This is a genomic window from Kitasatospora sp. NPDC057936 (genome assembly GCF_042887525.1).
GTDB lineage: Bacteria > Actinomycetota > Actinomycetes > Streptomycetales > Streptomycetaceae > Kitasatospora.
Window position 1 is genome coordinate 3,721 of the sequence record NZ_JBHVPD010000001.1, and the last position, 52,741, is coordinate 56,461.

Annotated in this window: 48 protein-coding genes; 29 read left to right on the forward strand and 19 right to left on the reverse strand. The window is 74.8% G+C overall.

From position 1 onward, the window contains the following. Nucleotides 1–237 precede the first annotated feature (237 nt). Nucleotides 238–513 (forward strand): hypothetical protein, encoded by a 276-nt coding sequence (locus ACFVU9_RS00020; protein WP_380447912.1) that lies wholly within the window; start codon nucleotides 238–240, stop codon nucleotides 511–513. Here the strand turns inward: ACFVU9_RS00020 and ACFVU9_RS00025 are convergent. Continuing rightward, nucleotides 510–1,211 carry an ABC transporter ATP-binding protein gene (locus tag ACFVU9_RS00025; RefSeq protein ID WP_380447910.1) on the reverse strand — a complete coding sequence of 234 codons (702 nt, stop codon included), beginning with the start codon at nucleotides 1,209–1,211 and terminating at the stop codon, nucleotides 510–512. The genes ACFVU9_RS00020 and ACFVU9_RS00025 overlap by 4 nt on opposite strands. A 242-nt stretch (nucleotides 1,212–1,453) precedes the next feature. On the opposite strand from ACFVU9_RS00025, the gene ACFVU9_RS00030 reads away from it, so the two are divergent. From ACFVU9_RS00030 to ACFVU9_RS00040, 3 genes are read left to right on the forward strand one after another with little or no spacing between them, the layout of a single operon-like run. Next, on the forward strand, nucleotides 1,454–4,705 hold the full coding sequence (locus ACFVU9_RS00030; RefSeq protein WP_387588408.1) for an FtsX-like permease family protein: 3,252 nt from the start codon (nucleotides 1,454–1,456) through the stop codon (nucleotides 4,703–4,705). After that, the gene (locus ACFVU9_RS00035) at nucleotides 4,702–7,494 is read left to right on the forward strand and encodes a hypothetical protein (protein WP_387588410.1); all 2,793 of its coding nucleotides are present in this window, start codon (nucleotides 4,702–4,704) and stop codon (nucleotides 7,492–7,494) included. The genes ACFVU9_RS00030 and ACFVU9_RS00035 overlap by 4 nt, the downstream gene beginning before the upstream one ends. A gap of 55 nt (nucleotides 7,495–7,549) precedes the next feature. Next, a complete protein-coding gene (locus tag ACFVU9_RS00040; RefSeq protein WP_380492195.1) occupies nucleotides 7,550–8,536 on the forward strand; it encodes an ABC transporter ATP-binding protein in 987 nt (328 codons plus the stop codon). A 20-nt stretch (nucleotides 8,537–8,556) separates the two neighbouring features. Here the strand turns inward: ACFVU9_RS00040 and ACFVU9_RS00045 are convergent, their stop codons facing one another. Together ACFVU9_RS00045 and ACFVU9_RS00050 are read right to left on the reverse strand one after the other, a co-directional pair. Next, entirely contained in the window at nucleotides 8,557–8,736 is a 180-nt protein-coding gene (locus tag ACFVU9_RS00045) for a hypothetical protein (RefSeq protein WP_380447904.1), read from the reverse strand. A gap of 151 nt (nucleotides 8,737–8,887) precedes the next feature. Beyond that, nucleotides 8,888–10,423 (reverse strand): AMP-binding protein, encoded by a 1,536-nt coding sequence (locus tag ACFVU9_RS00050; RefSeq protein WP_387588413.1) that lies wholly within the window; start codon nucleotides 10,421–10,423, stop codon nucleotides 8,888–8,890. A 138-nt stretch (nucleotides 10,424–10,561) separates the two neighbouring features. Here ACFVU9_RS00050 and ACFVU9_RS00055 point away from each other — a divergent pair, with 138 nt between their 5' ends. Next, nucleotides 10,562–11,176: an AAA family ATPase gene (locus ACFVU9_RS00055; RefSeq protein ID WP_387588415.1), complete on the forward strand. Its 615-nt coding sequence runs from the start codon at nucleotides 10,562–10,564 to the stop codon at nucleotides 11,174–11,176. 214 nt (nucleotides 11,177–11,390) lie between these two features. Here ACFVU9_RS00055 and ACFVU9_RS00060 read toward each other — a convergent pair whose 3' ends face one another. Together ACFVU9_RS00060 and ACFVU9_RS00065 are read right to left on the reverse strand one after the other, a co-directional pair. Continuing rightward, nucleotides 11,391–11,804 (reverse strand): hypothetical protein, encoded by a 414-nt coding sequence (locus tag ACFVU9_RS00060; RefSeq protein ID WP_387588417.1) that lies wholly within the window; start codon nucleotides 11,802–11,804, stop codon nucleotides 11,391–11,393. 202 nt (nucleotides 11,805–12,006) lie between these two features. Beyond that, nucleotides 12,007–12,219 (reverse strand): hypothetical protein, encoded by a 213-nt coding sequence (locus ACFVU9_RS00065; protein WP_380447897.1) that lies wholly within the window; start codon nucleotides 12,217–12,219, stop codon nucleotides 12,007–12,009. A 338-nt stretch (nucleotides 12,220–12,557) separates the two neighbouring features. Here ACFVU9_RS00065 and ACFVU9_RS00070 point away from each other — a divergent pair, with 338 nt between their 5' ends. The 8 genes from ACFVU9_RS00070 to ACFVU9_RS00105 all read left to right on the forward strand — a co-directional run bounded on the left by ACFVU9_RS00070 (nucleotide 12,558) and on the right by ACFVU9_RS00105 (nucleotide 20,631). Next, on the forward strand, nucleotides 12,558–13,094 hold the full coding sequence (locus ACFVU9_RS00070) for a GNAT family N-acetyltransferase (RefSeq protein WP_387588419.1): 537 nt from the start codon (nucleotides 12,558–12,560) through the stop codon (nucleotides 13,092–13,094). A 115-nt stretch (nucleotides 13,095–13,209) separates the two neighbouring features. Further along, the gene (locus ACFVU9_RS00075) at nucleotides 13,210–14,445 is read left to right on the forward strand and encodes a serpin family protein (protein WP_387588421.1); all 1,236 of its coding nucleotides are present in this window, start codon (nucleotides 13,210–13,212) and stop codon (nucleotides 14,443–14,445) included. A 149-nt stretch (nucleotides 14,446–14,594) separates the two neighbouring features. Then, nucleotides 14,595–15,290 carry a thioesterase II family protein gene (locus tag ACFVU9_RS00080; protein WP_387588423.1) on the forward strand — a complete coding sequence of 232 codons (696 nt, stop codon included), beginning with the start codon at nucleotides 14,595–14,597 and terminating at the stop codon, nucleotides 15,288–15,290. A 68-nt stretch (nucleotides 15,291–15,358) separates the two neighbouring features. Continuing rightward, nucleotides 15,359–16,603, forward strand: coding sequence for a styrene monooxygenase/indole monooxygenase family protein (locus ACFVU9_RS00085; RefSeq protein WP_387588425.1), 1,245 nt, complete (start codon nucleotides 15,359–15,361; stop codon nucleotides 16,601–16,603). Between the two features lie 122 nt (nucleotides 16,604–16,725). Next, the gene (locus tag ACFVU9_RS00090; protein ID WP_387588427.1) at nucleotides 16,726–17,163 is read left to right on the forward strand and encodes an archease; all 438 of its coding nucleotides are present in this window, start codon (nucleotides 16,726–16,728) and stop codon (nucleotides 17,161–17,163) included. A gap of 12 nt (nucleotides 17,164–17,175) precedes the next feature. Beyond that, complete coding sequence (locus ACFVU9_RS00095; RefSeq protein ID WP_387588429.1) at nucleotides 17,176–18,603, forward strand: RtcB family protein; 1,428 nt, start codon at nucleotides 17,176–17,178, stop codon at nucleotides 18,601–18,603. 211 nt (nucleotides 18,604–18,814) lie between these two features. Further along, on the forward strand, nucleotides 18,815–19,801 hold the full coding sequence (locus ACFVU9_RS00100) for an ABC transporter ATP-binding protein (protein WP_387588431.1): 987 nt from the start codon (nucleotides 18,815–18,817) through the stop codon (nucleotides 19,799–19,801). Continuing rightward, on the forward strand, nucleotides 19,798–20,631 hold the full coding sequence (locus ACFVU9_RS00105) for an ABC transporter permease (RefSeq protein ID WP_380437138.1): 834 nt from the start codon (nucleotides 19,798–19,800) through the stop codon (nucleotides 20,629–20,631). Before ACFVU9_RS00100 ends, ACFVU9_RS00105 begins: the two co-directional genes overlap by 4 nt. A 10-nt stretch (nucleotides 20,632–20,641) precedes the next feature. On the opposite strand, the gene ACFVU9_RS00110 is transcribed toward ACFVU9_RS00105, so the two are convergent. Together ACFVU9_RS00110 and ACFVU9_RS00115 are read right to left on the reverse strand one after the other, a co-directional pair. After that, nucleotides 20,642–21,064 carry a hypothetical protein gene (locus tag ACFVU9_RS00110; RefSeq protein ID WP_387588433.1) on the reverse strand — a complete coding sequence of 141 codons (423 nt, stop codon included), beginning with the start codon at nucleotides 21,062–21,064 and terminating at the stop codon, nucleotides 20,642–20,644. Between the two features lie 237 nt (nucleotides 21,065–21,301). Continuing rightward, nucleotides 21,302–22,210, reverse strand: coding sequence for a LysR family transcriptional regulator (locus ACFVU9_RS00115; RefSeq protein WP_380437134.1), 909 nt, complete (start codon nucleotides 22,208–22,210; stop codon nucleotides 21,302–21,304). A gap of 175 nt (nucleotides 22,211–22,385) precedes the next feature. Here ACFVU9_RS00115 and ACFVU9_RS00120 point away from each other — a divergent pair, with 175 nt between their 5' ends. Continuing rightward, on the forward strand, nucleotides 22,386–23,054 hold the full coding sequence (locus ACFVU9_RS00120; RefSeq protein WP_387588435.1) for a type 1 glutamine amidotransferase domain-containing protein: 669 nt from the start codon (nucleotides 22,386–22,388) through the stop codon (nucleotides 23,052–23,054). Nucleotides 23,055–23,202: 148 nt separating this feature from the next. Here ACFVU9_RS00120 and ACFVU9_RS00125 read toward each other — a convergent pair whose 3' ends face one another. Further along, nucleotides 23,203–24,387 (reverse strand): erythromycin esterase family protein, encoded by a 1,185-nt coding sequence (locus ACFVU9_RS00125; protein ID WP_387588437.1) that lies wholly within the window; start codon nucleotides 24,385–24,387, stop codon nucleotides 23,203–23,205. 81 nt (nucleotides 24,388–24,468) lie between these two features. On the opposite strand from ACFVU9_RS00125, the gene ACFVU9_RS00130 reads away from it, so the two are divergent. Both ACFVU9_RS00130 and ACFVU9_RS00135 read left to right on the forward strand, forming a co-directional pair. After that, on the forward strand, nucleotides 24,469–25,224 hold the full coding sequence (locus ACFVU9_RS00130; RefSeq protein WP_387588439.1) for a MerR family transcriptional regulator: 756 nt from the start codon (nucleotides 24,469–24,471) through the stop codon (nucleotides 25,222–25,224). A gap of 165 nt (nucleotides 25,225–25,389) precedes the next feature. Further along, the gene (locus ACFVU9_RS00135; protein WP_387588441.1) at nucleotides 25,390–26,439 is read left to right on the forward strand and encodes a TIGR03617 family F420-dependent LLM class oxidoreductase; all 1,050 of its coding nucleotides are present in this window, start codon (nucleotides 25,390–25,392) and stop codon (nucleotides 26,437–26,439) included. Nucleotides 26,440–26,481: 42 nt separating this feature from the next. Here the strand turns inward: ACFVU9_RS00135 and ACFVU9_RS00140 are convergent, their stop codons facing one another. Next, on the reverse strand, nucleotides 26,482–28,164 hold the full coding sequence (locus tag ACFVU9_RS00140) for a serine/threonine-protein kinase (protein ID WP_387588443.1): 1,683 nt from the start codon (nucleotides 28,162–28,164) through the stop codon (nucleotides 26,482–26,484). 130 nt (nucleotides 28,165–28,294) lie between these two features. Between ACFVU9_RS00140 and ACFVU9_RS00145 the strand changes: the two genes are divergently transcribed. Further along, a complete protein-coding gene (locus tag ACFVU9_RS00145) occupies nucleotides 28,295–29,011 on the forward strand; it encodes a hypothetical protein (RefSeq protein ID WP_387588445.1) in 717 nt (238 codons plus the stop codon). A 1-nt stretch (nucleotide 29,012) separates the two neighbouring features. Here the strand turns inward: ACFVU9_RS00145 and ACFVU9_RS00150 are convergent, their stop codons facing one another. The 3 genes from ACFVU9_RS00150 to ACFVU9_RS00160 all read right to left on the reverse strand — a co-directional run bounded on the left by ACFVU9_RS00150 (nucleotide 29,013) and on the right by ACFVU9_RS00160 (nucleotide 32,694). Further along, nucleotides 29,013–30,716: an urease subunit alpha gene (locus ACFVU9_RS00150; RefSeq protein ID WP_387588447.1), complete on the reverse strand. Its 1,704-nt coding sequence runs from the start codon at nucleotides 30,714–30,716 to the stop codon at nucleotides 29,013–29,015. Then, nucleotides 30,713–31,426, reverse strand: coding sequence for an urease subunit gamma (gene ureA / locus ACFVU9_RS00155; protein ID WP_387588449.1), 714 nt, complete (start codon nucleotides 31,424–31,426; stop codon nucleotides 30,713–30,715). Before ureA ends, ACFVU9_RS00150 begins: the two co-directional genes overlap by 4 nt. Nucleotides 31,427–31,497: 71 nt before the next feature. Continuing rightward, nucleotides 31,498–32,694, reverse strand: coding sequence for an agmatine/peptidylarginine deiminase (locus tag ACFVU9_RS00160; RefSeq protein WP_387588451.1), 1,197 nt, complete (start codon nucleotides 32,692–32,694; stop codon nucleotides 31,498–31,500). Nucleotides 32,695–32,982: 288 nt separating this feature from the next. Here ACFVU9_RS00160 and gcvH point away from each other — a divergent pair, with 288 nt between their 5' ends. Beyond that, on the forward strand, nucleotides 32,983–33,363 hold the full coding sequence (gene gcvH, locus ACFVU9_RS00165; RefSeq protein WP_380437115.1) for a glycine cleavage system protein GcvH: 381 nt from the start codon (nucleotides 32,983–32,985) through the stop codon (nucleotides 33,361–33,363). A gap of 59 nt (nucleotides 33,364–33,422) precedes the next feature. Here the strand turns inward: gcvH and ACFVU9_RS00170 are convergent, their stop codons facing one another. Together ACFVU9_RS00170 and ACFVU9_RS00175 are read right to left on the reverse strand one after the other, a co-directional pair. Further along, complete coding sequence (locus tag ACFVU9_RS00170; protein ID WP_387588453.1) at nucleotides 33,423–35,147, reverse strand: protein kinase; 1,725 nt, start codon at nucleotides 35,145–35,147, stop codon at nucleotides 33,423–33,425. 128 nt (nucleotides 35,148–35,275) lie between these two features. After that, nucleotides 35,276–35,866, reverse strand: a complete 591-nt coding sequence (locus tag ACFVU9_RS00175) for a TetR/AcrR family transcriptional regulator (RefSeq protein ID WP_387588455.1) — start codon at nucleotides 35,864–35,866, stop codon at nucleotides 35,276–35,278. A gap of 160 nt (nucleotides 35,867–36,026) precedes the next feature. On the opposite strand from ACFVU9_RS00175, the gene ACFVU9_RS00180 reads away from it, so the two are divergent. The 9 genes from ACFVU9_RS00180 to ACFVU9_RS00220 all read left to right on the forward strand — a co-directional run bounded on the left by ACFVU9_RS00180 (nucleotide 36,027) and on the right by ACFVU9_RS00220 (nucleotide 46,060). After that, nucleotides 36,027–37,223, forward strand: a complete 1,197-nt coding sequence (locus tag ACFVU9_RS00180) for an agmatine deiminase family protein (RefSeq protein ID WP_387588457.1) — start codon at nucleotides 36,027–36,029, stop codon at nucleotides 37,221–37,223. Nucleotides 37,224–37,366: 143 nt separating this feature from the next. Beyond that, a complete protein-coding gene (locus tag ACFVU9_RS00185) occupies nucleotides 37,367–38,371 on the forward strand; it encodes an agmatine/peptidylarginine deiminase (protein ID WP_387588459.1) in 1,005 nt (334 codons plus the stop codon). 103 nt (nucleotides 38,372–38,474) lie between these two features. Beyond that, nucleotides 38,475–40,133, forward strand: coding sequence for an ABC transporter substrate-binding protein (locus tag ACFVU9_RS00190; protein ID WP_380492259.1), 1,659 nt, complete (start codon nucleotides 38,475–38,477; stop codon nucleotides 40,131–40,133). Beyond that, nucleotides 40,130–41,143 carry an ABC transporter permease gene (locus tag ACFVU9_RS00195; RefSeq protein ID WP_387588461.1) on the forward strand — a complete coding sequence of 338 codons (1,014 nt, stop codon included), beginning with the start codon at nucleotides 40,130–40,132 and terminating at the stop codon, nucleotides 41,141–41,143. The genes ACFVU9_RS00190 and ACFVU9_RS00195 overlap by 4 nt, the downstream gene beginning before the upstream one ends. After that, a complete protein-coding gene (locus ACFVU9_RS00200) occupies nucleotides 41,140–42,012 on the forward strand; it encodes an ABC transporter permease (protein ID WP_387588463.1) in 873 nt (290 codons plus the stop codon). Before ACFVU9_RS00195 ends, ACFVU9_RS00200 begins: the two co-directional genes overlap by 4 nt. Further along, nucleotides 42,009–42,965: an ABC transporter ATP-binding protein gene (locus ACFVU9_RS00205; RefSeq protein ID WP_380437099.1), complete on the forward strand. Its 957-nt coding sequence runs from the start codon at nucleotides 42,009–42,011 to the stop codon at nucleotides 42,963–42,965. The genes ACFVU9_RS00200 and ACFVU9_RS00205 overlap by 4 nt, the downstream gene beginning before the upstream one ends. Next, nucleotides 42,958–43,755: an ABC transporter ATP-binding protein gene (locus ACFVU9_RS00210; RefSeq protein ID WP_387588465.1), complete on the forward strand. Its 798-nt coding sequence runs from the start codon at nucleotides 42,958–42,960 to the stop codon at nucleotides 43,753–43,755. Before ACFVU9_RS00205 ends, ACFVU9_RS00210 begins: the two co-directional genes overlap by 8 nt. 218 nt (nucleotides 43,756–43,973) lie before the next feature. Then, nucleotides 43,974–45,173, forward strand: coding sequence for an agmatine deiminase family protein (locus ACFVU9_RS00215; protein ID WP_380500674.1), 1,200 nt, complete (start codon nucleotides 43,974–43,976; stop codon nucleotides 45,171–45,173). Then, the gene (locus ACFVU9_RS00220; protein WP_387588467.1) at nucleotides 45,170–46,060 is read left to right on the forward strand and encodes a DUF4436 family protein; all 891 of its coding nucleotides are present in this window, start codon (nucleotides 45,170–45,172) and stop codon (nucleotides 46,058–46,060) included. The genes ACFVU9_RS00215 and ACFVU9_RS00220 overlap by 4 nt, the downstream gene beginning before the upstream one ends. Nucleotides 46,061–46,093: 33 nt before the next feature. On the opposite strand, the gene ACFVU9_RS00225 is transcribed toward ACFVU9_RS00220, so the two are convergent. From ACFVU9_RS00225 to ACFVU9_RS00245, 5 genes are all read right to left on the reverse strand, one after another. Next, nucleotides 46,094–46,474, reverse strand: a complete 381-nt coding sequence (locus ACFVU9_RS00225) for a hypothetical protein (RefSeq protein WP_387588469.1) — start codon at nucleotides 46,472–46,474, stop codon at nucleotides 46,094–46,096. 101 nt (nucleotides 46,475–46,575) lie between these two features. After that, entirely contained in the window at nucleotides 46,576–47,778 is a 1,203-nt protein-coding gene (locus ACFVU9_RS00230; protein WP_387588471.1) for an agmatine/peptidylarginine deiminase, read from the reverse strand. Between the two features lie 63 nt (nucleotides 47,779–47,841). Next, entirely contained in the window at nucleotides 47,842–48,879 is a 1,038-nt protein-coding gene (locus ACFVU9_RS00235; RefSeq protein ID WP_387588473.1) for an agmatine/peptidylarginine deiminase, read from the reverse strand. Nucleotides 48,880–49,122: 243 nt separating this feature from the next. Further along, a complete protein-coding gene (locus tag ACFVU9_RS00240; RefSeq protein ID WP_380500670.1) occupies nucleotides 49,123–49,677 on the reverse strand; it encodes a TetR/AcrR family transcriptional regulator in 555 nt (184 codons plus the stop codon). Between the two features lie 79 nt (nucleotides 49,678–49,756). After that, the gene (locus tag ACFVU9_RS00245; protein ID WP_387588475.1) at nucleotides 49,757–50,053 is read right to left on the reverse strand and encodes a hypothetical protein; all 297 of its coding nucleotides are present in this window, start codon (nucleotides 50,051–50,053) and stop codon (nucleotides 49,757–49,759) included. A gap of 189 nt (nucleotides 50,054–50,242) precedes the next feature. Between ACFVU9_RS00245 and ACFVU9_RS00250 the strand changes: the two genes are divergently transcribed. Both ACFVU9_RS00250 and ACFVU9_RS00255 read left to right on the forward strand, forming a co-directional pair. Continuing rightward, a complete protein-coding gene (locus tag ACFVU9_RS00250; RefSeq protein WP_387588477.1) occupies nucleotides 50,243–50,701 on the forward strand; it encodes a DUF5709 domain-containing protein in 459 nt (152 codons plus the stop codon). Between the two features lie 178 nt (nucleotides 50,702–50,879). Further along, nucleotides 50,880–52,595 carry a DUF885 domain-containing protein gene (locus tag ACFVU9_RS00255; RefSeq protein WP_387588479.1) on the forward strand — a complete coding sequence of 572 codons (1,716 nt, stop codon included), beginning with the start codon at nucleotides 50,880–50,882 and terminating at the stop codon, nucleotides 52,593–52,595. Nucleotides 52,596–52,741: the final 146 nt, after the last annotated feature.

Consider the following 52,741-nt stretch of genomic DNA (forward strand, 5'->3'; position numbering starts at 1 on the left):
GCTGAAGCCGGACCTGCCCCGGGTCCCGGGGTTTTGACGGCCTGAGCCTTTTCGCGCGTGCGGGGCCGGGCGTACTTTGCCCGCCGGCCGCCGTATTCGTGCCGGTGATGCCGGTCGATTCGTGGGGGGAATGAATTCGGGGGATTATTCCGGCGCGCGCAGTCGGCTTTCGCGCGCGGGGGTGACGGTCGGGCCACTGGGGGTGCGGGCGGCGGAGGTCTGGCGCAGGGTCGACGTATGACTGGTGTTGTGGTGATGCTGGAACTCGAACCGTCCACGGAGGTCCTGGACGCGGGCGAGGTCGACCTGAGTGCCCGGGTGCGGTTCGTGCACGCGGCGGCGGCCGACCCGGACGTGCCGGAGGACCCGGGTCCCGTCACCTTCTGCGGGCTCGACACGGCCGGCCTGGAGCGCGAGCCCTACCGGCCGTCCGGGCCCGGCGAGCCGTGGTACCCGCCGTCCCAGCGGACCCGGCGGTGCCGCGAGTGCGAGGCGGCGCTCCAGGCCGGTTAGTCGAGGATCCTGCCGTCGCTCAGCTCGATCACCCGGTCGGCGAGTTCCATCAGCGTCTGGTCGTGGGTGGCGACCAGGACCGTGACGCCCTCGCTGTGGACCACGGCGCGCAGCAGCTGCATGATCGCGCGGCCGGTCTCCGAGTCGAGCTGGCCGGTGGGCTCGTCGGCGATGATCAGGCCGGGTTCGTTGGCGAGGGCCCGGGCGATCGCGACGCGCTGCTGCTGTCCGCCGGAGAGCTCGCCGGGCCGCTGGTTGGCGTGCTCGGCGAGGCCGACGAGGGCGAGCAGGGCGCGGGCGCGCTCCTCGCGCTCGGCGGGGGCCGTCTTGCGCAGCCGCATCGGCACGCCGACGTTCTCGGCGGCGGTGAGCATGGGGATCAGGCCGAAGGACTGGAAGACGAAGCCGATCCGCTCCCGGCGCAGTGCCAGCCGGCCGTCCTCGTCGAGGCCGCCGAGGTCGGTGCCGTCGAGGGCGATGGTGCCGCCGGTCGGCGCGTCCAGGCCGCCGACGAGGTTGAGCAGGGTGGTCTTGCCCGAGCCCGAGCGGCCCTTGAGGGCGGTGAGTTCGCCCCGGCGGATCTCGAACGAGACGCCGCGCAGCGCGTGGACCGTCCGCTCGCCGCTGCCGAAGCTCCGCCGGAGGTCGGTCACGGCCACCATCGGTGCGGTGGCGATGACGTCCGGTTGCTGCGTCATGTGACGTCTCCCTTCGTTATCCGATTGTCGAACCCGCGGTCGCGGTTTGTGCGTTGAGGTCCCCGCGCGGACCGAATTCCTGAACTGTGCATGGCGTACTGACGATGTGTGGAGTCGTGGTGCAAGGAATTTGCTCACTACTCACCTGATTCGCGCAAGTCCCTTCCGTTCGTTGAACGAATCTGACAGCATCGTCCGCTATCCGGCGATCATGCGCCGTGGACGTACGGGGGAGGAACTCGATGCTCGGCTTCGTCGTGCGCCGGCTGCGCGGACGGCTGCCGCTGGCCGCCGCCGTCCTGCTCACCGTGCTGATCACGACGGCCGTGCTGACGGCGCTGGTCGCGTTCAACCGGAGCGTCGGCGATGCCGGACTGCGCCGGACGCTCCAGGGCCCCGGGCACGCCCGGACCACCGTCCTGGTGACGGTCGAACACGGCCTCGACCGGCAGGCGAAGGACGACCCCGCGCTCGACGCCTACCGCTCCGCGCTCTTCGGCTCCCTGCCCGTGCAGACCCAGGGCGTGCTCCGCAGCCGCTCCTACGGCCTGCCGGGGACCGGCGACTCCGGCGGCCCGGCCAAGGCCGACCTCACCGTCCTCGCCGACCTCGACCGCGGCCGGGTGCGCCTGCTCGCCGGGGCCTGGCCGGGCGCCGCCACCGGGCCGGTCCCGCAGGCGGCCGTCCCGCAGACCACGCTGACCCGCCTCGGCCTCGCCCCCGAAGCCCTGCCCGCCGACGTCAGGCTGGACGACCGCTCCTCGGGCACCCCGCTCACCGTCCGCATCACCGGCGTCTACCGCGCCCTCGACCGGACCGACCCGTACTGGCGCCTCGACCCGCTCGGCGGCCGGGAGGTCGCCGCCGGCGGCTTCACCACCTACGGACCGATGCTCGTCGACCACAGCGCCTTCACCACGGGCGGACTCCCGCAGGACGGCCGCGGCTGGCTGCTCGACGCCGACTTCGCGGGCGCCGACGAGGCCGGCGCGAAGGCCGTCGGCGACCGCGCCCAGGGCCTCGCGGACCGCCTGCGGGACCGCGCAGGACTCCAAGCGACCACCGAACTCCCCGACGTGATGCACGAGTTGGCCTCCGGCCTGCTCGTCGCCCGGTCCACCCTGCTGATCGGCGCCCTCCAACTGAGCGTCCTCGCCGCCGCGGCCCTGCTGCTCGTCGTCCACCTGATCGCCTCCCGCCAGGAACGCGAGAACGAACTGCTCGCCGCCCGCGGTGCGTCCGGCGGCCGGATCGGCGCCTTCACCGCCGTGGAATCGCTGCTGCTCGCCCTGCCCGCGGCCGCGCTCGCGCCGCTGCTCACCCCGTTCCTCGTCCGCGCCCTCGCCGGCCGGGTGACCCTCGACACCGGGATCAGCCGGGCGCTGTGGCCGATCGCCGCCGCCTGCGCCCTCGCCTGCGTCCTGCTCGCCGCCGTGCCCGGCCTGCTGCGCGGCGCCGGCGCCGCCCTGCGCGCCCGCACCGGCCGCCGCCAGGCGCTCGTCGCCGGCGTCGCCCGCAACGGCGGCGACCTCGCCGTACTGGCCCTGGCCGCCCTCGCCTACCAGCAACTCGCCCAGTACGGCGGCGGGTTGTCCACCGACTCCAGCGGCCGCCTCGGCATCGACCTGCTGCTCGTCGCCACCCCGACCCTGGCGCTGTGCGCGGGCACCCTCGTGGTGCTGCGCCTGCTGCCGCTCGTCGCGCGCCTCGGCGCCCGGATCGCCGCGCGCGGCCGGGGCCTCGGCCCGGCCCTGGTCGGCTGGCAGCTCGCCCGCCGGCCCGGCCGGGCCACCGGGCCGGTCCTGCTGCTCGTGATGGCGGTGTCCACCGGTGTCCTGGCGCTCGGCCAGCACGCCACCTGGTCCGCCTCCCAGCGCGACCGGGCCGCCTTCGGCACGGCCGGCGGCCTGCGCATCGCCGACTCGCAGAACTCCCCGATGGGCCAGGCCGGCCGCTACGGCGCCCTGCCCGGCGGCGACCGGCTCGTCCCGGTGCTCCGCTCCGAGCAGCCGCTGCCGCAGGGCACCGGCCAGTTCGTCGCGGTGGACGGCGCCGCCCTCGCCGAGCGCGTCCCGGTCCGTGCCGACCTGCTCGCCGGGCACTCCCGCCAGGAGCTGTTCGGTGCCCTCGGGCAGCCCGCGCCGACCGGCGCGCAGTCCGGGATCCCGCTGCCCGGCAAGCCGCTGCGGATCGACGCCGACGTGTCGGTCACGCAGCAGGACGTGGCCGGCCGCCCCGACGGGCCGCGGGCCGAGCCGGTGCGTCCCGAGGCCCGGCTGCTCCTGCGCGACCGCTTCGGGATCACCTACAAGGCCGCCCTCTCCGTGCTCCCGTTCAGCGGCGACGTCCACGCGACGGCCGACCTGAGCACGCTCGTGGACGCCCCGCTGGGCTCACCCGCCGCGCCGCTGACGCTCGTCGGCGCGATCGTGTCCTTCGGCGACCGCGCCGACGGCGAGCTGACCGTCCACCGGATCGCCGTCTCCGACACCGCCGGCGGCCCGGCCGCGCCCGTCGCAGCCCCCGCCGGGTTCGGCTGGAGCGCGACCGCGCCGAACGTCGGCAAGGAGGTGGAGAAGCCCGGCCCGGCCGCCGAGCTCGCCGCCCAACCGGCCGACCCCGCAGCGCTGTTCACCCTCCGCTACCGCTTCGCCGACGGTCGCGGCGACACCCTGCGCGCCGTCCTCACCCCGGCCGGGGCCACCGCCCCCACCGGGCTCAGCGGCGTCGCCACCCGCGGCTACCTGACCGCCGCCGGGGCCGCCGTCGGCGACACCCTGCGGGTCCAGACCGCCGGGACCGTCCTCCAGGTCAAGGTCACCGCAGCCGTCGACGCACTGCCGGTCGTCGGCGACAGCGCCCTCGTCGTCGACCTCGCCACCACCTCCCGCCTGCTCGCCGCCCAGGGCCGCGAACTGCCCGGCCGCGCCGAGTGGTGGCTGCCCGCCACCGGCCCCGGCGACCGCACCCCCGCCGAGGCCGCCGCCGCGCTGCGCGCCGCCCCCGGCGTCCAGACCGTCCAGCTCTCCGACGAGACCGCCGCCGCCCTGCTCGGCGACCCGGTCGGCGCCGCCCCGCAGAGCGCCCTCATGGCCATCGCCGTCGCCACCGCGATCCTCGCCGCGATCGGCTTCGGCGCCGCCGTGGCCGCCGCCGCCCGCGAACGCTCCCGCGACTCCGCCCTGCTGCTCGCCCTCGGCACCCCGCGCAAGCACGTGACGCGCACCGCGGCCGCCGAACAGACCCTCCTCGTCGCCCTGGGCGCCGCCGTCGGGCTCGGCCTCGGCACCCTGCTCGTCCACCTGATCGTGCCGCTGGTGGTGCTCACCCCCGCCGCCCGCCGCCCGATGCCCGAGGCGCTGATCGAGCTGCCGGCCGGCCAGACCCTCCTGCTCGCCGCCGCCATCGCCCTCGTGCCCCTGCTGTCGGCCTTCCTGACCGGACGCCGCCGTCGAGACGTGGCCGCCCGGCTGCGCCACGTGGAGGAGATGTGACCACCCAGGCCGGCACCACCGTGCCCCGCCCCCGCGCCGGCCGGCGCCCCGCGCCCTGGGTGCGGACCCGGCTGCGCTCGGCGCCGCTGGCCGCGCTGCTCATGGCCGCGCTCGCCTTCGCCACCGTCCTGCTGGCGGCGGCCTTCCCCCGCGCCGTCGACCGCGGCGCGGACGGCGCGCTGCGCGAGTTCCTGCGCGAGCGCGGCACCTCGAACACCAGGTTGCAGGCCACTTCCGGCCTGACGCGGGAGGAGACCGCGGCCCGTCTCGACCCCGTGGCGCGAAAGCTGGCCGAGCGGATCGGCCGCGACGTGCCGCTGGCGCCCTCCGGGCCGGTCTACGGCACCACGGTCCGCGGCCGCGAGCTGAGGAACCCGGGCCTGGTCCACCTCACGGAGTCCAACCCCGGGCTCGACCTGATGTACCTCCACGGCGTCGCCGGCCACGCGACCCTCACCGACGGCGCCTGGCCCGGGCCCGCCGCCCCCGGCCAGCCGCTGCCGATCGCGATCAGCAGGGCGGGCGCCGAGACCATCGGGATCAAGCTCGGCGACGTCCTCGACAACGGCGAGGAGTTCGGCGGGCCGGTCCGGACCAAGGTCGTCGGCCTCTACCGGGCCGACGAGAACGACCCGTACTGGGACGACCTGGCCTGCCAGACCCGGGCCTGCGCGCCCGGCGGCGCCTGGACGACCGGCGGCGTCGTCGACGGTTCCACCCTCGACGCCCTCCTCGCGTGGGGCGGCAACCTCAAGGACGCCCGGAACTTCTGGTCGCTCCCCCTGGACACCCCGGTCGTGCGCGCCGACCGGCTGGGCGACCTGCGCACCGCCGTCAGCGGGTACATCACCGGGCGCGGCGCCACCGACCTCGCCGCCGAGACCGGCCGCCCGGACCTGCGCGTCAACTCCTCCCTGCCCGACGTCCTCGACCGCGCCACCGCCCGGTACGAGGCCGCCGCGCCCATCGCCGCGATCGGCCCGGCCGGCGTGGCGGGCGTCGCCACCGTGGTGCTCTGCCTGGCCGCCGCCCTCGTCACCGAACGGCGCACCGCCGAACTGCGCCTGCTCCAGGCCCGCGGCGGCTCCCGCGGCGGCGTGCTGCTGCGCCTGCTCGGCGAGGGCGCGGTCACCGTCCTGCCCGCCGCCGTGCTCGCCACGACGCTCGCGCTGGTGCTGCTGCCCACCCCGCGCTGGGGCGGGTCCGTCCTCGCCGCGGGCGTGGCCACGCTGCTCGCGCTGCTGGCCTTCCCGGCCCGGGCCGCGCTGCTGTGGGCCAAACCGAAGGCCCCCGGCGGCTGGCGCCGCGTCATCGGCGAACTCGTCGTCCTGGTGCTGACCGGCGCCGCCGTCGCGGAGGTCCGCCGACGCGGCGTCGCCCCCGTCGGCACCGGCGTCGACCCGCTGCTGATCGCCGCCCCGCTGCTGCTCGCGGTCTCCGGCGGCGTGCTGCTCGCCCGGGTCCAGCCCGTCGTGGTCGGCTGGCTGGCCGCAGCCGCCGGGCGAGGGCGCGGCCTGGTCGGCTTCCTCGGCCTCGCCCGGGCCGCCCGCGACACCACCGGGCGCCGCCGCCCCTCGGTGCTGCCGCTGCTCGCCCTGCTGATCGCCGTCACCACGGCCGGGTTCGGCGCCACCGTCCTCGGCGACGTCGACGGCGTGCGGCTGCGCGCCGCCCGGCTCACCGTCGGCGGCGACGCCTCGCTCACCCTGCCGGTCGGGCCCACCCTGCCGGAGGAGTTCACCCGGGCGGCCGCGGCCCTGCCCGGCGTCCGGGCCGGCACCGGCGTCTGGACGGACACCGAGACCTTCCTCATGGGCACCAGGGACGGCTCCGCCCAGGTCACCCTCGTGGTCGCCGAGCCCGCGGCGTACGCCGAGATCGCGCGCACCCTCCGGTCCGGCGCCTTCGACCCGGTCGTCCTCACCGCCGGCTCCGGCGGCCCGGACACCCCGGTGCCCGCCCTGTTCAGCAGCGCCCTCGTGCCCAAGGTCGGCGGCGGCCCCGTCCGGCTGCGGCTGCCCAGCGGCAACGAACTGCTCCTGACCGACGCGGGCGGCGTCGACGCCACCCCCGCCCTGCCGGGCGCCTTCAAGCCCTTCGTCGTCGTACCGGTCGGTCCGGCCACCGCCCGGCTGCCCGAACTCGGCCGGGTCAACGCCTGGTTCGGCGTCGGTGCCATCGACGACGGGCAGTTCACCGCGCTGGTCCGCGACAAGGGGATCACCGCCGCCACCGGCCTCGTCAAGGTGGTCCGGGACACGGCCGAGGCCGCCGGACGCGACTCGCACGCCCTGCCCGGGGGCTACACCGTGCACACCAGCGCCGAGGTGGCCGCCCGGCTGGCCGCCGACCCGCTCCAGCGCTCGGCACAGCGGCTCTTCTGGGCCGCCGTCGCCGCGGCCGCCGGCTTCGCCCTGCTCGCCGTCCTGCTCACGCTCCTCCGGGCCGCCCCCGAGCGCGGCGCGATGCTCGCCCGGCTGCGCACCCTGGGCCTGCGGCCGCGCCAGGGGCTCGCGCTGATCCTCGCCGAGGCCCTGCCCCAGACCCTGGTGGCGGCCCTCGGGGGCGCGCTCGTCGCGCTGGCGGCGGTCGGCCTGCTCGGGCCCGCCTTCGACCTGTCGGCCCTGGTCGGCGCGGCCGTAGGGGAGAAGCTGACGCCCGCCCTGCTGCCCGTGCTGCTGCCCACGGCCGGGCTGACGCTCGTGGTCTGCGCGGGTGTGGTGGCGGAGACCTTCGTCTCCGGGCGGCGCCAGCTCGCCGCCGAACTGCGGGCGGGGGACCAGCGTTGAACGGGCGTGCGCGTGACGTGAGCGTCGAGACGACGAAGACGACAGGAGACCAGCGGTGAAGAGCACCCCCCAAGAGCGGACGGCCGTCGCGGTCCCCACCCTCCAGGAGCTCCAGCAGCGGGCCCTCGCCGCGGCCTCACCCAAGGCGTACGGCGCGGGCGCGGCCATCGTGTGCGACCGGCTGGTCCGCATCTTCAGCGCCGAGGGGATCGAGGTCCAGGCCCTCCAGGGCCTCGAACTCACCATCGCCCAGGGCGATCTGGTGGCCCTCGTCGGCGCCTCCGGCAGCGGCAAGTCCACCCTGCTCACCATCCTGGCCGGCCTCGACGTGCCGACCGCCGGGACGGCCACCGTCGCCGGGTGCGACCTGCTGGAAATGTCCGCGCGCGAACGCCTGCGCTACCGGCGCGAGGTGGTCGGCTTCATCTGGCAGCAGACCGCCCGCAACCTGCTGCCCTTCCTCACCGCCGCCGAGAACATCGCCCTGCCGATGCAGCTACGCGGCCGTCGCGGGGGCCGGAACTCGCGGCAACAGGCCGCCCGGGTGGCCGAGTTGATGGAGGCGCTGGAGATCGGCGACCTCGCCCACCGCCGCCCCGACGAGCTGTCCGGCGGCCAGCAGCAGCGCGTCGCCATCGCCGTCGCGATGGCCAACAACCCGCCCGTCCTGCTGGCCGACGAGCCCACCGGCGAGCTGGACTCCGAGACCGGCGCCGTCATCTTCGAGGCCTTCCGCACCGTCAACCGCGAACTCGGCGCCACCGTCGTGATCGTCACCCACGACCCGATGGTGGCCGGCGAGGTCCGCCGCACCGTCGCCATCCGCGACGGCCGGACCAGCAGCGAGGTGCTGCGCCGCACCGTCACGGACGAGCACGGCGAGGAGTCGGTCAACGAGCGCGAGTACGTGATGCTGGACCGCACCGGGCGGGTCCAGCTGCCCGTCAAGTTCCTGGAGGCGCTGGGCATGGAGCACCGGGTGGCGGTCGACCTCGCGGCCGACCACATCGAGGTCCGGCCGGACGACATCGCGGGGCACTGAGTCCTCGCGGGACGGAACAGCTAGGTCTCGCCGCCGCCCATGTGCTGGAAGAGTCCGCTCCGCTCGGCCTCCTCGCGGAGGTCGGGCGGCTCCCCGGCGCGTTCGCCCCGGGCGGCCGCGGTGCAGAGGGCGAAGACGAGCAGGGCACTGCCGGCCACGGCGAGGATGCCGAGCGCGGTCAGGACGCGGAGCCAGGTCACGGAGGTGCCTCCTGGGGACGGTGCGAGGGAACGCCGCCGGAGCTTTATCGGCACATCGGTCCGCACGGACGAGTGTCCACCTGCGGTTGTTCCCGCCGAGCACCGCGCGAGAGGTCGCCCGCGCGGGCGCTCGAAGCATCAAGGGGGCGCGTCACACCCCTTCGCGCGCCCTCAGGGCGGCGGACGCGTACCCCGGGGCGCCGTCCACCAGCGCCCGCAGCACCGCCAGGTCCGGCTTGCCCGTCCCCGTCAGCGGGATCTGCGGCAGGACCAGGATCGACGTCGGCGCGCTGAGCGGACCGCTCCGCTCCCGCACCCACCGGTGCAGCTGCTCCTTCGTCACCCGCGCGCCCGGCGCCGTCGTCACCGCCGCGTGCACGCGCTCCAGCAGGTCCGGCCCGGACGTCGCGAACATCACCGCCTCCCGGACCTCCGGGTGCGTGAGCAGCGGCCCCTCGACGTCCCGCGGGTACACGTTGTGCGCGCCCACGATCGCCATCGGCTCGCGCCGGCCGGCCACCGTCAGGTAGCCGGACGCGTCCAGGCCGCCGAGGTCCCCGGTGCGCAGCCAGCCGTCCCGCAGCACCTCGGCGGTGAGCTCCGGGTCCCGCCAGTAGCCCTCCATCACCGTCGGCGTGCGGACGTGGATCTCTCCGGTCCCGCCGGGCGGCAGCGGCGTGCCGTCCTCGTCCAGGATGCGCACCTCGGTGTCCGGGTACGGGCGGCCCGCCGTGCCGAGGAGCCGCGGGTCGAGGTGCTCGTCCGGCGTCAGCCGCGCCACCGGGCCGCACTCCGTCAGGCTGTAGGTCTGGTGCAGCACCCGCCCCAGGCGGCGCGTCGCCTCCGCGAGCCGCCGCGGGGCGGCCGGGCCGCCCGTATAGGTGACGCGGCGCAGGCTGCCGACGTCCGTCCGCGGCAGCATCGGGTGGTCCAGGACCCGGTACAGCAGGTGCGGCGGGAGGTGGACCCGGGAGACGGCGTGCTCCTCGACGGCGGCCAGGACCGCGTCCGCCGAGAAGCCGTCCTGGAGCACCACCGAACCGCCCGCCGCGAGCGCGAGGTCCGCCGACGTCCCGCCGCCGTGGCCCAGCGGCGTGCACAGCAGGAACACCGACGCGGCCGGCAGCTCGGGCCTCGGCGGGCGGGCGAACCGGCGCACCACGCCCTTCGGCCGTCCGGTCGTGCCACTCGTGAACCGCACCGCCATGACGTCCTCCGGCCGGCCCCGGGGCGCGAGCGCGGCGGGGGACAGCGGCGCGGCGAGCTCCAGGAGGTCCGCCCCGAGGTCCGTCGGGCCGAGTGCGAACAGGCCGGCGGCGGGGAGGGACCGGGCGATGTGCGCGGCGGCCGTCCCGAACCGCGCCGGGTCGAACACCAGTGCGTCGGTGCCCGCGAACGCGGCCGTCGCGACCTGCTCGGCCACCGGCCGGTCCAGGTACAGCGCGGCCACCCGGCAGCCGATCACGTTGGCGGCCAGCCGCACCAGCACCGTCTCCGGCCGGTTCCCGGCCAGCACCGTCACCCCGTCCCCGCGCCCCAGCCCGGCGCCCTCCAGCGCACGCGCCATGCGGTGGACGGCGTCGAGGCACTCCTGCCCGGTCAGCGCGCGCTCCCCGCAGCGGATCGCCACCCGCCCCGGATCGCGCGCCAGCCCCGCCAGCACCAGCCCGGTGTACGTCGCGGTCACGTTCGGCCTTCCTGGTTGTCGACGACCGGTCCTCGATGACCGGCCGTCGATGAACTGACGCACCATCATGTCGGTAGGCGGCGCGATGATGGCGCGCGGGGCTGTTATGGTTCCCGGTCGAGTACGAACGGGGGCCGGATGGGCAGCACGACGGACGGGACACGGGTGTCGCCGCGCGGGGTGGTCGACCTGCGGGGCGCGGACGGGCCGGGGTTCACGGTGCGGTACCCGGCGGGCGCGGTCGTGGTCGTCTCGGGGTTGCCCGGCGCGGGCAAGAGCACGCTGCTGCGGCGCTGGTCGGCGGCGGCTGCCGTCGCGGTGGTCGATCCGCGGGTCGTCCACGAGGCGTGCGAAGCCGTCATGCCCGCGTGGCTGCCGTACGCCGCCTACCGGCCGTGGGCCCGGTTGCGCCACGTGCTGCTCCTGCGGAGTTCCGTCCGGCGGGGCGGCCCGCTGCTCGTGCACGACTGCGGCAGCCGCGCGTGGATGCGGCGGTGGCTCGCGCGCGAAGCCGGCCGCCGGGGGCGCGAGTTGCACGTCGTCCTGCTCGACGTCGGCGCCGCCGCGGCCCTCGACGGCCAGCGTGCCCGGGGCCGGCACGCCTCCGCCCGGGTCTTCGCCCGCCACCGGGTCGGGCTGGCCCGGCTGTCGGCGGCGCTCGACCACGGCGATCCGGTGCCCGAGGCGGCGTCCGTGCTCCGGCTCGACACGGTCTCGCGCTCGCGAGCCACGGCGGTGCGGTTCGGCGGTTAGGGGCCGTTGCGGAAGTAGCCGGGTTTCACCGGGTTTTCACCGGCCGCCGGCACTGTCGTCCGGTAAATCCGGCCAGCCCTTTTCAAGACCGATGGCACCCGAAGAGCCCCAATCCTGACGGAGAGGTCGTTCAGTTCCGTCGGGGTGGTGCACGGGAAGTCGGCGGGGCCGACTTCCCGTGTGCGGCCGGAGGACGGCGGCCCAGCCTGCGGTGTCAGCGCTGGATCTCGGCCCGCGCCCTTTCGGCCGGCGTGCCGATGTTCCAGAAGCGGACGGTGCCGCGCGCGGTGGCGTAGGAGCCCGTACCGCCCGTGACGGCCATGTCGAGCGGGGCGCTCGACCTCTTCGTCCAGAGCGACTGCAGCGTCAGGGAGCCGCCCTCGACCTCCAAGGTGATCACGCACTGAGCCGTGACCACGCCGCCGTCGAGCTGCACGACCTGACACGATCCGCCCCCGCGCCCGATGCTGCGGCCGTCCTTGACGATGGTGCCGGAGTAGACGTCCATGTCACCCAGGCTCGGCCCGGCCGGGCCGAGGTCCACCGCCTGGTACTGGTCGTTCCGGACCGTGAGTTCGAGGACCTCGACGCCGCCCCTTCGCGGGGTGCTGGCGTCCGCGGTGCCCACCGCGACGAATCCGCGGCTGTGGCCAACGAGGTGGCGAGGAACCTCTTGACCATCGTGTACCCACTGCTGCGTCCGTTGGTGACCATGGTGGATTCCTTCGCCGTGACCTCGTGTGCGAACTCCCTCGACGCTATGACGTGCGAGTCGGTCGTTTCCAAGACCAATCGCGTTATCGCACCATGCTCCAGCGGGCATGATCGGCTCAGCCTTCGCGGCGCGCGCGGCGTTCGGCCTCGGCGTGCCACCACCCGGGCGGGGACGGCCCGTTGGCGGTCGCCGTCGGCTGGTCGGGGTGGAGGCCGAGCGGGCGCAGCGCGTCCGCGGGCAGGCGGACGTCGTACCAGCCGTGCCAGCGTCCGTCCGCGTCACGCCCGCAGACCAGGTTCACGAGGAAGTCCTTCGCCGGCCAGGGCATCCAGTCGACGCCCCGCTCGCGCAGTCAAGCGCGGACGGCCGCCATCGGGCGGGGGCTGCCCGGGAGGTTCTCGTAGGCGACGATGGTGATCCAGTCGGGATCGGCTGCGGTCATGTGGTCCAGGGTAGGCTCGTGGCCCTTCGCGGGGGAGGGGATTTCGTGATGGGCGACGGTGATCGACGGCGTTTGCCGGAGCGGGTGGTGGCAGCCCGGCGCGGGGCTGCCGCGCACCCCGACCTGGAGGCGGCCGAAGTGCCGGCCACGCCCACGAGTTCGGTGCACCCGGCCACGCGGAAGGACGCTCGCATGGACCGGACGGACCGGAAGGAACGGACCTCATGGTGACGATCGAGACGCCCCGCCTGATCCTGCGCCGCTGGCGGGAGGAGGACGTGGCCCCGATGGCGGCCATCAACGCCGACCCCGAGGTGATGCGGTGGATCGCCGACGGCCGGCCGCTGGAGGAAGCGGCCGCCCGCCGCTTCACCACGCTGGTCGAACAGCGGTGGGAGGAGGAGGGATTCGGCCTGTTCGCCGTCGAGGTGCGCGGGACCGGCGAGCTGGCGGGCTTCACCGGCCTCGCCGTCCCGCGCTTCCTGCCCGAGGTGCTCCCGGCCGTCGAGGTCGGCTGGCGCCTGGCCCGCACCTTCTGGGGCCGGGGCTTCGCCACCGAGGCGGCGCGGGAGGCCGTCCGCTTCGGCTTCGAGGACTGCGGCCTGGACCGGATCGTCAGCATCGCCCAGATCGGCAACACGGCGTCGGAGCGCGTGATGGACAAGCTGGGCATGCGGGTGGAACGCGAGACGACCACCCCGGCCACGGGCCGCCGCGTGCGCGTCCACGAGCTGACGCAGGAGCAGTACGACGCCCGCTGAGCGCGACCGCCGACCACGCCTGCTGACCACGCCTGCCGGGCGCGGCGAAAACCGCTGGCCGCGAGCGGCCGGGCACCCCTACGCTCCCGTGCGACGGCCGAGGACAGGGGACTTGATGAGCAGGGCCGGGATCGTACGCGGGGTCAACGAGCTGGGCGCGCGGTGGGCCGGGCACGCGCTGGCGGAGGGGCGGCAGACGCTGCTCATGCCCGCCGGCGTGTGGCCGCTGCTCGGGCTGGTGGCGCCGGCGGGCAGCCCGGCCGTCCGGCGGGACTTGGAGAACGCGCTCGGGCTGCCGGCCGACGCCGCCGCCGACCGGGCGCGCCAACTGCTCGGCCTGCTGGACGAGTTGCCGGGCATATCCGCCGCGCTGGGGCTGTGGACGGCCCAGGGGGTGCGGCCCCGGCCGGAGTGGCTTGCGGGCCTCCCGGCGGACGTGATCGGCCGCCTGACCGGGGACGGCGCGCAGGACCGCAAGGCGCTCGACGCCTGGGCGTCCCGCCGCACGGACGGGCTGATCGACGCCATGCCGGTGCAGGTCGACGACGACACCCGGTTCGTGCTGGCCGGCGCCCTGACCGTGCGGACCGAGTGGATCCGCCGCTTCGACGTCGGCGGCCGGGTGGACGGCGACGCGTGGGGCCGCGAGGTCGAGTACCTGTCGCGGTACACCTCCCTGCTCGACCGGGCGGCCGTCGCCGACACCCCGGCGGGGCCGGTCACCGAGGTGCGGGTGATCGGCAGGAACGACATCGACGTCCACCTGCTCCTCGGAGAGGCGGACGCCCCGGCGGCCGACGTCCTCGCCGCCGGCTTCGGCATCCTGGCGCACCGCCACCCCCGGGTCACCGCCGACCGCCTGCCCACCGGCGCGCCCGGCCCAGGACTCACGGTAGCCTGGCGGCGCAGCTACGAGCGCGAACCGGTCCTGGGCGTCTGCGTCCCGCAGTTCACCGTCGAGGCCGACCACGACCTGCTGGAACGCCCCGACCTCTTCGGCCTCACCACGGCGTGCCTCCCGTCCGTGACCGAGAGCCGCCTCCCGGGCCTCTCCCAGGACGACGAGCCGCTGTACGTCTCCAGCGCGCGCCAGACCGCCACCGCGTCCTTCGGCCCCCGCGGCTTCCGGGCCGCGGCCGTCACCGCGTTGGGCGTCGCGGCGGGGGGTGCGGCCGCCCTTCCGCCGTACAGCGTCCGCCACGTCCAGGCGGAATTCGGTCGTCCCTTCGGCTTCCTCGCCGTCCACCGCACGACGGGCCTCGTCCTCGCGGCGGGCTGGGTGACGGACCCGGACGCCTACAACGACCCGTGGGCCGCCTTCCTGGACCCGGACGACGAGATGCCCGAGTGACCCCTGGGGTCGGCCGGGCCGTCCTGCGAGACTGGGGGTGGCAGAAGATCGTCCGCTGAGAGAGGTCGCCCCGCATGTTCGGTAGTGCTGCTGTCGAGAGTCCGTGGTTCCGGCGGTTCAGTCCGAGTGACTCGGCGCCCTCGCGCGTCGTGTTCTTCCCGCACGCGGGCGGTGCTGCGAGCTTCTTCGTCGACTATGCGACCGCGCTGGCGCCGCACGCCGACGTGCTCGCGGTGCAGTACCCGGGGCGGCAGAACCGGTTCGCGGAGCCCGGGATCGACTCGGTGGCCGAGCTCGCGGAGTGCGTGTACCGGGAGCTGCGGGCCTGGGCGGACCGGCCGTTGACGTTCTTCGGGCACAGCCTGGGGTCGGCGGTGTGCTTCGAGGTCGCCCGGCGCTTCGCGCGGGACGGGGTGGCGGGGCCGGAGCACCTGTTCGTGTCGGCCGGGCGGGCGCCGTCGGAGCCGCGGGACACCGAGGTGCACCTGATGTCGGACGACGGGCTGCTCGCCGAGATCGGGCGGCTCGGCGGCACCGACCAGCGGCTGCTCGCCGATCCGGAGCTGCGCGCCCTGATCCTGCCGGCGCTGCGGGCCGACTACACCGCGATCGAGACGTACCGCTGCGCGCCGGGGGACACCGTGCCGCAGCCGATCACCGCGCTGGTCGGCGACGCCGACGACCGGGCGACGGTCGCGCAGGCGCGGCCGTGGGCCGGGCACACCACGGGCGGGTTCGACCTGCGGGTCTTCCCCGGCGGGCACTTCTACCTGACCGACCAGGCCCCGGCGGTGCTGGACCTGCTCGTCGCGCACCTGCGCGGTCGGTCCGGTTCGGGCTGGTGACGGCGCCCTACCGTTCGACTACCGTACGCATCTGACGTCCAGTCGGTCGAGCCGCCCGGGAGGCGTGCATGCGTCGGATCGCCGTCGTCGGAGCGGGTCAGGCCGGGCTGCAGCTCGCGCTCGGGCTGGTCGCGGCCGGGTACGAGGTGACGCTGGTCGCCGAGCGCACGCCCGAGCAGCTGGTCGGCGGGCGGGTGCTGTCCACGCAGGCGATGTTCGGCCCGGCGCGGCGCATCGAGGCCGCGGCCGGGCTGGACCTGTGGGCCGCCGACGCGCCCGCCGTCGACACGCTCACGATGGTGCTGGCCGTGCCGCCGGGCGTGCAGGCGCTGGAGATCACCGCGACGCTGGACGAGCCCGCGCAGTCCGTCGACCAGCGGCTCAAGCTGGCGCGCTGGCTGGAGCTGCTGACCGAGCGCGGCGGCCGGGTCGAGTACCGCACGCTCGACCGGGACGGGCTGCGCGCGCTCGCCGAGCGGCACGAGCTGACGGTGGTCGCGGCCGGGCGCGGCGGCCCGGCCGGGGTCTTCGAACGCGACGCGGCCCGGTCGCCGTTCGACCGGCCGCAGCGGTCGCTGTCCTGCCTCTACGCGCACGGCGTCGGTGCCCCCGACCCGGCCGTCGAGCCGCGGGCCCGGATGTACGCGCTGCCCGGCCTCGCGGACCTCTACCTCCAGCCGGCCCTGACGCTCTCCGGGCCGTGCGCGATCCTGCTGTGGGAGGCGGTGCCCGGCGGGCCGCTGGACGCGTTCACCGACGCGCCCGCGCCGGACGTCCAACTGGCCCGGATCCGCGCCCTGTTGGCGGAGCATCTGCCCTGGGAGGCGGAGTTCTGGCGGCACGCGGAGCCGACGGACGCGGGGGCGGGCCTGTTCGGGGCGGTCACGCCGACGGTGCGGCGGCCGGTGGCCGCACTCGGCGGCGCGCGGGACGTGCACGTGCTCGGCATCGGCGACGCGGTCGTGGTCAACGACCCGATCACCGGCCAGGGCGCCAACAGCGCCGCCCGCGCGGCCGACGGGTACCTGCGGGCGATCGTCGAGCACGGCGACGCCGCCTTCACGCCGGCCTGGATGGCGGCGACCGCCGAGGACTTCTGGCTGCAACACGCCCGGCACACCGTGGAGTTCACCGCCACCATGCTCACCGCGCCGGAGCACGTGCAGGGCGTGTTCGCGGCCGCCGCGCGGCACGAGGCGGTGGCCCGCAGGCTCGTCAACACCTACCCGGAGCCGAGCGACCACGCGGAGTGGCTGGCCACGCCGGAGCTGACGGCGGCGTACCTGGCGGCGGCGGGCGTGCACGGTCGGTGACCGCCCGGCGGCACTCGCCGCTGCCCGCCCGCCCGGCCGCTCTCGCCGCTGCCCGCTCGGCGCTCTTGCCGCCGCCCGCCCTACGGGTCGACGCTGGGAGGAGACGGCAGAGGAGGCAGGTCGTGGAGAGTGCCGCGAGCGGCCACCGGACCGTGCCGCACACGGCGGACCTCCAGGTGGAGGCGTGGTCGCCGACGGCCGAGGGCTGCATCGGCGAGCTGGTCCGCGGCGTCGTCGACAGCTTCGCCGACCTCACCGCCGCCGGCTCCGCCGGCGAGCGCGCCTGCACCGTCGTCGCGGCGAGCGACGCCGACCTGCTCGCGGGCGTCCTGGAGGAGGTCGTCTACCGGATGGACGCCGACGGCGAACTCCCGACGGCGCTCGCCCTCGGTGCCATCCACGACGCGGACGGCGGCCGGACCCTGGAGGTGCGTTTCGAGATGGCCGACACCGCCACGGCCGCGCTCGTCGGCGCCGTGCCGAAGGCCGTCTCACTGCACGGTCTGGACCTGCGGCCCGGCCCCGGCGGCTGGACCGGCCGGGTCACCGTCGACGTCTGAGAGGCACCGGCCGTGGAGATCACACTCACCGAGGAGGCCCGCCACCGCTGGCGGATCGACCGGACCCCGCCGATGCGCGTGCCCGGCGTCGTGTTCGCGAGCCGTGAGCTGCTGCCGCAGGCCGCCGGGGACAAGGCCCTCGAACAGGTCGCGAACGTCGCCACGCTGCCCGGGATCGTCCGCGCCTCCTTCGCCATGCCCGACGTGCACTGGGGCTACGGCTTCCCGATCGGCGGCGTGGCGGCGACCGACGTCGAGCAGGGCGGCGTCGTCTCGCCGGGCGGGGTGGGCTTCGACATCTCGTGCGGCGTCCGGCTGCTGGCGGCCGGGGCCGGCCGGGACGAGCTCGACGCGGAGCGGCTGCGCCGGCTGATGGACCTGCTCGACCGGGCCGTCCCGCGCGGCCTCGGGCGCGGCGGCCTGTGGCGGCTGGACGGACCGCGGGAACTGGACGAGCTGCTCGTCGGCGGCGCCCGCTACGCCGTCGAGCACGGCCACGGCGTGCCGCGCGACCTGGAGCGCTGCGAGGACGGCGGGGTCCTGGCGGGCGCCGCGCCGGGCGAGGTGAGCACGCGGGCCGTCGAGCGCGGGCTGCAGCAGGTCGGCAGCCTCGGCTCGGCGAACCACTTCCTGGAGGTGCAGGCGGTGGACGCGGTGTGGGACGCGGAGACGGCGGCGGCCTTCGGGCTGCGGCCGGGGCAGGTCTGCGTCATGATCCACTGCGGGTCGCGCGGCCTCGGCCACCAGGTCTGCACCGACCACGTCCACGCCATGGAGCGCGAGCTGCACCGCTACCGGATCGACGTCCCGGACCGCCAGCTCGCCTGCACGCCGGTCGACTCGCCGCGCGGCCGGGCGTACCTGGGCGCCATGATCGCCGCGGCCAACTACGGCCGGGCGAACCGGCAGCTGCTCTCCGAGGCGGCCCGCCGCGCCTTCGCGACGGCCCTCGGGGTCGGCCTGGAGCTCGTCTACGACGTCTCGCACAACCTCGCCAAGCTGGAGACGCACGACGTGGACGGCGTCGCCCGGCGGCTGTGCGTCCACCGCAAGGGCGCCACCCGCGCGCTCCCGCCCGGGGACCCGGACCTGCCCGCCGACCTCGTCCGGGCCGGCCAGCCGGTGCTCGTCCCCGGCACGATGGGCACCGCGTCGTACGTCATGGTCGGGCTGCCCGGCAACGACGCGTTCCACTCCGCCTGCCACGGCGCCGGGCGGGTGTGGAGCCGGCACCAGGCGCTGCGGACGGTGCGGGGCGAGACGCTGCACGGCGAGCTGGAGGCGCGCGGGATCGCCGTCCGGCCCGCCTCCTACCGGGCGCTCGCGGAGGAGACGCCGCAGGCGTACAAGGACGTGGACGCAGTGGCCGCCGTCACCGAGGAGGCCGGGCTGGCGCGCCGGGTGGCCCGGCTGGTGCCGCTGGGCGTCTGCAAGGGTTGAGCGCCGTTGCTGTGCGTGGTGCCGCCGGGCGTCTGCAAGGGTTGAGCGCCGTTGCTGTGCGTGGCGCCGCCGGGCGTCTGCACGGGTTGAGCGCCGCGCCCGTCCGGCGGTGTTGCTCGACACCTTCCGCGGGGAAGGCTTTGATGTCCCGGGGTCGGGCCCGGGACCGGGCCCGTCGAGGGCCGCGGGGCCGCGAGCGGAGGTGCGGGCCATGCCCAGCAGCAGACCGGTGATCGAACTGCGCGAGCTCACCAAGCGGTACGGCGCCACCGTCGGCATCGACCGGCTGGACGTCGAGGTCGCGGCCGGGGAGGTCTTCGGCCTGCTCGGGCCGAACGGCGCGGGCAAGACGACCACGCTGCGCTGCCTGGTCGGGCTGCTCCAGCCCTCCGGCGGCCGGGTGCGGGTGCTCGGCCTCGACCCGGTGGCCGACCACCGCCGGCTCGCGCCGTCGATCGGCTACCTGCCCGGCGAACTGCGGCTCTACCCCGAGCTCACCGGGCAGCAGACGCTCGACCTCCTCGCCGCACTCCAGGGCGCCCCGGTGCCCCGCCGGCGCGAGCTGTGCGAGCGGCTCGCCCTCACCCGCGCAGACCTCGGGCGGGCCGTGGGGGAGTACTCGCGCGGGATGAAGCAGAAGCTGGGGCTCGTCCAGGCGCTCCAGCACCGGCCCGGCGTCGTGGTGCTGGACGAACCGACCGAGGGCCTCGACCCGCTCGTCCAGGAGACGTTCTTCGAACTGCTCGCCGAGGAGACCGCCGCCGGGCGGACCGTCCTGCTCTCCAGCCACGTCCTGCCCGAGGTGCAGCGCACGTGCGAGCGGGTGGCGATCGTCCGGCGCGGGCGGCTGGTGACCGTCCGCTCGGTCGCCGAGCTGCGCCAGGCGCGGGCGCGGCGGGTGCGGCTCGTCCTCGCCGACGGGCGGGGCGCCCGGCCGCTCGGCGCCGCCGACCGGTGGTCCCCGCGGTGGGAGGGGCAGCGCGTGGAGCTGGTGGTACCACCGGACGAACTCGTCGAGACGGTCAGGGAGTTGCTCGGGGCGTTGCCGGTGGCGGACCTCACCGTCGAGGAGGCGGGACTGGACGAGGCGTTCCTCGACCTCTACCGCAACTCGGAAGAGCCGGAAGAGGAAGAGCCGGCAGAGGAAGAGTCGCAAGCGGACGAGCCGCCGGCGGAAGAGCCCGAGGAGCGGCCGTGATCGCGCGCACCGTCAACCGCCGCCTCCCGCTGGTCTGGCTCGCCCTGCACCGGCGGCGCCGGATGCTGCTCGGGCTGCTGTTCGGCATGGTCGTCTTCGAGACCCTGATCACCGTGATCACCAGCACCGTCCCGCACGGCGACCTGTTCGGCGCCCGCCGCACCCCGCCCGGCGCGTTCAAGGCCTTCAGCGGTTCCAACGGCGACGTCTCCATCGCCAGTTACCCGGGGCTGCTCGGCGCCGGACTCACCCACCCGTTCTGGATCGCGCTGCACCTGACCGTCATCGGCTCGCTCGGCGCCGCCGCCGTCGCGGCCGACGTCGAGTCCGGCACCATCGAGCTCCTGATGACCCGTCCGCTCTCGCGACGCCGCCTGCTCGCCGAACGGGCCGGCGCCCTCGTGGCGGCGTCGGTCCTGCTCAACGCGGCGGCGACGCTGACCATCGCGCTCGGGGTCGCGTTCTCGCCGACGCTGCGCGCGGCCGTGTCCGAGGGCGGGGTGTTCGCGGCCGGACTGATGGGCTGCGCACTGGCGTTCGGCCTGACCGGTCCGGTGCTCGCGGTCTCGGCGTTCAGCCGCCGCCGCGCGTACGTGATCGGCGCGGCGGTGGCCCTCGGCGCGGTCGGCTTCGCGCTCAACTTCATCGCCCTGGCGTGGTCCCCCGCCGCGCCGCTGCGGTACCTGAGCCCGTTCCACTACTACGCGCCCGGCGACGTCCTGGCCCACGGGGGTGTGCCGTGGCACTCGTTGGGCGTCCTGGTGGGCGTCGGCGCGGTCGGGCTGCTCGCCGCGTTCCGGCTGCTGGAGCGGCGGGACCTGGCGATCTGACGCCCGGGCTTCATGCCTGTGGGATGGCGCGGGCGGTGCCGGCGGTGCCGGGTGCTCCGGCGGCGCCGGGCGCACTGGAGCGGGCGGCATGCGCGGCGATGGCCTCGGCGGCGGTGAGGGGGAGACCGAGGTGCCGCGCGAGGCAGTCGGGGCCGTGGCCCTGGAGCGCGAACAGGTAGGCGGTCTGCACGCGGGCGTCGTACGCCACGTCGGGGGACGTGGTGGCGGCGAAGTCGCGGTGGTCGAGCAGGTACAGGCGCGGGGTGCCGTCCTGCAGGGTCAGCCGCAGCCTGCCGCGGACGATGGGGGCGTCGGCGGGCAGCGCGCCGAGCGGCGGCAGGTGCGGGGGCGTGCGGCGCAGGCCGCGCAGCAGGCCGGTGCCGCGGGTGGGGGCGTGCGACGGGGAGAAGCGTGGGAAGGACAGGCGGGTCATGGCGAACCTCCGACGGCCGGGGGCCGGGGGGAGGGCGCGCGCGAGCGGACCGACTGGCGTCAGCGCGCGCCGGGGCGGGGTGCGGAAAGCGGGGAACAGGGCCGACTGTGGCCCGGACTACTACTGGAGTCCATTTCTCTCGCCTCCCTCCCGGTAGGTGCCGCTACGAACCACCAGTAGCGTAGCCCCCCTTTGTGAACTGACCGCCGATCTTGACGGAACCCTGGCGAAGGGGCCTCAGCAGGTGTGCGCGGCCGCGACGAGCCGCTCGCGGACCAGGGCGACGTGCGGATTGGCGGACGCGGCGGGGCGCTGCACCAGGTACGCGGTGTTGATCGGCGGGTCCTCCGGCCGGTGCAGCAGGCGCAGCGCGCCCGAGGCGAGTTCGGCGCGGCACAGGTAGCTCGGCAGGACGCTCCAGCCGGCGCCCGCCGCCGTCGCGTTGACGACCGCCCGCAGGTCGGGGGCGGTGAGGGCGGCGCGGGCGTGCAGGCGCTCGCCGAACACGTGCCGCCAGTACCGGCGGGCGATCGGGAGGTCCGCGGCGTAGCTGAGCAGCGGGACGTCCGCGAGGGCGGCGGGCAGCTCCCGGCCGTCCAGGCGCTGCGCCCAGGCCGGTGCCGCGACGAGGACGAACTCCTCGTCGGCGAGCGGTTCCGCGTGCAGCGTCCGGCCGCGCGGGCGCCGGGTGGCGACGACCAGGTCGTGCCGCCCGGCGCGCAGCTCGGCGAGCAGGGGGTCGGTGAGGCCGGTGGTCACGCGCAGCTGGACGCCGCCGGCGACGAGCGGTGCGAGCGCGGGGAGCAGGACGGTGCCCAGGTACTCGGCGGGCCCGGCGAGGTGCACGGGCTCGGGGGTGCCGCCCGCCCGCTCGCCGGTGGCGTCGGCGAGCCGGTCGAGGGGGTCGGCGAGGCGGGCGGCGAGGTCGTCCGCGTACGGCAGGGCGGCGACGCCGCGGGCGCCGCGCTCGAACAGCTCCCGGCCGAGCCGCTGCTCCAGCGCGCGGATCTGCGCGGTGACCGTCGACTGGGACAGTCCGAGCCGGTGGGCGGCGGCCGTGAACGAGCCGGCGCGGTGGACGGCGAGGAAGGTCCGCAGCTGGTTCAGGTCCAACGGGCCGGAGCCATGGATTTCCCGATCGCTCATGGCGCGAGCCTACGGGACGGCGATGGCCGGGGTGTCGTCCGGAGCCATCGGATTCCCGATACCGGACATCGCCCGGGCCATTGGTGGGCGATGGTGGAGCGCGTCTAGCGTCGAGCCGTGAGCACTCCGGCGGAGGACCGCCGGAGCGTCGGACCGCACCCCTGGAGACTGCACCATGGCCACCATCCTGTTCGTCGTGACCGGCGCCGACGTCTGGACGCTGAACGACGGCACCGCGCACCCGACCGGCTACTGGGCCGAGGAGGTCCTCGTGCCGTACCGCGCCTTCACCGAGGCCGGCCACGAGGTCACCGTGGCCACCCCGGGCGCCGTGGCGCCGGTCGCCGACCGGGCGAGCGTGCCCGACGAGGCGACGGCCGAGGCGATCGCCGCCGTCGCCGAGCTGCGGCGGCCGGTGAAGCTGGAGGACACCGACCCGGCCGACTACGACGCCGTGTTCTACCCGGGTGGCCACGGCCCGATGGAGGACCTGGCGGTCAGCCCCGAGTCCGGCCGGTTGCTGACCAGGGCGCTCGCCTCCGGCCGCCCGCTCGGCGTCGTGTGCCACGGCCCGGCGGCGCTGCTGGCCGCGCGGACGGAGGACGGCGGGTCGCCGTTCGCCGGCTACCGGATCACCGCCTTCACCAACGACGAGGAGCGCCAGGCGGGTCTCGCGGACAAGGCGCCGTGGCTGCTCCAGGACCGGCTGGTCGAGCTGGGCGTGGACTTCGCCGCGGGCGAGCCGTGGGCGCCGCACGTCGTCGTCGACCGCAACCTGGTGACGGGCCAGAACCCGGCGTCGTCGGCGGGGGCGGCCGAGGAGCTGCTGCGCCTGCTGGGCTGATCCGCCCGGCTGGTCGCCGGAGTCGGCCGGCGATGGGGAATCGCGGTACCGGCGGCGCCCGCCCCACAGCGGTCGGGCGCCGCCGGTCCGCTCCGGCCACCGTATCGAGCCTTCGCGGACGTCGGAGGCACCGACCCGCCGCCGGGGACTACCGGATGTCGCGGACGAAGACGATCGCGTCGGCCTGGCCGGTGGTGGCGGGATCGAGGGCGGCGTAGGTGTGGTCGGCCGGTACGCGCGGCGTCAGGTGCGGTGTGAATCGCGCGAGTTGGGCCGGTTCGAGGACGGACGTGTCGTGCGGGAGCGTCGACAGGAGCCCTTCGAGCGTGTCGGCCGGCGGGACGTCGGAGCCGCGGCTGCCGAAGGTGGTGGCCGCGTAGGCGTACCGGTCGCCGAGGCGGGTGCCGATGATCGCGCCCGCGCTCCACCACCGGGTGAGCCGGCCGGCGAAGCGCATGCTGCTCTCCTCCCGCTGGAGGTGGCCGTTGTGGGCGTAGGCGAGCGTCGGGCCGCGGTGCTCCTCGCGGCGGAGGACGGCGTCGAGGTTGTCGGCCATCATCGCGTCCCGCCGGGACAGGAGCATGGCGATGCGGGCGGGACCGGTGTCGGCCATGGCGGCGTGGTAGCGCAGGAGCCCGATGGTGGTGCGGGCGTGCAGCTCGGCGCGCCAGAAGGCGTCGGGGGAGGTCGCGGTCGTCAGGTGGGGAGCGTGTGCGGTGAGGAGCGCACTCAAGTCATCGGCGATCACGCGCAGTTCACGGGCCTGGGGGGTGCGGCCGATGGATTTGGCCGGGTCGTACATGATGGCCTCGTCCGTCCAGCGGCCGTCGTCGCCGAGGAGGGCGTCGAGGGTCGTGCGGTCGTACGGCGGGTCGAGGTGGGCGGCGACGTAGTCGTGCAGCGCGAGCAGGGACGGGCGCGGGCAGGCGGCGCCGGTGATCTCCAGCGGGCCGTCGAAGCCGTAGAAGCGGACCCGCTCAGCGTACGGGCACTGCCGGTTGAACTCGCGCATCCAGCGCAGGAGTTCACGATTGGCGGGCGAGGCGCCGAAGCCGTGGCTGAAGCCGTGGGCGACGGCGTCGTCGAGCGTGCCCACGCCGTCGGTGACGTACGCGTCGACGACGAGACCGGTGAGGCAGTCGCTCTCGATGGCGATCGAGCGGTAGCCCTCGTGCTCGACGAGGTGGCGGAACAGCTCGTTGCGCAGCTCGGGGAAGGCCTCGACACCGTGGGTGGGCTCGCCGAGGCCGAGGAGGCGGGTGGCGGGGGAGAGGAGCGCGGTGAGGGCGTGGCCAGAGAAGGGACGGGCCGCGTCCCGGATCGATGCGGTCATGACTTCAACCGTATCGTTGAAGCTCCGGTGTAAACTTTGGTGCCGTTTTGCGCGGTGAGATTGGAGTGAAGTCTCAAAGTGATGTTGCGACCCGTCGATCTGGCGCGCGAGCACGGCCTGTCCACGCAGGCGGTGCGCAACTACGAGGAGGCGGGTTTCCTGCCGCCGGCCGGGCGCACGGCGAGCGGCTACCGCGTCTACGGCCCGCGCCACGCCGCGGCGCTCAGGGCGTTCCTGGCGCTGCTGCCCGGGCACGGCCACGCGACGGCGGGGGCCGTCATGCGGGCCGTGCACGCGGGCGAGGTCGACGAGGCGCTGCGGCTGATCGACGCCGGTCATGCGCAACTGGCCGGTGATCGCGCCACGTTGGACGCGGTGGAGGAGGCGCTGCACGACCTCGTCCCGCCGCCGGGCCCAGATCCGACACGCGCCCCCGAACCGACACCCGACCCCGACCCCGAACCCGGCGGCACGTTCATCGGCCCGCTCGCGCACCGCCTCGGCCTGCGCCCGGCGACCCTGCGCACGTGGGAGCGCGCGGGCCTGGTCGTGCCCCGGCGCGACGCGCGCACCGGCTACCGCGTGTACGCCCCCGCCGATGTGCGCGACGCCCTGCTGGCCCACCAGCTGCGCCGTGGTGGACACGGCCTGGAGCGCATCGCGCAGGTGCTGGAACGCGTCCGGACGGCGGGTGGGCCGGAGCCCCTCCGGGCGACGCTGGGCGAGTGGCGCGACCGTCTGACGGCGCGCGGCCTGGCCCTGCTGGCGGGCGCGGCGGCACTGCACGCCTACCTGGCCGAGTTCCCCGTGGCCGAATTCCCCGAGGGCGGAGCCTGACCGGCGAGGTCGTACGGGTGGGCAAGCGCCCGGCCCGGCACGCGGCCGACCCGGGAGCCGGGGAGCCGGGGAGCCGGGGAGCCGGGCCACCCGGCAGGTGAGGGCATGGCAGGCTGGCGGCGTACCGCCGACGTACCGCCGAAGCCCGTGACCAGGAGCCCCGCCATGGACCGCCCGACCGCCGCCCTCCGCCTCGACGCCACCGCCTCCGGGCACCCGGCGGGCATCCTGGACGCCGCCGAGCAGGCCGAGCGCCGCGGCATGGACCGGCTGGTCGTCGCCGAGACCGCGTACGACCCGTTCCTCCAGCTCGCCCGCGCCGCCGACCGGACCGAGCGCATCGAGCTCGCCACCGGCATCGCGGTCGCCTTCGCCCGCACCCCGATGACGCTCGCCTACCAGGCGTGGGGCCTGCACGCGGCCTCCGGCGGACGTGCCGTCATCGGGCTGGGCTCGCAGGTCAAGACGCACATCGAGAAGCGCTTCGGGATGCCCTGGGACCGCCCCGCCGCGCGCATGCGCGAGTACGTCCACGCCGTGCGCGCGATCTGGGACAGCTGGCAGACCGGCGCGCGGCTGCGCTTCCGCGGCGAGTTCTACACGCACACGACGATGACCCCGGTCTTCTCGCCGGACCCGGTGTCCGGCGGGGTGCCCCGGATCCTCCTGGCCGGTGTCGGCCCGCTCATGACCCGCACGGCCGGCGCCGTCGCGGACGGCTTCCTCAGCCACCCGTTCTCGTCCCCGACCTACCTGGCCGAACAGGTGCTGCCCGGCCTGACCGAGGCCCGGACGGCTGCCGAGGCGGAGGGCGCCGCGTGGACGGCGCGCCCGTTCGAGATCGCCGGGAGCGTCCTCACCGCCACCGGGCGGACGGAGGAGGAACTGGCCGCCAACCGCGCCGCCGTCCGCGAGCGGCTCGCCTTCTACGCCTCCACGCCGGCCTACCGCCCGGTGCTCGCCCAGCACGGCTGGGAGGACCTCCAGGAGCGCCTGCACCCGCTCTCCGTGCGCGGGCGCTGGCAGGAGATGGCCGCCATGATCGACGACGAGGTCTTCGACGCCTTCGCGGTGTCCGGCCCGGTGGAGGACGTCGCCCGCGAGATCACCCGCCGCTACGCGGGCCTCTTCACCCGGCTGTCCGTCAGCCTCCCGGAGGACGCCGACCCGGCGCTGGGGCTGGACGTCCTGGCGGCGGTGCGGGCACACGGGTGAGAACGCGGGGGCGGGGGCGGGTGCAGGGGCGGGGGCCGGGGGTCAGCCGGTCTTCCGCAGCAGCGCGATCTGGGTCACGACGCCCGCCCGGCTGACTCCGTAGTGGATCGTGCCGTCCCGCTCGATGACGAGCGTGCGGCGGTCGGTCGCGTCGCCGCCCGTGCACGCGCCGCCGGGCGTGCCCCGCACCAGCCGCGAGGTGTAGGTCAACGAGATCGACGAGACCTCGACGAGCGTCCACACGGCCTCGCAGCGGATGGCTCCGTTGTCGAGGCGCGATCCCGTGCTCTGGTCGCCGATGCCGCCCGTGCCGACGGTGAGGGTGACGACGCCGGCCGGAGTGTTGTTCGAGTAGAGGGCCTGACCGCTCCAGGTCCCGAGGTAGGCGGCCGGCACGACGTTCCGTCCGGCGCCGCCGCCGGGCACCCCGGGCGCCGTCGCGCTGGTGACCGGCGCGGATCCGGAAGTGGACGTCTGCGCCTCCCGGTGCGTCAGCGCGTACCCCGCGGCGGCGATCAGCAGCACGACCAGCACGACGAGCACCAGGACCAGCCACCCGCGCCGCCGGTGCGGGGGCCGGTACCGCGGCGGGCCGTAGACCGGGATGGGCTGGGGCGGGAGGTGCCGCCAGTGTCTCGTGGGGGCGGGTCTCGTGGGGGCGGGGCGCGTCGGGGCGGTGGGGTGGCGGCGGGGCACGGTCGGGGCGGGGCCCGGTGGCGGCACCGTCGGCCTGCGCGGTGTGGGCGTCGGGCGGGGCGCCGGCTCCGGGCGGGGCGGTGCCGACGTCGGCCGGGGCGGCACGGCGTGGGTCGTCCCGGTCCCGTCCGCCTCCAGGTCGAGCAGCCGGGCGGCCGCCCGTCCGATCGCGGCGGCCACCGGCGCCGGCAGCCAGCTCCCCGTCGCCAGGTCCCTGGTGGCCTCGCGGTCGTCGTCCAGCCAGGCGCGCAGCAGCTGTGGCGACGGGCGCGCGGCCGGGTCCTTGGCGAGGCAGCCGAGGAGGTTCCGGCGCAGCGTCTCCTCCACCAGCAGGAGATCGGGCTGCTCGTACACCGCGCGGAAGAGTACCGCCGGGGCCACTCCCTCCCCGTACGGGAGCACACCCGTCGCCGCGTACGCGAGCACGGCGCCGAGCGAGAACACGTCACTCGCCGGCCCGACCTTGCTCCCCCGGGTCTGCTCCGGCGACATGAAGCCGGGCGAACCGACCGTGTAACCGGGCCTGGTGAGACTCGTGTTGGCGTCCAGGGCGCGGGTGATGCCGAAGTCGATCAGGCGCGGGCCGTCCGGGGCGAGCAGCACGTTGGACGGTTTGACGTCCCGGTGCACCAGCCCGAGCGCGTGCACGTGGGCGAGCGCCTCCGCGAGCCGGGCGCCGAGCGCCCGCACCGACGCCCCGGGCAGCGGCCCGAACTGCCGCACGGCGGCGCTCAGGGACGGTCCGGCGACGTACCCGGTGGCCACCCAGGGCCGGTCGCCCTCGGTGTCCGCGTCCAGCACCGGTGCCGTCCACTCCCCGCCGACCCGCCGGGCGGCGTCCACCTCCCGCCGGAACCGCGCCCGGAACTCCCGGTCCCCGGCCAGTTCCGGGCGCACCACCTTGACGGCCACCGTCCGCCCCCGCGCCGACCGCCCGAGGTACACCCGCCCCATCCCGCCCGCGCCGAGCCGGCCCAGCAGCCGGTACTCGCCCACCCGCCGCGGATCGTCATCCTCCAGCGACTGCATGCGCCACGCTCCCCTCGGCCCGCCCGGAGGCACACGGTACCGGTCCCAATATCCGGGTGTGGCAGGGTTGTTGTCACAGATCGGCGACCACGGCGGGTGCGCCTCCCGGACCTGCCGGTACGCTGGGCCGATGCTGCTCCCCACCGTCCCGCGCACACGCGTGCGGGCCGCCGCCAGGCCCGTCATGGACACACCCTTCGGCGCGGTGGCCTTCACGACGACGATCGGGGACACCGCACTCCCGCCGCTGCCCGACGAGCTGTTCGCCCTGCCGGGCGGGAGGACGGTCGCGCGCTGGAGGCACCACGCGGCGCGCGTCGAACTGCTGCTGACCCCGTACGACCCCGAGCTGGACCCCGAGGTGTGGGGCCCGCTGACCGACTGCCTCGCGGCGGTGTGGCGGATCGACGCCGGGTCGCCGCCGGGAAGGGTGACGTTCTCGGCGGGACTGCCCGCGCGGCTGCCGGACGGCGCCGACGCCGGCTGGGACGGCGGACAGGGCCTGGCCGCGGTCACGGTGGAGCACGACACGACCCGCCTCACCCTCGGCGGCCCCGACGAGGAGGGGATCTGCCACGCCGCGGCCACGACGGCCGCGGCGCCCCGCCGCTGGGCGGGTCTGATCGGCGAGGTCTACCGGAACTCCTGCACCACGTGGGGCGTCGACTTCGCCGACCACCACGGCATGACCTGGACCCTCCCCCCGCTGGAGGCCGGCGACCACTGCGAACTGCCGGTCGTGGCCGCCTGGACCTCGGTGGAGGACGAGACGGAGAACACCTGGTACGCCGTCGGCTCGTCCTCAACCGTGCTGCTACGTCAGGTGGTTGACTCGTGCATGCGCTGACTCAGAGGAAGTAGAGGCGGCTCAGCGGCACCTCCTCGGCCGGGTTGGAGTGGAGAGGGGTGCCGTCGAGGGTGACCAGGCCCGTGTGGGGGTGGACATCGACGGCGCCCAGGCGGGTGTTGTGGATGAGGTCGGCCGGTCCGATGCCCCGGGTGCCGCGGACTCCGACCCGGCGGCGGCGGGTGGTCATGGTGTCGTGGGGGCGGTCGAAGGTGCCGGATTCGGCGGCGGCCTGGCTGGTGAAGGCGACGGAGAGGTCGGCCGGGGTGGCGCCGTGGGCGCCGAACAGGGGGCCCAGGACGAGGGGTTGGCAGGTCTCGGTGGCGGCGTTGGGGTCGCCGGTGACGCCGTAGGCGGGGAAGCCGGCCTTTAGCACCATCTGCGGCTTCGCGCCGAAGAACGCCGGCTGCCACAGCACGATGTCGGCGAGCTTGCCCACCTCGATCGAGCCGACCTCGTGCGAAAGCCCGTGCGCGATGGCCGGGTTGATGGTGAGCTTCGCGACGTAGCGCAGCACGCGGGCGTTGTCGTCGTCCGGGCCGTCGCCGGCCATCGGGCCGAGCTCGGCCTTCATCTTCCCCGCGACGGCGAAGGTGCGCCGGACGGTCTCGCCGGCGCGGCCCATGCCCTGGGCGTCGGAGGAGGTGATGCCGATGGCCCCGAGGTCGTGCAGGACGTCCTCGGCGCCCATGGTGCCGGCGCGGATGCGGTCGCGGGCCATGGCGGCGTCGCCGGGGAGGTCGGTCTTGAGGGCGTGGACGGAGACGATCATGCCGTAGTGCTCGGCGATCGCGTCCCGTCCGAAGGGGAGCGTCGGGTTGGTGGAGGAGCCGATGACGTTCGGCACGCCGGCCATCTTGAGGACGTTGGGGACGTGCCCGCCGCCGCAGCCCTCGATGTGGAAGGCGTGGATGGTGCGGCCCTCCAGTACGCTGAGGGTGTCCTCGACGGACAGGCACTCGTTCAAACCATCGGTGTGCAGCGCCACTTGGACGTCATGGACCTCCGCGACACGCAGCGCGGTATCGAGCGCGCGGGTGTGCGCGCCCATGTCCTCGTGCACCTTGAACCCGCACGCGCCGCCCTCGGTCAGCGCCTCCACGAGCGGTGCCGGGTGGGAGGACGAACCCCGCGCCAGGAAACCGATGTTGACCGGCCACGCGTCGAAGGCGTTGAAGGCGTGCCGCAGCGCCCACGGGGAGTTGACCCCGACGCCCCACGCCGGCCCGATCTCCTGGCCGATGATCGTGGTGACGCCGGAGGCGAGGGAAGCCTCCATGATCCGCGGGGACATGAGGTGCACGTGGGTGTCGACCGCCCCGGCGGTGGCGATCAGGCCCTCGCCGGAGACGATCGTCGTGCCGGTGCCGACCACGACGTCCACGCCGTCGAGCGTGTCGGGGTTGCCGGCGCGGCCGATCGAGGCGATCCGGCCCTCCCGGATGCCGATCGAGGTCTTGCGGATGCCCTGGACCGCGTCGATGACGAGGACGTTGCTGATGACGACGTCGCAGGTGTCGCGGACGGCTGCGGCCTTGAGGTGCAGTCCGTCGCGCCCGGTCTTGCCGAAGCCGACGAGGAACTCGTCGCCCGGCCGCTGGGAGTCCGACTCCACCCGGACGACGAGGCCGCTGTCGCCGAGCCGCACCCGGTCCCCGGCGCGGGGGCCGTGCACGGCGGCGTACTCGGACGGTTCGATGCTCATCGCGCGTTCTCCTGGTCGTCCGTGGCCTCGGTGACCCCGAGGTAGCCCTGCTCGGCGGCCCGGCGCAGGGCCTCCCGCCGGACCCGGGGCGAGTCGAGCGGTCCGTCGACGAGCCCCGCGAACCCGATCGCGACGCGCTCGCCGCCGATCGGCACCAGGCCGGCCTCGACGACCGCGCCCGGGTCGAACCGGAGCGACGACCCGGCCGGGACGGCCAGGTGCATGCCGTACGCGGCGGCCCGGTCGAAGTCGAGGCGCGGGTTGGCCTCGAAGAAGTGGAAGTGCGAGGTGACCGAGACCGGCACGTCGGCGGTGTTGCGCACGGAGACCGTGCACACCGGCTCGGGGTCGCCGGGGGCGTCGCCGGCGGGGAGCACGGCGCCGGGCGCGGCGTCGGCGAGGGTGGCGCCGTCGAACGGGTCGGCGACGACGGCCAGCCGGGTGCCGTCGTCGAACACCGCCTCGACGTGGATCTCGGTGACGAGGTCGGGCACGCCGGGCAGGACGTCCTCCGGGCCGAGGACGGAGCGCCCGCGCGCGACGGCCTCGGCGAGCCGCAGGCCGTCCCGGGCCGCCTCGCAGACGGTGTCGGCGATGAGCGCGGTGGCCTCGGGGACGTTGAGCCGCAGGCCGCGGGCGCGGCGGGCGCGGGCGAGCTCGGCGGCCGTGAAGATCAGCAGCCGGTCGCGTTCGGTGGGGGTCAGCCGCACGGTGGGTCGTTCTCCTCGGGCACGTGGGTGGGGGTGGGGCGCCGGGCTACGCCGGGGGCGGGGCGCCGGGTTCAGCCGGCGGGCTGGTCGTGGGTGGAGCAGTGGATGCCGCCGCCCCCGGAGGCGATGGTGTCGATCTGGAGCGGGACGATCTCGCGGCCGGGGAAGTGGTCCCGGAACACGTCCTGGGCGTGGTCGTCGGCCTTGGGGTCGCCGAAGAGCGGCAGGTAGACGCCCTTGTCGCCGATGTAGAAGTTCATGTACGACGAGACGAAGGCGTCGCCGCGCCCGGTGATCTTGTCCGGGTTGGGCTGGCTGATCTCGATGACCTTGAGCTTCTTCCCGGTGGCGTCGGTGGCGTCCGCGAGGACGGAACGCGCCTGGTCCGCAGCGCGGGACCACACGTCCGGCGGGGTGCCGGGGAAGGCCCGGTCGAGGAACACGACGCCGGGTGCGGCGAAGCGGGCGAGGCAGTCGACGTGGGCGTCGGTGATGTCCTTGCCCTTGACGCCGGCCAGCCAGATCACCTTGGTGATGCCGAGGGCCTGCTTGAGCTCGGCCTCGACCTGGTCGCGGGTGCGGCCGGGGTTGCGGTTGTCGTTGACGACGGAGCTCTCGGTGATCAGCAGGGTGCCCTGGCCGTCGCTCTCGAAGGAGCCGCCCTCGGCGGTGATCGGGGTCTCGATCCGCTCGATGCCGTACCTGTCGAGCACCGCGCGGGCGAGGCGGGCGTCGTTGGTGTGCTCCTGCTTGCCGCCCCAGCCGCTGAAGTTGAAGTCGACGCCCTTGACCTTTCCGCCCTCCTCGACGAACACGGGCACGGTGTCGCGGGCCCACAGGTCGTCGACGGGGGAGGAGAGCAGTTCGACGGCCGACCCGCAGGCCTTGCGGGCGGAGGACTCCTGGCCGGGGCGCACGAGCAGGACCAGCGGCTCGCGCTCGGCGATCGCGTTGGCCACCTCGGCGATGTCCTTGCGGACGCCCCCGAGCTGCTCGCCCCACACGTTCTCGGAGGCGGGCCAGGCCATGAACGTCCGCTCGTGCTTCTCCCACTCGCCGCCGAGCCGGCGCCCGCGCGCGGCGGCCGGGGCGGTGGGCGACGGCTCGACGGGAGCCGCGCCGGTCGGCTGGTCGGCGGCCCCGGAGGACGGGGCGGCGGGCTCGTCCGGGTCGCCCGTGGAGGCGCAGGCGGTGGCGCCGAGGGCGAGCAGACCCGCGCCGGCGAGGGAGCGCAGCACCGTGCGGCGCGCGAGGGGGGAGAAGGACACGGTGTACTCCGGTGGGGCTCTGGGCGGCGAATCGGCTTCGGCGGGGGAAACGGCTCGCTGGGGCGGCTTCTCGACCTCGCCTGGCTCGAACTCTCGCACTGACTGAAAAATCAGTCAAGCCTGCTCGTGGGGCGTGCACGGGAGGCCGACGTCTGCCGGCCGAAACGTCGGTTGTGCGGGCGCGGCCGACTTTCGGGTGTGGTTTCCCCGGAAGTCGTCGCGCGCACACCGCCGACGTGGCATCCTGCCACCGGTCGATCACACTGCGTATCAGAGGAGTTGCTTGCCATGTCCAACGTCCCCGCGGAGCTCAAGTACACCGACGAGCACGAGTGGGTGCGTACGGAAGCCGACGGAACGTTGACGATCGGCATCACCGACCACGCCCAGTCGACGCTCGGGGACATCGTGTTCCTGGAGATGCCTCCGGTGGGCAAGCAGGTCAAGGCGGGTGACGCCATCGGCGTCGTGGAGTCGGTCAAGGCCGCCTCGGACTTCTACAGCCCGGTGAGCGGTGAGGTCGTCGCGGTGAACGCCGATGCCGTCGACACTCCCGAGGAGGTGAACGCCGACCCGTACGACGTCTGGCTGTTCAGGATCAAGCTGGCGAAGGACGCCACCACCAACGGCCTCCTCGACGCCGCCGCGTACGCGAAGCTGGTCGGCTAGCGCTCCGGCACCGGCGCGGGTGACGGCTCGGCAACCGCCTCGGCCGGTCGGGCCGTCGCTCAGCCGGTGCGGCGGTAGCGGTCGAGGGAGACGGTGACCGGGCCGTCCGGGCCCGCCGTGGACAGGACGCGGACGATGGCGAGGTCCTGGCCGTCGGCGGAGCGCAGGCAGAAGGCGCCGCGCGGGCCGAGGGCGCCGAAGGGGACGCGGGCGGCGGGGCGGCTGCCGAGGCCCTTGAGGCACTCGGCGAGGCCGAGGCCGGAGTCCCGCCCGATGTAGGAGTCGGCGGTGTCGGGGTAGAGGAACTCGCTGGCGCTGCGGGCGACGTACCAGGTCGCGCTGTCGGTCGGGACGACGGTGCCGGTGGCGAGGTCGAACTCGTAGCCGGAGTCCGCCGAGGTCAGCTCGACGCCGCGGTAGGCGGCGGTGTAGCCGGTGGGTGCGGCCGAGGTGCTGGACGCCGCGCCCGTCGGGGCCGGGGTCGGGGCGACGGAGGTCGGGGCCACCGAAGGCAGCGGCGCGGGCGGGGTGGACGGCGCGCCCGCCACCGGCGGCTCGGCCGGTGCCGCCTCCGTGTCGGGGATGTCGAGCAGGTACAGCATCCCGGCGGCGCCGACGGCCAGGGCCACCGTGGCCGTGAGCGCCGTCCGTCCGAGCGCGCGTTTGCGGCCGCCCTTGGCCCTGGCCCTGCCTCTCGACTCGAGGGTGACGACAGGAGCGGGGGCGGGTGCGGGCGCGGGCGAGGGCACGGGCATCGCGACGGCCGTGGGGTTCGGCGGCGTCGCCGGCCCCCGCACCGTCTCGGCCGCGTGCACGCCCGCGCGCGGCACCAGGGCCGTCGGCGCCTCCGCGGGCACCCGGGGCAGATCGGCGTGGCGGGTGATCTGCCCGGCGACCGGGTGCGGCAGCCAGTCCTCGCCGAAGGTGAGGTGCCCGCCCACGGCCGGGTGGCTGCGCGCGGCGGCGATCACCTCGGCGGTGGTCGGCCGGTCCTCGGGCCGCTTGGCGAGGCAGCGTCCGAGCAGCTCGCGCAGGCCCGGCGGGACGCGGCCGAGGTCGGGTTCCTCGTGGACCGTCCGGTACAGCGCGGCGAGGTCGGGCCCGTCGCCGAAGGGCGGGGTGCCGCCGGCCACGTGGACGGCGAGGGCGCCGAGGGCGTGGACGTCGGTGGCCGGGGTCGCGGTGCGGCCCATGGCTTGCTCGGGGGCCATGTAGGCGGGCGAGCCGATGCGCAGCCCGGTGCCGGTGAGGGCGCCGGCGTCGGCCGCGCGGGCGATGCCGAAGTCGATCACCCGGGGGCCGTCGGGGGCGATCAGGACGTTGCCCGGCTTGAGGTCGCGGTGGACGACGCCGCTGGCGTGGATCGCCTGGAGCGCCTCGGCGATGCCGGCCACGAGCAGCAGGACGGTCCGTTCCGGGAGCGGCCCGAAGCGCTGGACCACCTGCTGGAGCGAGGGGCCCGGCACGTACGTCGTGGCCAGCCACGGGGTGGCGGCCTCCACGCCCGCGTCGACGACCTGTGCGGTGTAGAGCCCGTGGATGCGCTGCGCGCTGGCGACCTCCTGGGCGAACCGGGCCCGGAACTCCGGGTCCTCGGCCAGCTCGGGCCGGACCACCTTGAGCGCGACGGGCCGGCCGCCCGGGGTGTACGAGAGGTAGACCCGGCCCATGCCGCCGGCGCCGAGCCGCGCGTACAGCCGGTAGCCGCCGACCTCGCGCGGGTCGTCGCCGGTCAGCTCCTGGAAGGCCGACGGCAGGGCGAAGGGGGATCGGTCAGCGGACATGCGGGCTGCCTCTCTCGGCGGACGGGGCGGACTGCGGCCCGACGGCGGCAAGGACAGCGCGGGTCGGCGCCGCAGAGTTTAGAGGTTCCCTCAGGATCGGCCGAATCCGGGTCCGCCGAAGACGCGCGCTACGGCCGGGAACGCTCCAGCTCCGCCTCGACGGCCCCCCGCAGCAGGCGCCGGGCCTGGTCGAGCGGCAGTGAGCCGCTCAGCCAGCGCACGCTGAGCCCCTCGACGAGGGCGGTGAGCCGCTCGGCGGCGGCCGCGTGGGCCGGGGCGGTGCCGAGCGGGTCGGCGCGGGCGAGGAGATCGGCGACGTCGTGCACCCAGCTGTGGGTGCTGCGTGCCAGCTCCTCGCGCAGGTCCGGCTCGAAGACCGCGGTGGCCCGCAGTTCGCCCCAGGCGATGCTGTTCTCCCGCACGTCGACGGTGTCCTGGAGCTCCAGGAGGAGGACCTGCTCCAGATCGGTGCGGGGGTCCGCGGCGCGCGGCGGTGCGTCCGGGCCGCCGGCGTCGCCCGCGGTGTAGCGGTCGGCGCGGTCGCTGATGAACTCCAGCGTCTGCTGGAGGACACCGGCCCGGTCGGTGAAGTGGTAGTAGATCAGCGAGGTGGACACGCCGGCCTCGGCGGCCAGCTCGCCCATGCGCAGCCCGCGTACGCCGCGCCGGGCGATGATGCGGGTGGCGGCTTCGAGTATCCCAGTCCGGCGGTCCGACATGAGTGGTGACTCTACCCGCCCCGGGGCCCGCGTGCCGGAAATCCTGATCGTTTGTTCAGGTTCCCTGGTCCGAGTGCGCTCAGAGGGTTGACTGAATTTTCAGTGCGGTAGAGGATGCGGGGCAACCCCCACACCTCCCACCTCTTCCAGGGAGTGCTGCATGACCATCCCCACGCCCTCAAGACGCCGTCTGCTCCAGTACGGCGCGGCGGCCCTGCCCCTCGTCGCGCTCGGCGCGGCCCTACCGGCCGCGGCCCACGCGGCCGGGGCGGACTTCGATTCCGATACCGCCCCCGACAGCACCGCCGCCGTCACCCCCAGGCTGCGGATGCCCGCGGAGACCGACCGGCACGACCGCACCTTCATGGCCTGGCCGGCCCTGTCGTCGATCTGGGGAAACCAGCTCTCGGCCGTCCGCGACAGCATCGCCCGCGTCGCCTACGCGATCTCCCGCTACGAACCGGTCGTGGTCGTCGCCCGGCCCGGTCAGGCCGCCGACGCGCGGTACTGGCTCGGCGGCGGCGCCTACTACCCCATCACCGTTGTGGAGATCGCCAACGACGACCTCTGGATCCGCGACTTCGGACCCACCTTCGTCGTCGCGCCCGGGGCCGTCGCCGGCATCGACACCAATTTCAACGGATGGGGTAAGACGGGCACGTCCTACTACCAGCGCTGGACGGAGGACGCCGCCGTCGCCGCCGCCCTGCTCGCCGAATACGGCGTCGACCGCGTCCGGGCGCCCTTCGTCGGCGAGGGCGGCGCGCTGGAAACGGACGGCCAGGGCACCCTGCTGGCCACCGTCAGTTCGCTGGTCAACCCCAACCGCAACCCCGGCATGAGCCAGGACCAGGTCGAGCAGGCCCTGAAGTCCTCGCTCGGACTGGACAAGGTGATCTGGCTCGCCGGCCTGGCCGGCCAGGACATCACCGACGACCACGTCGACTGCATGGCCCGCTTCACCGCGCCCGGCCAGGTGATCCTCGACAAGCCGGGACCGGGTACGGACCGGATCTGGATCGACGTCTACCAGCAGGCCAAGCAGGTGCTGCAGAGCGCCACCGACGCCCAGGGCCGCGCGCTGACCGTCACCGAACTCCCCGGCCCTGACCGCAGCCTGATCCGCGGCACCGGGAAGGACTTCCTCTCCAGCTACACCAACTTCTACACCGCCAACGGGGCCGTGTTCGTGCCCCAGTTCGGCGACTCCTACGCCGACGCGACCGCCCACGCGATCCTCCAGGCCGCGTTCCCCGGCCGCGACGTCGTGCAGCTGAACATCGACGCCATCGCCGGCGGCGGCGGCGGGATCCACTGCGCCACCCAGTCGCAGCCCACCCGGCCGCCCGCGGCCTGAGACCCCCTGGCGGCTCGCCCACGACCCCACGGAGGGCGGGCCGCCAGGGCCCACCACCCGGCCATGCCGAACACGCCAGGCCATGCCGAACACGCCCGGCCATTCCCACCACCCCCAGCCGTCCGACCGGAACGAGGTTCCCCGTGACGTACCGAATGCCCGCCGAGTGGACCGACCACGAGGGCTGCCTGATGGCCTGGCCCGTGCGCCTCGACCTCTGGGGTGACACGCTCGCCGAGGTGAAGCGCGAGTACGCCGAAGTCGCCCGCACCATCGCGCAGTTCGAGCCGGTGACGATGGCGGCCCCGCCCGGCCACGGCGACGAGGCGCGCGCGATGTGCGGCGAGGGCGTCACCGTCGTCGAACTGCCCATGGACGACTCGTGGTTCCGCGACTCGGCCCCGATCTTCGTCCTCGACGCCGAGGGCCGCCGCGCCGGCGTGGACTTCCGCTTCAACGCCTGGGGCCGCAAGCACCACCCCTGGGACGCGGACGACCGGGTCAGCGGCCTGCTGCTGGAGCACCTCGGCGTCCCTGCGGTCCGCTCCGAGATGATCCTCGAAGGCGGCGCGATCACCGTCGACGGCGAGGGCACGCTCATCACCACCGAGCAGTGCCTCCTGCACCCCAACCGCAACCCCGGCATGAGCCGCGAGGAGATCGAGGCGGAGCTCAAGGCGCGCCTCGGCGTCACCAAGGTGATCTGGCTGCCGTACGGCGGCCTGCTGGACACCGAGACCGACGGGCACGTGGACGGCGTCTGCGCGTTCGCCGCCCCCGGCCGGGTGGTCGTGCAGCTCCCGGCCGACCCGGAGCACCCCGATTACGCCCGGATGCGCGCCAACCGCGCCGTGCTGGAGCACTCGACCGACGCGCAGGGCCGGCCCTTCGAGATCGTCGACGTCCCGCAGGCCGCGTTCGTCGAGGTCGACGGCCGGGAGGTCGAGGTCGGCTACCTCAACTACTACCTGGCCAACGGCGCCGTCGTCGTGCCGGTCGCCGGCCACCCCGAGGACGAGGGCGCGCTCGCCGTCCTCGCCGCGGCGCACCCGGGCCGCAAGGTCGTCGGCGTCCGCTCGCGGGTGATCGCGTGGGGCGGCGGCGGCATCCACTGCATCACGCAGCAGGTGCCGGCCGCCCGCGCCTGACCGGTGCATCCCGCGCCTGACCGGTACATCCGGACACCGCGTACCCTTCCCGGATCCCACGGACCGCATCCCTCTCCCCGGACCGAACGGACGTAGAACCCTCATGACCCCCACACCCGCGAGACGAGCCGGCGCCACCCCGCGCGGCCGGCTCGCCCTCGCCGGCACCGCCCTGCTCTCGGCCGCGGCCCTCGTCGCCGCCTGCTCCGGCCCGCCCCGCGGCGGCACCTCCGACCAGGCGGGCTTCCAGCTGTCCGCCTCCACCCCGCCGGCCAAGGGCGAGATCCAGTCCTTCACCTGGGCGACCTACGCCGAGCCGCCCACGCTGGACTACGTCCAGGCCTTCGACTACCCGCAGAACACGATCCTCGCGAACGTCTGCGAGAGCCTGATGCGCTGGACGCCCCAGCTCACCCTGGCCCCCGGCCTGGCGGAGAAGGCGTCCAACCCCGACCCCACCACGTGGGTCTACGACCTGCGCTCCGGCGTGCACTTCCACGACGGCACGGTGATGACCGCCGACGACGTCGTCTACAGCCTGGGCCGTCAGACGAACCCGGACAACGCGTCGGCGTGGGCGCAGGTGTTCCAGAACGTCGACTCCGTCACGAAGACCGGGCCGCTCCAGGTCACCGTCAAGCTCAAGCAGCCGGACTCCCAGTTCCCCCAGTACATGGCCACGGCGGCGGGCGTCGTCGCGGCCAAGGCGGGCGTGGAGGCGGCGGGCAAGGACTACGGCACCACCGGCAGCCTGGACTGCACCGGCCCGTTCACGATGGGCACCTGGGCCAAGGGGCAGTCGATCGAGCTCCAGCGCTTCGACGGCTACTGGGGTACGAAGGCGAAGTCCGGGAAGGTGGTGTTCAGCTTCCTCACCGACCCCTCCGCCCGCACCAACGCGATGCTCAGCGGCGACGTCGACGGCGGCTACCTGATCCCCACCGAGAGCTACGACCGGCTGAAGAAGAGCGGCGCCGGCACGCTGTACTTCGGCGAGGGCCTGAGCACCGTCAACGTCAACGTCACGAGCATGCAGGGCGCCCTCGGCGACGTCCGCGTGCGCAAGGCGCTGTCCCTCGCGCTCGACCGCGGCGGCTTCGTCCGCACCGGCCTCGGCGGCTCCGGCAGCGTCACCGGCTCGCTCACCACCAGGGCGGCGTGGGCCACGGCCCCGGACGACGTCCGCAAGGCGGCTTTCGAGGGTCTCACGCCCACCGCCCAGGACATCGAGCAGGCCAAGTCCCTGGTCAAGGAGGCGGGTGCGAACGGCAAGACGCTCGTCATGGCCACCAGCACGATCGGCCAGGACGTCTCCCTGCTCGCCACCGCCGTCCAGGCCGCCGGCGCGCGGATCGGCCTGGACATCCAGCTGAAGACGATCGCCCCGAACGCCTTCACCGCGCTGTTCACCGACCCGAAGGCCCGCGAGGGCATCGACATGTTCCCCGAGACGTACTACGACTCGATCACCGACCCGCTCGACCTGCTCACCAACTTCAAGACCGGCGCGTACCAGAACTTCGCCGGCTACGGCGACAAGGCCTACGACGACCTGGTCGACCGCGCCACGGCCGAGTACGACCCGGCCAAGCGCGCCGCGATCGAGGCGCAGCTCCAGAAGACGGCCTCCGAGCAGCTCCTGTGGATCCCGGTCGCCGAGTGGCCGACCGCCGTCTTCCTCAACAAGCGGATCACCGGCGCCCCGACCACGATCTCGTACATGTACTACCCGTGGGCGGCCGACGTGGGGGCCGCCCAGTGACCCCTTCCCGCTCGGAGAGCTCCTCCGGCACAGCACGACTCCCCGGTGCGGCGGCCTTCCTCAGGTTCGCCGCCCGGCGGCTGGTGGAGATGGCCGTCACCCTGCTCGGCGCCTCCTTCGTGGTCTTCGGCGCGATGTACCTGGCGCCGGGCAGCCCGGCCAGCTTCCTCCTGTCGGGCCGGTCCGCCTCGCCGGCCGCGCTCCAGGCGATCAACGAGCAGTACCACCTCGACGACCCCTTCCTGGTGCGGTACTTCCGCTGGCTCGGCCAGGTGCTCCAGGGCGACTTCGGGCGCTCCATCACCTACCGCACGGACGTGTCGAAGCTGCTCGCCGACCGGCTGCCCGCGACGCTGCTGCTCGTCGCGATGGCCCTGCTGGTGGTCGCCGTCATCGGCGTGGCGCTCGGCTGGGCCGGCGCGGTGCGCGGCGGCGCGACGGACTCCGCGATCCTGGTGTCCACCACGCTCGCCGTCGGCACGCCGTCCTTCGTCGCGGCGGTCCTGCTGCAGGGCCTGTTCGCGGTGAAGCTGGGCTGGTTCCCCACCAGCGGCGCGGGGGACGGCATCGGCGACATGCTCTGGCACCTCACACTGCCCGCGATCGCCCTCGCGCTGTACCTCATCGGCATGCTCGCCCGGGTCACGCGCTCGGCGATGCTGGACGCCCTGGAGGGCGAGCACGTCACCGTGGCCCGCAGCCGCGGCGTGCCCGAGCGCGAGGTGGTCCGCCGGCACGTGTTCCGCAACTCGCTCGGCACCGTGCTGACCACCGGCGGGCTGATCGTCTCCACCCTGCTGGTCTGCACGATCCTCGTGGAGTCCGCGTTCAGCATCGGCGGCATCGGGCAGCTCCTCGAACTGTCCACCACCACCAAGGACTTCCCGACCGTCCAGGCCATCTCGCTGATCATCGTCGCCCTGTTCATGGCCGTGAACCTGGTCGTCGACCTGCTCCACCCGCTGGTCGATCCCCGGGTCACGCTCGGTTCGAGGAGGTCCGACGCATGAGTACCGGTCTCACCCAACGGTCTGGCCTCACCCGCCGCCCCGGCCTCGGCCGGGTCAAGGCCGCCCGCGCGCCGCTGTACGCGGTGTGCCTCGGCTTCGTCGTCCTCGTGGTGCTCGCCGCGCTGCTCGCGCCGTGGCTCGCGCCGTACGACCCGAACGCCGTCGACCTGTCCGCCGCCCTCGCCGGACCCGCCCCGGACCACCTGCTCGGGGTCGACGCCGCCGGCCGCGACACCCTCGCCCGGCTCCTGCTCGGCGCCCGCACCTCGCTGCTCGGCCCGCTCGGCGTCGTCGTCTTCTCCACCGTCGCCGGCGTGGCGGTCGGCATCGTCGCCGGCTGGCGCGGAGGCTGGCTCGACTCCGTCCTGTCCCGCAGCACCGAACTCGTCTTCGCCTTCCCCGGGATGCTGCTCGCGATCCTGATCGTCTCGGTCTACGGGGAGGGCCTGCTCGCCCCCGTCATCGCCCTCGCGATCGCCTACCTGCCGTACGTCTCCCGCCTCACCCGCTCACTGGTGCTGGCCGAGCGCGAACGCCCGTACGTCTCCGCGTACACGGTCCAGGGACACTCCGCGTGGCAGATCTGCCTGCGGCACGTCCTGCCCAACATCGCGCCGATCGTCCTCGCCCAGTCCACCATCAACTTCGGATACGCCCTCATGGACCTCGCCGGCCTCTCCTTCCTCGGACTCGGCGTCCCCGCCCTCACCCCCGACTGGGGCCGCATGGTCTTCGACGGCCAGACCGCGATCCAGCACGGCTACCCGCTCTCCGCGGTCCTGCCCTGCGCGTTCATCGTGCTCACCGTCGTCGCCTTCAACGTCGTCGGCGAGCGCTGGGCCGACCGGGTCGCCCGGAGGACCCCGTGAACGCCCTCGACATCCGCGGACTGCGGCTGCGACTGCCCGGCACCGCACGGCCCGTGCTCGACGGCGTCGACCTCACCGTCGGGCGCGGCGAGACCGTCGCCCTGGTCGGCGAGTCCGGCTCCGGCAAGACGCTCACCTCGCGCACCGCCCTCGGCCTGCTGCCGCCCGGCGCCGCCGCCGAGGGCGAGGTCCTCGTCGACGGCGAGGACGTCCTGACCATGGACGCCGCCCGGCTGCGCGCCCTGCGCACCGGCAAGGCCGCGATGATCTTCCAGGACCCCCGCGCGGCCATCAATCCGCTGCGGCGCATCGGCGACTTCCTCACCGAGAGCGTCACCCTCACCGGCACGATGGGCCGGGCGGACGCGCGGCACCGGGCCGCCGAGCTCCTCGACGCCGTCGGCCTCGGCCCCGAACTGCTGCGCCGCCACCCCGGCCAGCTCTCCGGCGGCATGCTCCAGCGCGTCATGATCGCCGCCGCCCTCATGGGCGACCCGATCCTGCTGCTCGCCGACGAGCCCACCACCGCGCTCGACGTCACCAGCCAGGCCGAGGTCATCGCCCTGCTCGGCCGGCTGCGCGAACGCTTCGGCACCGGCCTGCTGTTCGTCACCCACGACCTCGGGCTGGCCGCCGCGATCAGCGACCGGGTCTACGTCATGTACGCCGGGCGGATCGCCGAGACCGGGCCCGCCCGGGCCCTGTTCGACCACCCGCGCCACCCGTACACGGCCGCGCTCCTCGCCTCCACGCCGCGCCTGGACACCCCGCCGGGCCGCCTCGCCGCCATCGACGGCCAACCGCCGGACCTGCGGCAGGAGTTGACGGGCTGCGCGTTCGCCGCGCGCTGCCGGTACGCGACCGACGTGTGCCGGGAGCAGGTGCCCGAGGCGCACGGCGAGCAGTCCGCGGCCTGCCATCACCCGCTCGACAGGAGCCGCACCGATGCCTGAGCCCGTGCTGCACGTCACCGGCCTGTGCCGCGCCTTCGGCAGCGTGAAGGCCGTCGACGACGTGTCGTTCACCCTCCCGGCCGGCGGATCGCTGGGCATCGTCGGCGAGTCCGGCTCCGGCAAGACCACCACCGCCCGCATCGTCGTCGGCCTCGACCGGGCCGACGGGGGCGAGGTGCTGGTGAACGGCCGGGCCCGGACCGGCCGCGTGCGGGGCAGGGCCGAACGGCTGGCGCGCGCCCGCGAGGTCCAGATGGTCTTCCAGGACCCGTACCTCTCCCTGGATCCCCGCACCAGCGTCGAGGCCGTCCTCCGGGAGACCCTGCGGCTGCACTTCCCGGGCACGGACCACGCGGCCCGGATCAGGGAACTGCTCGACCAGGTCGGCCTCGGCACGAGGGCGGCGGACGCGCTGCCGCGCCAGCTCTCCGGCGGCCAGCGCCAACGCGTCGCCATCGCACGGGCGCTGGCGGTCGAGCCGGCCGTCATGGTGCTGGACGAGGCGGTCGCCGCGCTGGACGTCTCGGTGCAGGCCCAGGTGCTCAACCTGCTCGCCGACATCCGCGAACGGACCGGCATCGGCTACCTGTTCATCACCCACGACCTCGGCGTGGTGCGGTGCGTCACCGACGACGTCGTCGTCATGCGGCACGGACGGATCGTCGAGGCCGGCCGCACCACCGAGGTGCTCGACGGGCCGCGGCACCCGTACACCCGGCTCCTGCTGGAGTCCGTGCCGCGGCCCGGCTGGGACCCGGACGGGATCGCCGCCGCCCGCCGGGCGCTGTAGGGCGGGCGCCGGTCGCCGTGGGGCCGGGCGCCGGTGGCTGTGGGGCCGGGCGCCGGGCCCGCCGAAAGCGTGGCCGCTCCGGATCCCGCCGGGCCGGAGCGGCCACCGGCCGTTTCGCCCGGATGGCGGATGCCTGTCGGACCGGATCCTGACCGTTCCTTCAGTAGCGTGCTGGTCCGTACGCCAGGTACCCCAGGCACCTACCCGAACGAGGCCCCATGGCTCACCCCCGGCCGTCCCGTCGCTCGCTCCTGCGCTCGGGGGCGGCGCTCGCCGCACTGGCCCTCACCGACGCCTGCTCCTCCGGCGGCGGGGACGAACCGTCCGGCCCGGCGCCGTCCGGCGGCCCGTCGGGCGCCCCGGCCTCCGGTGCGGCGAGCGGTCCGGCGGCGTCGGGCGGCTGGGCGATGCCCGCCGAGTCGGGCCCGCACACCCGCACGTTCATGGCCTGGCCGGCCCTGGAGGAGGTGTGGGGCGACCAGCTCCCGGGCGTCCGCCAGGACATCGCCGGGCTGGCCCGGGCCATCGCGGGCTTCGAACCGGTGGTGCTGATGGCCCGCCCCGACCAGGCCGACCAGGCCCGGCAGGCGTGCGGCTCCTCGGTCGAGGTGATCGAGCTGATGGTCGACGACCTGTGGGCGCGGGACACCGGCCCGACCTTCGTCACCGGCCCGCAGGGCCTGGCGGGGGTCGACTTCGACTTCAACGGCTGGGGGAACAAGCAGACGCACGCCAACGACGGCCAGGTCGCCCGCAACCTCCTCGCCCACTACGGCATCACCCGCGTCCAGGCCCCGATCACGGGGGAGGGCGGCGCCATCGAGGTGGACGGCGAGGGCACCCTGATGGCCACCGAGAGCTCGTGGGTCAACGACAACCGCAACCCCGGCAAGAGCCGCGACCAGATCGAGGCGAGCTTCAAGGACCTGCTCGGCGTGCAGAAGGTGCTGTGGTTCAAGGGCGTCGCGGGCCAGGACATCACCGACTGCCACGTCGACGCCCTCGCCCGCTTCGCCGAGCCCGGCACCGTCGTCCTGCACCGCCCGGCCGCCGACACCCCGCCGGACATCTGGAGCACGGCCTCCGACCAGGCCCTTCAGGTGCTCAAGTCCTCGACCGACGCGAAGGGGCGGAGCCTGAAGGTGGTCGAACTCCCCGAGCCCAACTTCGACCTGATCCAGGGCGCGGGCAAGAACTTCCTCGCCACCTACATCAACTACTACGTGTGCAACGGCGGCGTGATCGTGCCGCGCTTCGGCGACCAGAGCGCCGACGACAACGCGGCCCGGATCATCGGCGAGCTCCACCCGGGGCGCAAGGTCACCCAGATCTCCATCAACCACATCGCGGGCGGCGGCGGGGGCATCCACTGCGCCACCCAGCAGCAGCCCGCCACCACCGGCGCCTCCCCGTCGTGAGGCTCCCGGCCCGGCTGCGCGGCAACCGCTTCGCCGTCGTCCTGCTGATCCTCGCCGTCCTGTGCTCGGCCGGCATCGCCCTCTACCTCAACGAGCGCAACACCCGTCAGCAGACCCACGAACTCGCCCTGCCCACCGCTGGCGACTGGGTCGAACTCGACGTCACCTCCCAGGACATCGACCCGGGCACCGGCCAACTCACCCTCTACGTCTCGCCCGTCCCGCACGGCGGCCTCGCGCAGGGACCGGAGTCGTCCGCCTTCAGCCGCCAGATCGACATCACCGTCCGCTCCACCACCAGGACCGACCTGCGGGCCACCCCCGGCGAGGAGGCGCCGCCCCAGCCCGTGCAGGCCAACCTGTACGACGGCACGGAGAGCGACTACCCGTTCGACCGGTACCACTTCTCGCTGGCCTTCTCGGCCTCGGACGGCACCGGCGCCGTGCCCGTCGGCGTCGTGTTCGTGGACGCCGACCCGTTCTTCTTCGTCCGCCCCACCAGCACCCCGTTCGGTGCCGGGGCGGCCGAGCTGGCGGGCCGGGTCAGCCGGGCGCGCAGCACCTTCATCCTCGCCTGGTTCATGATCGCCGCGATGTGGGCCCTCGCCCTGGCCGTCATGGCCGGGGCCGAGGTGCTCTACCGCGGCGGGCAGGGCCTGGTCTGGCCGTCGCTCGGCTGGATGGCGGCGACGCTCTTCGCCCTGATCGGCATGCGCAACGCCGCCCCCGGCTCCCCGCCGATCGGCTCGCTCATCGACTACGTCGCCTTCTTCTGGGCCGAGGGGATCATCGCGGCGAGCCTGACCGTCACCGTCGTCGCGGGCACCCGGGTCGAGCACCGCAAGCGCGCGGAGGCCGGGAGCACCGAGCCCGCCCCCGGGACGTGAGGGCGGGCTCGGGCGCTGTGCACGCCGACGGCGTCACCGGCGGGCCGCCGGCAGGGTGAGGACGAGGACCAGGCCGCCGGCGGGATTGTCCTCGCAGGTGAGCCGGCCGCCGTCGGCCGGCGGCAGCCGCGAGACCAGCCGGTGCTTCGCCTCGCCGGCCACCGTCGGCCCCCGGTCCGCCACCGTCACGCGGACCGCGTCCGAGCCGCCCCGGCCGGGGACGGCGTCCGCCCGCACCAGCACGCGCACCCCCGGCGGCGTGCGGCCGAGAGCCGTCCGCACCAGCGCCGTCAGCAGGTCGTCCAGCGGGCCCCGGGCGACGGCGACCGGCGGCAGCCGCTCGGGCAGCCGGACGGTCAGCGATCCCGCCGGAACGCCGGCCGGGGCCTGCCGGACGGCGGGGACGACGTCCACGCGCGCGGACGTGTGCGCGGACGTGTGCGCGCACGTGTGCGAGGACGTGTGCGCGGCGCCGGCCCGCGGACGCCGATCGGTGGGGAAGGACACCGGTCGGGTCAGCCGACGGCGGGGATGTCGTGCGTGGCGCAGTGGATGCCGCCGCCGCCCGCGGCGATCGCGTCGATCTTCACGGGGACGATCTCGCGGCCGGGGAAGTACTGCTTCATGGTCTGCTGGGCGCGGTCGTCGGCCCGGCCGTCGCCGAACCTGGGCAGGTAGACGCCCTTCGAGCCGACGTAGAAGTTCATGTACGAGGAGACGAAGGCGTCGCCGCGCCCGGTGATCTTGTCCGGGTCGGGCTGCTGGAGCTCCACGACGGTGAGCTTCTTCCCGGTCGCGTCGGTCGCCTGGGCGAGGACCGTGCGCGCCTGGTCGGCCGAGCGGGACCACACGTCCGGCGGGCTGCCGGGGAAGGCCTGGTCGAGCAGGACCACGCCCGGGGCGACGAAGCGGGCCAGGCAGTCGACGTGGGCGTCGGTGATGTCCTTGCCCTTGACGCCGGCCAGCCAGATCACCTTCGTCACGCCGAGGACCTTCTTGAGCTCCGCCTCGACCTGGTCGCGGCTCATGCCCGGGTTGCGGTTGTCGTTGACGACCGAGCTCTCGGTGACGAGCAGCGTGCCCTGCCCGTCGGTCTCGAACGAGCCGCCCTCGGCCACCAGGCGGGTCTCGATCCGCTCGACGCCGTACTTGGCGAGGACGGTGCGGGCGACCTTGGAGTCGTTGCCGCGCTGCTGCTTGCCGCCCCAGCCGTTGAAGTTGAAGTCGACGCCCTTGACCTTGCCGCCCTCCTCGACGAACACCGGCAGGGTGTCGCGGGCCCACAGGTCGTCGACGGGGATCGGCACGACCTCGACGGCCGGGCCGCAGGCCTTCTGCGCGGCCTCCTTCTGCTCGGGGCGGGCCATCAGGACGACCGGCTCGCGGGCCGCGATCGCCTGGGCGAGACCGGCGACGTCCCGGCGGACGTCCGGGAGCTGGTCGCCCCACACGTTCTCGGACGCGGGCCAGGACATCACCGTGCGGACGTGCTTGTCCCACTCGGCGCCGAAGCGGCGGGCGCCGGTGCCGCCGCCCGGCTGCTGCGTGGGGGAGGAGCCGTCCCCGGGGTTGGCGCCGCCGCCGGTGCCACCGGAGCCACCGGTGCCACCGGTGCCGTCGGGGTCGTCGAGGTCCGAACAGGCGGTCAGGCCGAGGGCGAGGACGCCCGCACCGGCGAGGGAGCGCAGGAGGATGCGGCGGGACAGGTCGGTGGGCATGCGTGATCTCCGGCTGGGGTCGGTTCTTCCGTACGGGCGGTCGAGCGGGGCTGGGGCGGAGGGCTACGGCAGGGGCTCGTGCATGGTCGAGCAGTGGATGCCGCCGCCGCCGGTCATCAGGCGGTCGACGTCGATCTGCACCACCTCGCGGCCGGGGAACGCCGCGGCCAGCGCCTCGCGCGCGGCGGCGTCCTTGTAGGCGCCCCCGAACTGGGCGGTGATGACGCCGCCGTTGACGACGTGGAAGTTGAGGTAGGAGTCGACGAAGTTCGAGCTGCGCGAGCGGACGGTGTCCGGTCCGTGCACGGGGATCACCTGGAGGCGGCGGCCCCGGGCGTCGGTGGCGGAGGAGAGGATCGCGAACTGCTCGCGCGCGTCCTTGGCCCAGGCGTCGTTGCGGTCCGCGGGTGGCAGCTGCACCATGACGACGCCGGGGCGCACGAAGCGCGAGGTGACGTCGACGTGGTCGTCGGTGATGTCCTTGCCCTTGATCCCGGGCAGCCAGATCATCGTGTCCGCGCCGTAGGCGTCCAGGACGGCGTCCTCGATCTCGTCCCGGCTCATGCCGCGGTTGCGGTTCTTGTTGACCAGGCTGCTCTCGGTCGCCATCACCGTGCCGTCGCCGTCCGTCTCCACGGCGCCGCCCTCGCCGACGAAGTCCGCGTAGGTGTGGCGCAGGCCGCGGCGCACGGCGATGCGTTCGGCGGCGAGGGCGTCGTCGTCGTGGATCTGCTTGTTGCCCCAGCCGTTGAAGTTGAGCACGACGGCGTCCAGGCCGCCGTGGCCGTCCCGGCGGAACACCGGGGCGATGTCGCGCATCCACAGGTCGTCGGTGGGGATGGCGGTGGTCACCTCGACGGCGGGGCCGCACTTCGCGCGGGCCTTGCCGGCCGTGTAGTCGTCGGGGGCGCACATGACCACGGGCTCGAACTCGGCGATCGTGCGGGCGATCAGCGCGATGTCGTCCTGCACCCCGCCCAGGCGCAGGCCCCACACGCCCCGCCGGGACGGCCAGGACATCCAGGTCCGCGCGTGCGGCACGTCGTCCGCGGGCACCCAGGGGAAGTTCCCGGTGGAACGGTCATCACGGTAGTGGCTCATGAGGGTCTCCAGATCGCGCGACGGTGCCGAGGGAGGGGGCGGGGGCCGCCGGGTCCACTCTTCGCGCCGCAACGCACCGGCGCACCGCGGAGCGGCCGGCGGCAGCACCCCTGCCTGCGGGTTCAGGCTCGCACTGACTGAAAAATCAGTCAAATCTTTGGGCAAATCCTGACGCAAAGGGACACGGTGGTGCACGCAGTGCGACAGCGGGCCCGTCGCCGGGCCCTCGGCGCGGTCAGGACCTCAGGAACCGAGCCGGGCCACCTCGGCGTCGATCGCGTCGACCATGAGCGTGCGGGCGTGCGCCAGCGGGAGGCTCCCGCTGAGCCAGCGCACGCTCAGGCCCTCCAGCAGCGCGGTCAGCCGCTCGGCGGCGCCGGCCAGCGCCACCGCCGACGACATCGGCCGCACGGCGCCCAGCAGTTCGGCGATCTCCTGCACCCAGATCCGGGTGGCCCGCGCCAGGTCCTCGCGGAGCGTCTCGTCGAACACCGCGCTCGCCCGCAGCTCGCCCCACGCGGTGCTGTTCTCGCGCACCTCGACGGAGTCCTGGAGCTCCAGCAGCAGCGTCTGCTCCAGCTCCTCGCGCGGCGTCAGCGGCGGCGCGTCCGCGGCCCGTTCGGTCGTGTAGCGTTCGGCCCGGTCGTTGATGAACTCCAGGGTCTGGCGCAGGATCCCGGTGCGGTCCTTGAAGTGGTAGTAGATCAGCGCCGTGGACACCCCCGCCTCCGCGGCGAGCTCCTCCACGCGCAGTCCGCGCACCCCGCGCCGCGCGATCACCCGCGCGGCTGCTTCCATGATCGACGTTTTACGACTGGCCACGACCCACCACCTTACCCGGGCGCGGCCGCGCGGGACCCACCCCCTGAAAAGCGCGTCAGTCGGACCGTCTGCCGAGCGCCCGGTCCAGTATCCAGCAGCAGCGGCGCGCGACCCGGCACCACGTCCGGGCCAGGCCCCCGACGACGCGGTACCACCCGGTCCCGAAGGGGAGCGCGATGGCGAACCACGACGGCGGCGCCATCTCGCCCGGCCGCCGCGCGCCCTCCCTGGCCCACGCGCGGCACCGCTCCACACCCCGGCCCGTCCAGGCGGCGCAGCGCTCGGCCCGGTCGGCCCAACGGGCGGAGGCGAGCAGGAGCCGGGCGTGCAGGTCGTCGCGGCGGCCGGTCATGCGGGCGGCTCCGGGTGCGGCTCGGGGACGTGTTCCTGGGGTGTCCTGGGGTGTCCTGGTTCCAGCCTGCCACCGCCTCGGCCGCCGTTCCCTGCGGGTCCGGCCGCCGCGTGGGACTCTGGGGGGAGTGACGACGGACGGGCGGTGACGGCTCGGCGCGGTGGTCGGTGGTCCGTGAAGGAGGACCTGATGTCGGACGAAGCGTTGATGGGCGACCAGGTGTACCAGCCCGACGGCTCGGAGGTGCAGGACGACATCGGCCCCCTGGAGCCGGAGGACACCCTGATCGACCGCGGCCTCGAATCGGCGCTCGACGAAGGCTACGCGCCGCCCGAGCGCCCGCTCGCCGTGGAACGCCACGGCGTCACGGCGGCGGAGCAGCACACCCGCGAGAGCCTGGCGCAACGCCTGGCGGAGGAGCTGCCGGACGTCGCCGCGCCCGACTGGGACGGCATCGGCGACGCCTACGGCATGGACGGCGAGCCGATCGACACCGAGGCGGGCGAGGTCCGCTCCGGCCGGCTGATCGCCTCCTCCGGCTCGCGCAGCGACATGATCGCCGAGGACGTGGGCATCTCCGGCGGCGCCGCGAGCGCCGAGGAGGCGGCCATGCACACCACCGACGACCCCGAGGCGCTCATCGACTGAGGCGGCCGGGGGCGGCGTCCGCCGTCGTCCGCCGCGTTTCGCCGTCGTCCGCCGCGTTTCGCCGTCCTCCGCCGTCCTCCGCCGTGTTCCGCTGCCCTCCGCCGTCCTCCGCCGTGTTCCGCGGTCTTCGACCGAGTGCGCCGATGACAGCGCGGGGCCCGTGCGCGAGCATGGGGCGATGCCCGAGACGTCGCACTCCCCTCGCCGGATCGCCGACGACCACGTCGCGCAGGTCGCGGCCCTCGACCCGTCCACCGCCACCCGATTGGGCCTCCACCCCGAGGACGACCGCCTGCCGGACCTCTCCCCGGAGGGCCACGAAGCGCTCGCCGAACTCTCGCGGCGGACGCTCGCCGTGCTCGACGCCGCAGAGAAGGAGGCCGCAGAGAAGGAGACGGGCGCGCAGGAGCCCGCCGACCGGGACTGCGCCCGCCTCCTGCGCGAGCGCCTGACCGCCGAACTCGCCGTGCACGACGCCGGCGACGGCTTCCTCCAGCTGCGCAACGTCAACTCCCCCCTCCACCGCGTGCGGGGCGTCTTCACCCTGATGCCCACCGACACCGACGAGCACTGGGCCGCCGTCGCCGGCCGCCTGCGCAACCTGCCCGGCACGCTGGACGGTTACCGCGCCACCCTCACCGAGGGCATCACCCGCGGCCTGCTGTGCGCGCCCCGCCAGGCGCGCGCCGTCATCGGCCAGCTCGACGCCTGGACCGGCCGGTCCGACGGCGGGGCGGGCTGGTTCGCCGGCTTCGTCGCGGACGGCCCCGCCGGGCTGCGGGCCGAACTCGACACCGCCGCCGAGCGGGCGACCGCCGCCGTCGACGTCTTCCGCGACTGGCTCCGCACCACCTACCTGCCCGCCGCCGACGGCACCCCGGACGCCGTCGGCCCCGAGCGCTACCAGCGTTCCGCCCGCTGGGCCAACGGCGCCGACCTCGACCCGGCCGAGGCGTACGCGTGGGCGTGGGAGGAGTTCCACCGGACGGCCGCCGAGATGCGGGCCGAATCCGAGCGCGTCCTCCCCGGCGCCGGCGTCCGCGCCACCATGGACCACCTCAACGAACACGGCCACGCGATCGAGGGCGAGGAGAACATCCGCGCCTGGCTCCAGCAGATCATCGACGAGGCGATCGACGCGCTCGACGGCACCCACTTCGACATCTCGGGACCGATGCGGCGCGTCGAGGCCAGGATCGCGCCCCCGGGCAGCTCCGGCGCGCCCTACTACACGGGCCCGAGCCTCGACTTCACCCGCCCCGGCCGCACCTACCTGCCCACCCTCGGCCAACGGACCTTCCCCACCTGGGAGATCGTCAGCACCTGGTACCACGAGGGCGTCCCCGGCCACCACCTCCAGACGGCCCGCTGGACCGCCTCCGCCGACCGCCTGAGCACCTACCAGATCACCCTCGGCGCCGTCAGCGCCAACAAGGAGGGCTGGGCGCTCTACGCGGAGCGGCTGATGGACGAACTCGGCTTCCTCACCGACCCCGCGCGCCGCCTCGGCTACCTCGACAAGCAGATGCTCCGCATCATCCGGGTGATCGTCGACATCGGCATGCACCTCCGACTGGCGATCCCCGCGGGGACGGCCGGCAACGATTGGAGCAGCCACGCCGGGGAACGCTGGACCCCGGAACTGGCCGACGCGTTCATGGCCGCCCACCACGGCAGCGAGGCCCCGCGCCGCACCAGCGAGATCGACCGCTACCTGGGCTGGCCCGGCCAAGCCATCGGCTACAAACTCGGCGAACGCGCCTGGCTGGAAGGCCGCGAGGCCGCCCGCCACCGCCTGGGCCCCGCCTTCGACCTCCGCACCTGGCACATGCACGCCCTCTCCCAGGGCTCCCTGGGCCTGGACGACCTGACCGCCAACCTGGCCGCCCTGTAGGCGACTTCGCAGGCGACTTCGTAGGCGAGCGAGGAGTGGGGGGTGGGGCCGGGCGGCCAGCCCCACCCGACGGCGTAAAGGGGGGGTGTCGGTACCGCGGGGGGATGGGGGGGGCGGGGGCCCCAAGCGGGTGAGGGATAGGGTGG

Excerpts from the sequence above, each read along its gene's own strand:
- gcvH (WP_380437115.1), top strand. The coding sequence starts at position 32,983 with ATGTCCAACGTCCCCGCGGAGCTCAAGTACACCGACGAGCACGAGTGG.
- ACFVU9_RS00250 (WP_387588477.1), top strand. The coding sequence starts at position 50,243 with ATGTCGGACGAAGCGTTGATGGGCGACCAGGTGTACCAGCCCGACGGC.
- ACFVU9_RS00115 (WP_380437134.1), bottom strand. The coding sequence starts at position 22,210 with ATGAGCGATCGGGAAATCCATGGCTCCGGCCCGTTGGACCTGAACCAG.
- ACFVU9_RS00175 (WP_387588455.1), bottom strand. The coding sequence starts at position 35,866 with ATGTCGGACCGCCGGACTGGGATACTCGAAGCCGCCACCCGCATCATC.
- ACFVU9_RS00055 (WP_387588415.1), top strand. The coding sequence starts at position 10,562 with ATGGGCAGCACGACGGACGGGACACGGGTGTCGCCGCGCGGGGTGGTC.
- ACFVU9_RS00180 (WP_387588457.1), top strand. The coding sequence starts at position 36,027 with ATGACCATCCCCACGCCCTCAAGACGCCGTCTGCTCCAGTACGGCGCG.
- ACFVU9_RS00030 (WP_387588408.1), top strand. The coding sequence starts at position 1,454 with ATGCTCGGCTTCGTCGTGCGCCGGCTGCGCGGACGGCTGCCGCTGGCC.
- ACFVU9_RS00210 (WP_387588465.1), top strand. The coding sequence starts at position 42,958 with ATGCCTGAGCCCGTGCTGCACGTCACCGGCCTGTGCCGCGCCTTCGGC.
- ACFVU9_RS00190 (WP_380492259.1), top strand. The coding sequence starts at position 38,475 with ATGACCCCCACACCCGCGAGACGAGCCGGCGCCACCCCGCGCGGCCGG.
- ACFVU9_RS00020 (WP_380447912.1), top strand. The coding sequence starts at position 238 with ATGACTGGTGTTGTGGTGATGCTGGAACTCGAACCGTCCACGGAGGTC.
- ACFVU9_RS00255 (WP_387588479.1), top strand. The coding sequence starts at position 50,880 with ATGCCCGAGACGTCGCACTCCCCTCGCCGGATCGCCGACGACCACGTC.
- ACFVU9_RS00135 (WP_387588441.1), top strand. The coding sequence starts at position 25,390 with ATGGACCGCCCGACCGCCGCCCTCCGCCTCGACGCCACCGCCTCCGGG.
- ACFVU9_RS00235 (WP_387588473.1), bottom strand. The coding sequence starts at position 48,879 with ATGAGCCACTACCGTGATGACCGTTCCACCGGGAACTTCCCCTGGGTG.
- ACFVU9_RS00125 (WP_387588437.1), bottom strand. The coding sequence starts at position 24,387 with ATGACCGCATCGATCCGGGACGCGGCCCGTCCCTTCTCTGGCCACGCC.
- ACFVU9_RS00075 (WP_387588421.1), top strand. The coding sequence starts at position 13,210 with ATGAGCAGGGCCGGGATCGTACGCGGGGTCAACGAGCTGGGCGCGCGG.
- ACFVU9_RS00065 (WP_380447897.1), bottom strand. The coding sequence starts at position 12,219 with ATGCCCTGGCCGGCGAAGGACTTCCTCGTGAACCTGGTCTGCGGGCGT.
- ACFVU9_RS00025 (WP_380447910.1), bottom strand. The coding sequence starts at position 1,211 with ATGACGCAGCAACCGGACGTCATCGCCACCGCACCGATGGTGGCCGTG.
- ACFVU9_RS00070 (WP_387588419.1), top strand. The coding sequence starts at position 12,558 with ATGGTGACGATCGAGACGCCCCGCCTGATCCTGCGCCGCTGGCGGGAG.
- ACFVU9_RS00150 (WP_387588447.1), bottom strand. The coding sequence starts at position 30,716 with ATGAGCATCGAACCGTCCGAGTACGCCGCCGTGCACGGCCCCCGCGCC.
- ACFVU9_RS00240 (WP_380500670.1), bottom strand. The coding sequence starts at position 49,677 with ATGGAAGCAGCCGCGCGGGTGATCGCGCGGCGCGGGGTGCGCGGACTG.
- ACFVU9_RS00230 (WP_387588471.1), bottom strand. The coding sequence starts at position 47,778 with ATGCCCACCGACCTGTCCCGCCGCATCCTCCTGCGCTCCCTCGCCGGT.
- ACFVU9_RS00170 (WP_387588453.1), bottom strand. The coding sequence starts at position 35,147 with ATGTCCGCTGACCGATCCCCCTTCGCCCTGCCGTCGGCCTTCCAGGAG.
- ACFVU9_RS00120 (WP_387588435.1), top strand. The coding sequence starts at position 22,386 with ATGGCCACCATCCTGTTCGTCGTGACCGGCGCCGACGTCTGGACGCTG.
- ACFVU9_RS00200 (WP_387588463.1), top strand. The coding sequence starts at position 41,140 with ATGAGTACCGGTCTCACCCAACGGTCTGGCCTCACCCGCCGCCCCGGC.
- ACFVU9_RS00215 (WP_380500674.1), top strand. The coding sequence starts at position 43,974 with ATGGCTCACCCCCGGCCGTCCCGTCGCTCGCTCCTGCGCTCGGGGGCG.
- ACFVU9_RS00140 (WP_387588443.1), bottom strand. The coding sequence starts at position 28,164 with ATGCAGTCGCTGGAGGATGACGATCCGCGGCGGGTGGGCGAGTACCGG.
- ACFVU9_RS00130 (WP_387588439.1), top strand. The coding sequence starts at position 24,469 with ATGTTGCGACCCGTCGATCTGGCGCGCGAGCACGGCCTGTCCACGCAG.
- ACFVU9_RS00085 (WP_387588425.1), top strand. The coding sequence starts at position 15,359 with ATGCGTCGGATCGCCGTCGTCGGAGCGGGTCAGGCCGGGCTGCAGCTC.
- ACFVU9_RS00245 (WP_387588475.1), bottom strand. The coding sequence starts at position 50,053 with ATGACCGGCCGCCGCGACGACCTGCACGCCCGGCTCCTGCTCGCCTCC.
- ACFVU9_RS00110 (WP_387588433.1), bottom strand. The coding sequence starts at position 21,064 with ATGACCCGCCTGTCCTTCCCACGCTTCTCCCCGTCGCACGCCCCCACC.
- ACFVU9_RS00145 (WP_387588445.1), top strand. The coding sequence starts at position 28,295 with ATGCTGCTCCCCACCGTCCCGCGCACACGCGTGCGGGCCGCCGCCAGG.
- ACFVU9_RS00100 (WP_387588431.1), top strand. The coding sequence starts at position 18,815 with ATGCCCAGCAGCAGACCGGTGATCGAACTGCGCGAGCTCACCAAGCGG.